The following is a 57,671-nucleotide window of genomic DNA, read 5'->3' on the forward strand; positions in this document are numbered from 1 at the left end:
GACTTCGGATTATTGGTGAGCGAGGCACGCAGGCCTTCGTTGATGGCCTTGGCAATGGTCATGGTGGTCATCAGTTGCCTGTCCCCTCTTCCTCGTCGCCTTCGAATCCGGCGGAGTATTCCTCGAACCAAGCAAGTTCCTCGGCCACCAGCGGGTGCGGTTCGGCATAGACCCCCGCGAATGACTCGCGGAAGTTCGGGCCCTGCAGACTTTGCGTGGTGCTGCGGACATGGGCAGCGAGTTTGTCGCCGTCAACCCTGACTTGCTCAAAGAAAGCTTCGTCGGCCAGGCCTTCGCTACGAAGGTACTTCTCGAGGCGGTCCAGAGGATCCTTGCCGCGCCATGCGGTTTCTTCGGCGGACTCGCGGTACTTGGTGGGGTCATCCGCCGTGGTGTGGGCACCAACACGATACGTATATGCCTCAATGAGCACCGGACCGCGGCCTTCGCGTGCGTGTTCAAGCGCCCACTCGGTAACCGCATGGACTGCGATGACGTCGTTGCCGTCCACCCGGATGCCCGGGAAGCCGTATCCCTTGGCCCGGTTGAACAGGGGAACCTTGGTTTGGACCTCGGTGGGGACCGAGATGGCCCAGTGGTTGTTCTGGCAGAAGAACACCACGGGAGCGTTGTAGGAGGCCGCGAAGACCATGGATTCGTGGACGTCGCCTTCGGAGCTGGCACCGTCGCCGAAGTAGGCCACAACAGCAGCCTTCGGGTCATTGGAACCGTTGGCTTCCGCGAGCTTCTGGTCCCGTTGGATTCCCATGGCGTAACCCACGGAATGCAGCGTCTGGGCCGCAAGCACGAGGGTATAGAGATGGAAGTTGTTCTCGGTGGGATCCCAGCCACCATTCGAAATTCCGCGGAAGAGCTTCAGGAGTTCCGCCAGATCCACATCACGGGTCAATGCAACGCCGTGTTCCCGGTATGTGGGGAAGATGTAATCCTGCCGTTGAGTGGCGCGTCCGGAACCGATCTGGGCGGCCTCCTGGCCGGTGAGGGGAACCCAAAGAGCCAGCTCGCCTTGGCGCTGAAGGGCCGTGGCCTCTTGATCGAAGCGGCGGACCTTGGCCATGTCGGCGTAAAAGCCCCGGAGCTGCTCAGGATCAAGGCGCTTGGCGTAGTCCGAGAAGACGGGATCTGTCCCTAGCTTGCCGTCCGGCCCCAGCAGCTGGATCATCTCGGCAGCGGGATCGCCTGAAGCGCCTCCCGCCGGAGACTGCTGACCCAGTCCTGTTCCGTTGATCCCGGGGGTGGGCAATTGAGTTGCGCCCATTCCGTCTCCTTGCCTGCCACAGCCCGATGCTGAGCAATATTCGCTGATATATGCCGATTCCGGAATGCATTCCGGAATCGGCATATCTTGGCTTTCGTCCCTTACTTTATCCGCAGTAAGGGACACAGGGGCATTTGTTAACCGCTAGGAAGGCTGCGGCGCTTTTGTATAGGACGCACAGAGTTCCAGGAATCGGGTATTGGCCTCGACTTCTCCGATGCTGACCCGGACGCCTTCATTGCCGAAGGCCCGCACAGACAACGCCCGCTCGCCTGCTAGTCCTGCAAATTCGGCGCTATTCTCCCCAAGATTCAGCCACACGAAGTTGCCTTGAGCCTCGGGCACGAACCATCCCAGCTCCCGGAGCCCTGCGGTAACCCGATCCCGCTCGTCAACAAGGCTTTGTACCCTTTCCACAACTTGGTCGAAATTCTCCAACGAAGTAATGGCGGCGCGTTCGGCAACCTGCGAAACGGCAAACGGCGTGGCAGCGACCCTCAGGTGCTGGGTGAGATCCGGACCGGAAACGCTGTATCCAACGCGCAGCCCCGCAAGGCCGTGAGCCTTGGAAAAGGTGCGGAGGACCACGACATTCGGGTACTTGCGGTACAACTTGATACCGTCAACGGCGTTCTCGTTCCTGACGAACTCCTGGTAGGCCTCATCGATAACAACGACGACGCCCGCCGGCACTGACTGGATGAACCGTTCGGTTTCCTCGGCGGTGAGGATGGGACCCGTGGGGTTGTTTGGCGTGCAAAGCAGAATCACCTTGGTGCGGACGGTCACAGCTGCCGCCATGGCTTCGAGATCGTGTCGGCCGTCGGAAAGCAACGGGATCTGGACGCTGTCAGCACCGGCCAGCCCTACGCTGATCGGGTAGGCCTCGAAGGAGCGCCAGGCATAGATAACCTCATCAGCCTTACCGTCGTGGTTCTGTCCGGCGAAGGTGGCAAGGATCTGGTTCAGGGCCCCGAGGCTTCCGGCTCCGGTGACGACGTCGTCAGCGGGGATTCCCAGGAAGTCAGCGAGCGCCGTGCGCAGCTTGGTGGACAAAGGGTCCGGGTACCGGTTGATGTCCGACTGATCAGCGATTGCCTGGAGCACAGCGGGAATCGGGGGTAGCGGGTTTTCATTGGACGACAGTTTGTAACTGGTCAGGCCCTCTATCGCTGCGGGAGGCTTTCCCGCAGCATATTTGGGGAGCCTGTCCACAACCGGGCGGGGACGCACGCCCTCCGGTGCGTTGTCAGAAGAATTCATGGCACCAGCCTACTTGCAGGGCTTCGGGCCATGCCGGCAAGCCCTCTGGGCAGTGCATGGGAAAACCGGCGCATGTGAAAGCATGGGCGTATGGGTTCATTCATTGTGCGTGTCCTGATCAACGGGCTGGCCCTCTGGGTTGCCAGCTGGATTCTGCCGGGGATGGATATCTCCACTTCAGCAACCACCAACGCAGTGAGCAATGCGGGGGTCACCCAAGGCGGCGACACTTTGGGCGTGGTTCTTGCCTATCTCTTCATAGGGCTCATTTTTGGCATCGTCAATGCCTTTGTGCGGCCTCTGGTCAAGCTGCTCTCCCTTCCGATCACGATCCTTACCCTCGGCCTGTTCACGATTGTCATCAACGCAGCCATGTTGTCCTTGACAGCGTGGCTCAGTAGCTACACGCCGGTACACCTCACCATCGACCGTTTCTTCTGGACCGCTGTTCTCGCGGCGATCATCATCAGCCTGATCTCCATGGTCGCCAGCTGGATTCCGGGCGGTAGGCGGTAAGGAGCCTTAGGCCGGCATGTTGCCTGGCTTTCATCGTCCTCCCCGCGGGGCCGGCGGCGTTTCGCGGGTCAGCTTGAACCGGGTCGCTTTGACCACTCCACCAGCCCCCAGTATTCCGCCCAGAGTTGCTGTGGAAGCGGCCAGTGAAGGATCGGAACTGAGCTGCACCAGCTTTGCCCCTTCCTCGTACCGTGAGAGCTTGTGAGCCGGACCAATGCCTTGGTCTTCGCCGGGTTCCAGGACCACCGGATTGGTCATGGTCACCGTAACCCTGTCCTTGGTGTCCGGATTCGCTTTGCCTTCCGCGCCGGGAACCCAATCCTGTTCGTGCTCCAAGTGCAGGCTCCCGATGCCGGCTTCCGGGGTGATCCCGCCGACGGGTGATCCAGCTGTCACCACAAACTTGAGGTCATACTCGGCGAGGAACGCTTGGTCCTTGCTCAAGTTCATGGCATGGATTCCCCCTTGGCTGTGGCCGACGGCCACCACCGTTTCGCCGGCTGCGGCGCCTGCCTCAAGCAACGCCTGACGGACGGCCTTGCTGGTTTCCGTCGAGTTGTAACCCAGCGCTTCGGCAATCCCGGCTTCGTCCAGTGGATTGCTGCCTCCGGGCGGATTGCCCGGCTGCGTGCCCGGAATCAACACCACCCACGCGCGTTCTCCGTCCTTATCTACTTGGACCACTTCAATTTCGGCCTCTGAAGTGGTGCCGACGTGATCCAATTCCCGGAGCATTCCTGCGGCCGAAAGGTCCACGCTCTTGGTGGCGATCTCTCCCCTGCTGGCCGAAATAGGACGCGGCCTGAGGAAGGCGAATGCGGGAATCGCCACGATCGCTCTCAGGACGGCGCCCACATCAGTAGGTCCGACGATCGCCCCTGAAAGGTTCGCCGCTGCCGGGGGTAGCCCCATCATCAGCGCCAATATCCGGGTCAGATCCCGGACGGCTCCTTCTGTGGCGCCCCTCCCGCCGAGGTCCAGGGGGTTCGGACCAGTCGTGAGGACTGGCATTCCCATGCCCATCCGCAGCCTGATCGCCGCGTGCGATTCGGCAAACTCGTATTCACGGTGGCTTGCCCTGACATCGTTCCCAATCCGTTGAAGCTGTTCGCGGACCCGTCCAATGTCCCGGCCGCTCTCGCCGACGGCAATGATGGCGTTGCTTCCGCTCGTATAGGACGAGGCCTGGTACGGGAAGAGAGCCGCCCTCACCGCTTCGGCTTCCACTTCAATGGCCTGCAGTTGGAGCACGAGTCCGTCAAGCGCGGCAGCGCCAGCAAGCAACTCTTCGAATTGGAAGCGGATTCCGCCCACTCCGCCGCGTATCCGCAAAGTGCCATCCGGGCCGGGTGTTCGAGGGTTGGGAGTTCCGCCCGCACCGATAGGAGCGACCTCGGCCATCAGAAGCCGGACTGGGGTTTCGATGCCACATTCCGGGCATGGCGGAGGGTGGCGGCAGCGGCCTCGCCCAAGGCATCACGCCCCCTTCGAAGGGAGGCGGCCTGCAAAGCCAGCGTGGTCCGGTAGGCGCGGCCGGCCGGGGACTCCCATTGCTCGAGTTGCAACTGCGCCAGCTTGGCAAGAACGGCGTCGGCTTGGTCCGCGCAGACGCTCATCCTCCGCCCGAGCTTCTGGATTTCCGCGGCTCGTGAAATACATTGCTGCGAATCCAGATCCGCTCCTCCGGCCGCCATAAGAATGCCGCTCAAGACGTTGTCCTCCTCCATGTCCATTGATGTTGTGGCAGCGACGCTACGTTGTGCTCCGGTGGCGCGGAACCGCCGTGACCGGCTATGTGGATAACCTGCCGGAAACACTGCCAGGAAGAGGAGGCCGCGATGTTATGCACATAGTGAAGTCCGGCTTGATGGCGCGAGCCGAGTTCATGAAAGAATTGCCCCATGCCTGAAACCGTCGCCGCCGCTGTTACCCGTACGCCCTCCGGACGCCTGGCTCTCGCCGCGTCGCCGGAGCCGATCGCCCTGGGCCCGCTGGACGGCCGGTACCAGTCCGCCGTCGCTCCCTTGGTCGACTATTTGTCCGAGGCCGCTCTCAACCGCGACCGCGTGGCCGTCGAGGTCGAGTGGCTCATCCACCTGACCAGCAACAACGTACTTCCCGGCGCCGGGCCCCTGAGCACCGAACAGCAAGAGAAGCTGCGCGCCATCGTCACCGAGTTCGACTCCGCTTCCGTCGCGGAACTCGCTGAAATCGAAGCCGTCACGGTCCACGACGTCAAGGCTGTCGAGTACTACATTGGCCGCCGCCTCCCCGCGATCGGTATCGAGAACCTGACCGCGATGGTGCACTTCGGCTGCACATCGGAAGACATCAATAACCTTTCCTACGCCTTGGGCGTCAAGGGTGCCGTGGAAGATGTCTGGCTCCCTGCGGCCAGCGCCTTGGTGAAGCAGATCGAAGCGATGGCCGAGGAGAACCGCGCCGTCCCGATGCTTTCCCGCACGCACGGCCAACCGGCCACTCCCACCACTCTTGGCAAGGAACTGGCAGTCATCACGCACCGCCTGAGCCGCCAGCTGGACCGGGTTTCCAAGACCCAGTACCTGGGCAAGATCAATGGCGCTACCGGCACGTATGCCGCACATGTCGCTTCCGTTCCCGGTGCCGATTGGGAGGCCGTGGCCCAGTCCTTCGTTGAAGGCCTGGGACTGACGTGGAACCCGTTGACCACCCAGATCGAGAGCCACGACTGGCAGGCAGAGCTCTATGCCGACGTCGCCCGCTTCAACCGCATTCTGCACAACGTCTGCACGGACATCTGGAGCTACATCTCGATTGGCTACTTCCGGCAGATCCCGGTTGCCGGCGCCACCGGCTCCTCCACCATGCCGCACAAGGTCAACCCGATCCGGTTCGAAAACGCCGAAGCCAACCTGGAGATTTCCAACGGATTGTTGGACACTCTGGGCGCGACGCTGGTTACCTCCCGTTGGCAGCGAGACCTCACTGATTCTTCCTCGCAACGCAACATCGGCGTCGCATTCGGGCACTCGCTCCTTGCAATCTCGAATGTTGCCAAGGGACTGAAGGCCCTTGACGTTGCCGAGGAAGTACTGGCAGCCGACCTCGACACCAACTGGGAAGTCCTGGGCGAGGCGATCCAGATGGTCATGCGCGCCGAGGCCATCGCCGGCGTCGAGGGAATGGAGAACCCGTACGAGCGACTCAAGGATCTCACCCGCGGTCAGCGCGTCGATGCCGTCCGCATGCAGGAGTTCGTCTCGAGCCTGGGATTGTCTTCCGAAGCCGAGGCACGCCTCCTGGCACTTACTCCGGGCAAGTACACCGGTATCGCGGACCAGTTGGTGGACCACCTGAAGTAGAACGCGGCGCTGCGGACCCGGCGTTTCCGGATCGATGTAAGGAACTGTGTCAGCATGAGGCTCTTGCTTATCCGCCACGGGCAGACCCCCGGAAACGTCCTGGGGCAGTTGGACACGGCGTTTCCCGGTCCGGGACTGACTGAACTCGGCGAACGTCAGGCCGCTGCGCTCCCGGAGTCCCTCGCCAACGAGGACATCACGGCCATCTATGCGTCCACGCTGGTCCGTACCCAGCTGACGGCCGCCCCGCTTGCAAAAGCCCTAGGGCTCGAGGCCACTGTGTTGCACGGCCTGCAGGAGATTGAGGCCGGGGCCTTGGAGAAGCTCACCGACCACGAATCGCACCACCGGTACATGAGCACCGTTTTCGCCTGGACCGACGGTGAACTCGACCTCCGTATGCCGGGCGCGGGTGATGGCCACGAGTTCTTCGCCCGCTACGACGCTGCCATTGCCAAGGTGGCAGCGGCAGGCGACGAAACCGCCGTCGTGGTCAGCCACGGTGCCGCGATCCGCTGCTGGGCAGGTCGCCGTGCCGTGGATGTCGGCCGCGAGTTCGCCGCCACCCACCAGCTGCAGAACACCGGAATCGTGGTGCTCGAAGGCGACCCGGAGGGCGGCTGGCACCTGCTGCACTGGGACCAAAGCCCGGTAGGCGGACTTGCCTTGGCCGACCGGACGGTCGAAGATCCCACCGGCGACGCCATCGAATGACGGCTGCTTGAGGCCAACCCCAACGCACCGGTATTTCTCCGGACGCTTACGCGCAGGAAACACCGCGGTAACCCCCGCTTCTTAGGCTTGATAGGCATAACCCCCTCCGGCGAAAGAGGTTCCGATGCAGACCAATCCGCGGCTCAACATCAGACAGGTCACCTGGGCTAACCCGGTGGGTGCAGACCTCCGCGCGGCGCAGCAAGCGGAATTGGACGCCCGGTTCGGCAACTCAGACCACGAGCCCGGACCCGCGCCGTCGGAAGCGGACACGGCCGTTTTCGTCGTTGCCTACGAAAAGTGCTCCGGCCAGCCCCTGGGTTGCGGAGGGCTAAGGATTCTGGATGCCGAAACCGCGGAAATCAAGCGTCTATACGTCGTCCCCTACGCGAGGGGCTCAGGAGTGGCCAGCTCTATCCTTGCCGCGTTGGAGGCGCAGGCGCATGCCCACGGTTTCAGCATGATCACAGCGGAAGCGGGTTCGGCCCAATCGGATGGCCGCAGCTTCTACGAAAGCGCCGGCTTCGCCGCAGTGCCCAACTTCGGCCCCTACATTGGTGTCAGCCACTCGCACTGCTACGCCAAGCCGATCGATTCGCACAGCGCCTCGCACACGGCGATGGCCTAAGGACAGGCTGGCCCACCGCTCCAGGCCTGCCGCCCCACCGATCAATCCAGGCTGCGTCCGCCCTGCCCCAGATGGGCCCGATTCAGTGCTTCGATTTCTTCATCGCTCAGGTCGTCGAAGCTCTTGGCCTCGTGCTTGTCGCTCCGGGAGAACCGGACGAACATCAGGATGATGAGGGGAAGATCCACGATCTCCGCGAGGAACCACATCAGGTCTCCTGCGAGTTGCTGGTCCCGTAGCGGAGAGGGAAACCAGCCTGGCTGATTGCCCAAGACTGACGTGGCGCCGTCAAGAATTCCCGGACTGAGCCGCATCAGGACCCCAGGCACCGCATCGGCGAGCAGCTCAATAAATACAAAGATGAACTCGACGACGATGAGCGATGAGGTGCGTCCTGCGCCGTCTTCCATGATCGGTACGGTCATGAGGAGGCCCATGGCGGGCACCAGCAGCGTCAGGATGACGTCGGCGGCTGGGTTGGTCCGGAGCACGTAGAAAAACGGGGTCAGGAACACTGTGAACATGGCGAGTCCGAGAAGCGCCGCCACGAGCGTGTTGCTGAGCATGCGAACGAGCCGGTGCCCGAGTACCGCTTCCAGCCTCGCAGCGCCAACGGGGCAAAGGGTCTGCCTTGCAAGGGTTAACGGCTTGCCCAAGCCAATCAACAGCGGGACCACAAACAGGTAGGACGTCACTTTGAGGGTGAACGCCCACCGTAGGTCGTGGCTGTACGTTCCCGGGAATCCAAAGCTGAGGGCCGCGAAACTACCCAGGCCCAGCACGAAGAAGGCAAACGAGTTCCACAGAGGCCAGCGGATATCCCGACGCTTGGCAGCAATCAGGCCCTTTGAATACAGGACGACTGCGGCAATAAGGATGACCAGGGCGGGCCAATTCATTGACCAGGCGCCCAACACGGCGTTTAACGGTGGCATGGTCAGTGGTCCACGTCGGAAGGCCGGGTGCTCAGCCCGGCACTGCGATGGGTTTTGTCGATCTTCATGGTGTTCCTCCAGCGCTTTCCCGGTGTGCCGCATGGTGCGCGAATCGGCGTGTCGTGTTGTGCCCTGAACCGGGTGCACCGTATCCATGTTACGGAGTCGCGCCAAGCATGGCACACCGCAGGAGACGCGGGCGCCCGGCCTCGGCTAATCTCGCATTATGGAAAAGGCTGACATCACGTTCCGGACCCGCAAGTGGATACGTCCGGAGGACCTCAACGCCAACGGCACGCTGTTCGGTGGAAGCCTGCTGAAATGGATCGACGAGGAAGCGGCAATCTACGCAATCCTCCAACTTGGAAATGGCCGCGCCGTCACCAAGTACATCTCCGAAATCAACTTTGTCAGCTCGGCCGTTCAGGGCGACCTAGTGGAGATGGGCCTGACCGCAGTCCGCTTCGGCCGGACGTCACTGACCATGCGAGCGGAAGTGCGCAACATGATCACCCGCGACAGCATCCTGACCATCGAGGAAATCGTGTTCGTCAACCTCGGGCACGACGGCCGGCCGGAACCGCACGGCTACACGGAAATCACCTATGACCGTGACCGCATCCCCACGCACCACTTGACGCAAGCGCTCCACGAGGACTGAGCGCCCGACGTCGGGCCCTCCTAAAGCGGCAGGCCCCCTAAAGCGGCGGGCCAGTCCAAAAGCAGTTCCCCGGAAACGGGTGCTGGCGGCCGCGAAATTCGCGGCCGCCAGCTTGTATTTCCGGTGACTGGAGTGATGTCACCGGAACTTTGGGGCGCCCGGAACGGGCGCGGCGCCTCAGTGAGGCTGCGGTCAGCGCCTGTCGAAGGTCAGGCCGCCGGGGACCTGGAACGTAGGCATGAGTTCCAGCATCCCCACATTGACGTGGCGCGGGGTTTCGATGGCGTAGTCGAGGGCGTTGACGATGTCGTCAGTGGTCAGCGACTCGTAGCCCTCGTAGTAGGTCTTCCACGCTTCTTCCATGGCTTCAGGCGTACCGCCCATGTTCCGGCCGAAGATCTCGGTTTCCACCCTGCCGGGGCAGATCTCGGTCACGCGGATGCGCTTGCCGACCGTGTCATTCCTGAGCTGGCGCGAGATCTGGTGAACAGCTGCCTTCGTGGCGTGGTACACCGTGTGGCCGTAGAAGTTGTAGACGCCGGCGATGGAGCTGATGTTGATGATGTGGCCAAGGTCGCGCTCCACCATGCCCGGCAGGACCAGCCTCGTGAGCTGAAGCAGGCCGCGAAGGTTGACGTCGATGAGCTCGTCGATGTCCTGCTCGGACGAGTCCAGGAGGTTCCCGGGCCGGGATACTCCGGCGCAGTTGACCAGGACGTCGACCTTCAGTTCGCTCACGACGGCGGTCAGGGCCGTTGTGTCAGTCAGGTCAACTACGTGCGGGATGGCACCCGTACGATCGGCCAGTTCGCTGAGGCGTTCCTCGTTGCGGGCCACGGCGTGAACGGTCAGGCCCCTCTTGGCCAGGCGCTCCGTGATCGCGGCACCCATACCGGTTGACGCTCCGGTGACGAGGGCGGTGTTGTAGTCGGAAAAAGACATCGGTTCTCCAAAGAGTGGAAATGGAAGGCACGAGCTGTGCCGGAGGTCAGCGGCGCCTAAGCGTCGCGCAGGGGTTCGTGGGCCCGGTCCTTGACCGTGCTCACGGCTGCGAGCGTGCCGAGGGCTGTGATGACTGCGTAGAAGGCGGGCATGTAGATGTTGCCGGTGCTGCTGATGAGCCAGGTCATCAGCAGCGGGGCCGTTCCGCCGAAGAGCGCAGAGGAGATGTTGTAGCCGAGGCCGTAGGCCGAGTACCGAACCCGGGTGGGGAACAGCTCGACGATCAGGATGTGGATGACGGCCGTGTGACCGGCGAAGACGATGGCCATGATCGAGGCGCCGAGGATAGCCAGGCCCATGTTTCCCGTTGCGATGAGGGCGTAGGACGGGATGCCCAGGATGGTCATGGCGATGGCGGAGCCGGCGATGACCTTCTTGCGGCCGATACGGTCGGACAGGGCACCCATGAAAGGAATGGCGATGCAGATGACAACCAGGCTGCAGGCGGTGATGAACAGTGCCTCGCCGATGGTGAAGTTGAGCTGCTTGCCCTTGAGGAACGTGGGCATGTAGGAGAACAGGACGTAGTAGCCGGAGCCGTTCATGAGCGGGATGAAGAGGGCCAGAACCATGGCCCGGCGGTGCTCAGCGGACTGGAAGGCTTCCTTGAGCGGGTTCTTGGAAAGGCCGCCCTCTTCCTTGAGCTTGGTGAAGTTGGGGGTGTCCGCGATGGCCTTGCGGATGTACCAACCGATGATGCCCATGGGAATGGCGACCAGGAAAGGTATCCGCCACGCGAAGGAGCCGAAGCCACCGCCGTCGATCGCGGCCTGGGTGAGCCAAGGAGACATGGAGAACGCCACGAGGGTGCCGGTGAGCAGTGCTGCGAACGAAGCGATCTGTGCGTAAGAGGTGATGATGCCGCGCTTGCCTTCGGGGGCGTGTTCAGCGAGGAAGGTCATAGCGCCGGCGGCCTCGCCGCCAACCGAGAAGCCCTGCAGGAGCCGCAGGAGGACAAGCAGTATTGGCGCCGCGATGCCGATGGCGGCGTACGTGGGCAGGATCCCGATACCGGCAGTGGCGACGCTGATCAGCAGAATGACGAAGACCAGTAGCTTTTGCCTGCCGATCCGGTCGCCCAGGTATCCGCAAACAACTGCGCCAAGGGGCCGGACGAAGAACGAGACTGCGTAGCCGGCGAAGACGAACAACAAGGCGTTGTCCGGGTTACCGGGGGCGAGGAACACCAAGGCAAGTGTTCCGGCCATGAACGCGAAGATGCCGTTGTCATAAAGTTCCACGAAGATGCCAACGCAGCCTGCGGTGACAACCTTGCGCGTTTGACGGCCTGTGAGCCGTTCATGCTGCACTTGTGCAGCGTTGGTGTTAGCGGTCATGACATTTCCTTCTTGATGTTGAGCGTAGCAACGCCTATTGGTTTTGACGACAGGTTTTTAGCTGCATGCCGCAACCGGGAGGTCCTGCCACTGGGGTCGGCATCCAATGCCAAGTAGTCCGAAGACTGTGTTGACGGATTCGCGGAGGGTTTCAAGCTGCGCCCGCGAGCGCCGGTGGGCGGAAGTTGCCTCCGCCACTGTTGTTTTCCTGAAGCGGACCTTGTCGCCCGGGCGGGCTTGGGCAAGGACGTCCAGGCCATTACTGGTGACCACGGCGAGGACTGGATATCCGGCGGTGACGCCGCGACCCCGATGCAGTACCAGCAACTCTTCCCGGGAAGGAACCTCGACGGCGCCCACGGGGACCCCGCGTGAAAGCACTTCGCCACTTGAGGTTCTTTCCGGAAGTTCACCGCCGAGCCTCAAGCCGATGTGGTTGCTCCGGCCACTCACGGCGTATTCCGAGGTGAAGAGCACCTCGGCGGAATCGCCGAATTCGGCGACATCCGGACCGTCGGTCACATCGACCATCAGTTCCTGCCCCATGTCCGGCCGTTCAAGGCCAAGCCGGAAGAGCGGGAGGTCGAAGTACGGTTGGCGAACCGGTCCAACGCTGCGGCGGGTCAGGAGCGTGGCCCCTTCCTTGAGCTGCAGGCCGAAGCCCACAACGGTGTCTGGAGCACAACTGCCCAGCAGCGTCGGCGCCTCCACGGAGCCGTGGATTGCCAGGTAGGCGCGGAGGCCCCGGTTGATTCCCCGGATGGCCACCGTCTCGCCTGCACGGACCGAAACCGGTTCCCACTGGCTGCACTGACGCCCTCCGACGGTGAGTGTCAGCGGAGCCCCCGTTATTGCGATCAGGATGTCGGACTGCGCTTTCATCCTGAAATCGAGGGCCGTGATCTCCACGAGCGGATCGTTGTCCAGGTTGCCGGCCAGGATGTTGGCGGCCCGGGCTGAGTACTGGTCCAAGGCGCCGTTGACGGGAAGTCCAAAGCGCGGTCCGCGGAAACGGCCAAGGTCTGTGACCACGGCGTTTCCGGGTTGCTGGATGAGGATGTGCCCGCTCATGGCGTTGGTTCCAGTTCCTTGCCGGCATATGAGTCGAAATCTCCGGCCTCGATGCGCCGGAACCGAAGAATATCTCCGGGCTTGTAGGGGACCAGCGGTTCGCGGCGAATGTTCAGGACGGTCAACGGGGTCTGGCCGATGACGCACCAGCCACCGGGTGCCACTGCGGGTGCGATGACGGCTTGGCGTCCTGCCACTGCCACCGCCCCGGCCGGGACGCTGAGCCGGGGATCCTTGAGGCGGGGCACAGGCTTGAGGAAGGCTGGGCCGTCCATCATGGGCGAGCCGGCTGGAGCACCCAGGCAGCGGACCGTGTAGGTCTTTTCGGTATGGAGGCGGATGACTTCCGCTGTGGAGATGCCCTGGTATTCGGCTACTTTCTCCAGGTCGGGACCATATTCGCCGCCGTAGACCACCGGGACGTCAAATTCACGGGGTGCTGCTGCGGTACCTGCGGACCGGGCCATTTCGAGAAGTCCCAGCTTCACGAACGCGCGCACCTGGCGGGCCGACACGAGGACTGGGTCGAATTCCACCAGCACGGAATCATAGGTGGGAACCGCGCCATGAAGGCCCTCGGCGCCACAGCTCTCCAGCCAGTCAGCAAGACGGTGGACCGTGAGCCAGTTGTCCTCGCTTGCTTCAGCAAGGGCGACGACGCGCAATGCGGAGTCTCCGGATTCGTAGATCTCGGTGGGAGCCGCTGTGAGAACGGACATGTCAGGCCGCCTTCCTCTTGGCATCCATGACTTCGGTCAGGGGGGCGATACGGACGCCGGCCGAAATGAGCTCCGAGCGGATGAACCGGGCGAGTTCGACGGCTCCTGGATTGTCCCCATGAAGCAGGACAGTGTCAGTGGCGATGTCGATGTCAGTGCCGTTGGCGCACCGGATCTTGCCCTCGCACACCATGCGGACGGTTCGCTCGACAATGGCCGAGGGATCGTGCAGTACGGCACCGGGCTGGCTGCGCGGGACCAGTGTCCCGTCTTCCTGGTAAGCACGATCGACGATGCCCACAATGGCCACGTCCAGGCCGACTGAACGTGCCGCCTTGGCCAACTCGCCCTCCTGCGCGACCACGATGAGTTCGTTGTCCACGCGGGCGGCGGCCTCGGCTACGGCCTCAGCGTAGTCCGCCCGGACGGCTACGAGATTTCCGAGCCGGCCGTGCGGCGCAATGTGGCTCACCTTGGTTCCGTGGAAGGCGGCGAAGCCGTTCAGGGCCCCTAGCTGGTACAGGACATCCGCGCGCACCTCGTTGGCAGTCAGGCCCATGTCCCGGCGGCCGAAACCACGCAGGTCCGGGAAGCTCGGGTGGGCTCCAATACCCACCCCGCGGCGAACGCATTCAGCAACGGTGGCGTCCATGATGTCGGGATCGCCCGCGTGGAACCCGCAAGCGATATTGGCGCTTGAAACGATCTCCAGAAGATCGGTGTCGCTGCCTATCGTGTAGGCACCGAATCCCTCTCCAAGATCCGCTACAAGATCAATTATCGGGTTCACGTGGTTCTCTTTCCGTGGTTCTGTATTGGGGTCCGGCTATTCCATACGAACGCTGAAATATCGGAAGAATTCAGTTGCCTGTGCGATTGAAAGTGTTTGTCTAAAATTCTTCAATCAGAGGAACTCTCGGTAATTCTTTGGTGATAGAAGTCTCGCACCGACGAACTTCGGGCACAAAGACCTATTCGCTATCACGGGATAGCTCCCGGTTATGACCTACGGCACACATGCTGCCGGAAGTGGCCGCATGCCGCCGCGGCCGGAGGGCAATGTGCCCGAAAGTCTCATAGGGTGCTCTTTACGTGACGATCGATTTGTGGGGCAGCGCGCCAAGTGCGTCTATATTTGGGTATCGGGACAATTGGTTGATGGGGAGTCAACGAACTGCCGGTAAGGATTGGGAAACGCCACCATGGGGATGTGGATCTCAAATTACTCGTTGAGAGACAGGTCACACAAAGACGGATTGTGTGTCCCTACATAGAATTTCCTTATGGCATCCAGGCCCCGATGAGGGCCTGGAGGAAGGCAGACCCATGGACACGCGGAAGCTCTCATACTTTGTAAAGATCGTCGATTCGGGGAGCATCACCAAGGCCGCCGCCGCGCTCCACGTCGCCCAACCTGCCCTCAGCCAGCAGGTGTCGGCGCTGGAAAGCGACTTGAAGCAACGCCTGCTGATCCGCAGTAAGCAAGGAGTCGAGCCAACCGCCGCGGGACACACCCTCTATCGCCACGCCCAGACCATCCTGCGGCTCGTCGAACAAGCGCGGCAGGACGTAGCGACATCCGGGGCCGCGCCGTCCGGCAGGGTATCCATCGCGATCGCACCATACAGCATGGCCTCCAGCCTGACGCCGCAGATTATCCGCGAGGTTGGCCGGCGTTACCCGGACATTGTGGTGCACCTGACGGAGATCTTCGGCGGCGTATTGAGCGAGGCGATCAAGAACGGCCGCCTCGACATGGCGTTGATCTATGAACCAGGAAAGATCCGCGGAGTCCAGTTCACCACGATGATTGTGGAAGACCTGCACTTGGTGACCCATGAAGACGTTGATGTGGCCCATGGTCGAACAACGGTCACGCTTGAAGAAGCCAGCAGCCTCGGACTATTCCTCCCCGAAAAGAACCACACCCTGCGCCAGATCATCGAGAAGGGACTGGCCGACCAAGGATTGCCCCTGCGGCTCGTAGGCGAAGTGGAATCGGTTCCGTCGCTTGTTCGGCTCATCCGAGCAAACCTCGGGGCCACCGTCCTACCTAAGTCCGCCGCTGATGCGCTCTTCCCTGATGAGAACTTCAAGGTATTGCGGATCGTCGAACCGGCCCTGCAGAGCAAGATTGCCCTGTGCACCCCCGACCATGAGCCGCTGTCCGAGGCCGCCTCTGCCGTACTCATCCTGGTCAAGGAGATGCTCCAGCAACAGTTGATCAGCAAGTACGCGGCCGATGCATCCGACGCTTGATCCATAACATTGCCTTATCCGGACAGACATCTTTGGTCTTATTCACCGGCGTTTTTATTTCCTATTATCGAATTAGCAAGTAATTCGAAGCGGCTCACGGATTCCGTGAACCCAATCAAAGGAACAGCGGTGAAAAAGATCAGCCAGACCCGGTGGGTTTCGAATCCAACCCTCGGAGCGATCAGTGCACGGACCGGATTCCACTGCCCAAGGAACGGTTTCTGGCGTCCTGTGGGCGGCGCGGGCGAACCCCTCTTCGTCTTCGAAGGAAGCCTCATGCCGGCCCACGCCGGACACAGCATCGAATGGTATCTGGTCGATGCCCGGCCAGGACACCCCGGGCTGGACTGACTCGGCTAACCACGCCGAACGGCCGCCCCGGCAACCCGCCGTCGTCGGCTTCCCTCTCCACCGCACCGCTCAAGGCGCCTTGCCCCAGGCAAGGCGCCTTCTTCGTGCCCGGAAAGGCGCGCAAAAGGCCGGCCACCGTATTCGGTGACCGGCCCCAGCTGGAAAATCAGTCTTCGACGAGAAGCCCCTTGGCCTTCAGCTTCTCCGTCAGCCCGCACAACTCAATCGTGGTGCCTCCGGCGTGGTAGGCCTTGATGAGCTCGCGTTCGGCATCGTCGCGGGCCTGCGAGAGCGCAATGACCTCCTCGGCTTCCTCGCGACGCACCACCACGACGCCGTCAGCGTCACCGCGGAGGATATCGCCGGGGTAGATGATCTCATCGCCGAAGACGAGCGGGTGGTTGATCGGCCCAAGGGTCTCCTTGACCGTTCCCTTGATACACACGCTGCCCGAGAACACCGGGAGGCCGAGTTCGATGAGGTCCTGGGTGTCCCGCACGCCGGAATCCGTCACCATCGCCGCAATGCCCTTGGCTTTCATGGCATTGCCCAAGACATCGCCGAAGGTTCCGGCGTCGGAAAATTCCTGCGCACCGACCAGGACCACGTCGCCGGCCTGGGCGTAGTGGATGGCGACCTGCAGCATGAGGTTGTCCTGCGGGGCACAGGCCACGGTCACGGCCGGGCCGCAGAACGACATGGAGCGGTCGATCGGCTTGATCTTGGAACTCAGGGCGCCCCTGCGGCCCTGGGCTTCGTGGATGGTCGCGGAGGAGAACGCCGCGAGGCGGCTGACGACGTCGGCGTCAGGCCTCTGGAATTTGGTCTTTACGTGGATCATTTCCTGAATCTTTCTCTTGGCTGGCTTCTATGTGCCCGGAGGGCTTAGTTGAGGGCGCTGACTGCCTTGCGGATCGAGTCCACGCCGGCGTTGATGGTCTCAAGCGATGTGGCGAAGGAGATCCGGAAGTACGGGCCAAGGCCATACGCCGAGCCCTGGATGACGGCAACCGCTGCCGCGTTGAGGAGGTACAGCGTGAAGTCCTGGTCGTTTTCGATGACGGTCCCGTCCGGAGCAGTCTTGCCGATGACGCCGCTACAGTTCACGTACGCATAGAAGGCACCGTCGGCCGGCGCGACGGACAATCCGTCAATGGCGTTGAGGCCTTCGACGGCGACGTCCCGCCGCTTGCGGTACACCTCCACGCTGTCCCGGACGAACGACTGGTCACCGTTCAGCGCGGCTGCCGCGGCTGCCTGGCTGACCGACGACGGGCAGGAGGACGTCTGCGACTGCAGCTTGTTCATGGCCGCGATCAAAGGCGCCGGGCCCACGCCGTAGCCAAGGCGCCAACCGGTCATGGCGTAGGCCTTGGAGACACCGTTGACCAGCAGGATCCGGTCACGCAGGGAAGGAACCGCCGTAACGAGGCTCGTTACCCGGCCGTCGCCGAAGTGGATTTCGTCGTAGATTTCGTCGGTGAGGATGTAGACGTGCGGGAATTCCTCAAGCACGGCACCAAGTGCCCGCAATTCTTCCCGTGAGTACACGGCTCCTGTCGGGTTGGATGGAGCGTTGAGGATGAGCCACTTGGTCTTGGGCGTGATGGCTTCCTTCAGGGCGGCCGGCGTGAGCTTGAAGCCAGAGTCTTCTCCGCAAGCGACGATCACCGGGGTGCCGTCGTTGGCGAGGACCATGTCCGGGTAGGACACCCAGTACGGTGCCGGGACGATGACCTCGTCGCCCTCGTTGAGCGATGCCATGAGGGCAACGTAGAGGACTTGCTTGGCCCCGCCGCCGATGGTCAGCTGGTTCGCTGCGTAGTGCACGCCGGTGTGGCTTTCAATCCGGCGGAGGATGGCGGTCTGCAGCTCGGGCGTTCCAGTCACCGAGGTGTATTTGGTCTCGCCGGCGTTGATCGCTTCGATAGCGGCCGCCTTGATGTGGTCGGGGGTGTCGAAGTCCGGCTCGCCGACGGTCAGGTCGATGATCGGGATGCCTTCGGCTCGTAGTTCGCGGACGCGGGCGGCGGCCGCAACGCTCGCTGAGGACTTGATGCGGGTGACCCTCGATGCCGGCAGGTACTCGGACATTGTCTTCTCCAGAATCGTGAAACTCAGGATTCGGGTGTCGAATCCCCAATTTCGAGACTAGGCACTGCCGGGCGCCGTGGATAAGACCTAATGTGCGTGGATCAATAAGAGACCCTTATGACCGCCTGATCCATATGGGAAATTTTGCGCGGTTTAGGCCCAATTCATTCCCATAGGGGAATCTTCTATGCACTTTCCTTATGGGTTCACGCGGTATTGGTATTTCCGCGGCTCTGCGAACGCCGCCTAGATTTCATAGACCAGAAGAGTTAGCGAAGCGTCCGAAAGGGATCCAATGCCAGCCCCATCCGGCTCCTTTCGGGGCCCGCCAGCCACCGGCAGGTACACGTACCGGGCCAAGGCGCCAGTGGCGCGTGAAGACCGCGCACCGGCCACCGGTGAACACGACAAGCTCATCCATTCGCTCACGGCCCATAAGCAACTCTTATCTCAAGCAACAAGCGCCATCAGGGCCCTGACCGCTGCCCGCAACGAGATGATCGCCCAGGCCCTTGAAGATGGGCTCAGCGTCGCGACCATCTCCGCCGTGACCCGGGAGAATATGCGTACCGTCCGGACCATCGGGCTAGCCTATGGTGACCTTCATCCGAGCGGCCTTTCGCGCAACGCCCATCTCGACGCTTTGAAGGCCAAGAGTGCTGATCTCCACACGGCCGAAGAACACAGGGGACGCATCGAGGAGCGCAGGGAGGCACTGATCGTCATGGCCCTCCGCAGCCGGGCGTGCGACGACATCGAACTTGCATCGCTGACCGGCCTCACGCCGGACCACATCCGCAAGGCCACCCGCCGGATCCGACGGCCCGCCTAGGCCTCGCGTCCTCATTCTTTCTTTGCCGGAGGCGTCCTGCAGCTAAACAGTTCCTGTGTTCCTGTTTTCCTGGCGATGAGCACTGTCAATGCGCGGGCTGACGTTGAAATGGGTTCAAAATGTTGGATCGATCGCGCACCAACGCTCCAGATGCGCTTGACACCCAGCACCCGGTCATGCTCATCCGTGGCAACCAAGGGCGGACTTCCCTGCCCTGCCACGGGCCTGCGTTTCCAGCACAGACTCACTACCGTCGCGTGCTCCCAGAATTCCACGGCAGTGACGAAGAATTCGCGCCCCTCATCATCCAGGAACAGCCCGGACTGCGGGACGTAAACAGCCCGAAGATCGTACTCCACGGGGGCTGAACGCCTCGCAACCGGCGGTTGGGCAACGGCTGCAGTTTGTTGAGGATTGAGATCTGGTTGCGGGACCACGGCATGCTCCATTGAAATTGCGGTCGACCCCCTCCTCGACCGCCCCCAAGCGGCCTCGGGATATCCAATGTAGCTCCGTCCAGGGACCTCCGGAAGAGTACCGACTACCTACCTAATTCAGTAGCTCGACGGCGTGTCACCTGTCCCGCCAAAGGGCGCTCCGCCGTCGGGGGCTGTCGGGATGAACTTGTCCGCGAGGGCTTCCGTGCCGCGCGCCAGCAGCGCGACATCGGCGCCGACCAGGACGAATGAAGCCCCGGCGTCCATGTACGCACGCGCCGTGGCTTCGTTGAAGGCGTTGACGCCGGCGGGCTTGCCTGCGGTCTTCGCCGCCGTGAGGCAGTGCTCGACGGCGGTGCGCACCTTCGGGTGTTCCTGCTGCCCGAGCAGGCCCATGGACGCGGCGAGGTCGGAGGGCCCGAGGAAGATGGCGTCGACGCCGTCGACCGCGAGGATCTCTTCCACGGCGGCGACGGCGGCCTCGGTTTCGATCTGGACCGTGACGCTGATGGTCTCGGCGGCCCGGGCGAGGTAGCCCGGGATGCGGTTCCAGCGCGAGGCCCGTGCCAGGGCCGAGCCGACGCCCCGGACCCCGTGCGGCGGGTAGCGGACAGCGGCGACGGCGGCCTTGGCTTCCGCGGCGGAGTTGACCATGGGGATGAGCAGGTCCTGCACGCCCAGATCCAGGTATTGCTTCAAGAGCACGGTGTCGTTGACCGGCGGACGGACGACGGCCTGGACGGGGTAGCCGCGGACGGCCTGGAGCTGGGCGAGGATGGATTCGAGGCCGTTGGGGCTGTGTTCGGCGTCGATCAGGAGCCAGTCCAGCCCGGCCCCGGCGCACAGTTCGGCGATGAGCGGGCTGCCGGAACACACCCACATCCCGACGAGGGGCCGGCCGGCAGGGCCGCTTTGGTTCCGCAGGGCTTCGCGGAACGTGCGGTCTGGTTCTACTCGAACCGGCATGTGACAACTCCCAACGGTCCGTAGTCGGCGTGGACGGTATCGCCTTTGTACACCCACATGGGGCGGGTGAAGGAGCCGGCGAGGATGATCTCCCCGGCTTTCAGCCCGTCCCCGTGCGGGGCGATCTTGTTAACGAGCCAATGCACACCGTTGGCCGGGTGGTCCAGGACACCGGCGGCGACGCCGGTTTCCTCCACGGCCTGGTTCTTGTACAGGATCGCCGATACCCAGCGGAGGTCGACGGCGTCCGGGCGGACCGGGCGTCCGCCCACCACCATGGCGCCCATGGCCGCGTTGTCCGAGATGGTGTCCACGATGGTCCGGCCCTCCATCTCGATCCGCGAATCCAGGATCTCAAGGGCCGGAACCACGTAATCGGTGGCGTTCAGGACGTCGAAGATGGTGCAGCCAGGCCCGGACAGGTCCTTCTTCAGCACGAAGGCGAGCTCGACCTCCACCCGGGGGTGGGTGTACTGGTCCCACGGCACGGAACACCCGGTGTCCAGCACCATGTCGTCGAAGATCGCGCCATAGTCCGGTTCCGTGATGCCCGTGGCGTCCTGCATGGCTTTGGACGTCAGCCCGATCTTGCGGCCCACCAGCTTCCGGCCCGCTTCCTCGTTGCGGCGCCGCCACAACTGCTGCACGGCGTAGGAATCCTCCACCGTCATCTCCGGGTAGCGGGCAGTCAGGCGCGGAACCGGGGTCCGGCTCCGGCCTGCCTCCAGCAGTTCGTCCGCAATGGTTTCAATCGTCTTCGGATCAAGCATCTCCACACTCCGTTCGGCCATCCTGCGGTCAGCATACGTTGAAGGCTGCGGCCTAGAGCTGCGAGCCGACCTTGAAGCCCTTCTTTTCACCGGCGGAGCCGTCCTCGTCCTGGCGGGTGTAGGAGAAGCCGTCGGCACCCACGGTGACCGCCATTTCGCTCTTTTCCTCGCGGATGATGACCGGCTGCGGGTTGCCGTCCAGGTCCAGGACGAGGGAGGCCTCGGTGTACCAGGACGGGACCACGGGGTTGCCCCACCAGTCGCGGCGCTGGTTGTCGTGCACGTCCCAGGTGACGGTGGGGTTGTCCGGGTCCCCGGTGTAGTAGTCCTGGGTGTAGATCTCGATGCGGTGCCCGTCCGGGTCCAGGATGTAGAGGTAGAAGGCGTTGGAGACGCCGTGCCGGCCGGGGCCGCGTTCGATCCGGTCGCTGATGCGCAGGGCGCCCATCTTGTCGCAGATCTGGATGATGTTGTGCTTCTCGTGCGTGGAGAACGCGATGTGGTGCAGGCGGGGCCCGTTGCCGCCGGTCAGGGCGGTGTCGTGCACGGTCTGCTTGCGGTGCATCCACGCGGCGTAGGTGACGCCGTCGGAATCCTTGATGTCTTCCGAGACACGGAAGCCGAGGTCCTCGAGGTACTTCCGGCCGCGGGGGACGTCGGGGGTGACCTGGTTGAAGTGGTCCAGGCGGACCAGCTCCCCGGCGGAGTAGAGGTCGTAGCGCTGGGTGAGGCGTTCGACGTGCTCCACGTCGTAGAAGAACTCGTACGGGAAGCCCAGCGGATCCTCGACCCGGACGGAGTCGCCGACGCCCTTCGTGAAGCCATCCTTGCGGCGCTCCACCCGGCAGCCGAGCTCCTTGTAGTAGGCCTCGGCGGCGTCCACCTCGGCCGGGGACTTTACCCGGTACGCGAACGCTGCCGCGGCGGCGACCGGTCCCTTGCGCAGGACGAGGTTGTGGTGGATGAACTCCTCGAAGGAGCGCAGGTAGATGGTGTCCTCGTCTTCCTCGGTGACGTGCAGGCCGAGGAGGTCCACGTAGAACTCACGGGATTTGGCAAGGTCCGTGACCACGAGTTCAAGGTAGGCACAGCGGACGATATCCGGCGCCGGGACGGTGGGAGTGGGAACGAAGCTGGTCATGGGGTTCTCTCTTCTTTGAAAGGGGACTGTGGTGTTCGGTACCCAACTGACTCGCATTTGTTGTCGTTTTGGAGCCCCATAACGACATCTACTGCGAGTTAGTTGGGTTAGGCGCCGAATTTGGGGGTGTGAACAGCGCCGAGCGTGATGTGGACGGCCTGCTGGTCGGTGTAGAAATCGATGGAGCGGTAGCCGCCCTCGTGGCCCAGACCGGAAGCCTTGACGCCGCCGAAGGGAGTGCGGAGATCGCGGACGTTGTGGCTGTTGAGCCACACCATGCCGGCCTCGACATTCTGCGCGAAGTTATGGGCGCGGGTCAGGTTCTGGGTCCAGATGTAGGCCGCCAGGCCGTATTTGGTGTTGTTCGCGAGGGCGAGCGCTTCGTCGTCGTTCTCGAACGGGGTGATCGCGACGACGGGACCGAAGATTTCCTCCTGGAAGATCCGTGCATCCGGCGCGACGTCGGCGAACACGGTGGGGGCGATGTAGTTGCCTTCTGGAAGGCCTTCCGGCCGGCCGCCTCCAGCAAGGAGGCGACCTTCGGACTTGCCGATTTCCACATAGGACGCGACCTTTTCGTAGTGCTCGGGGTGGACGAGGGCACCGACCTGGGTCTTGGGGTCGTGCGGGTCGCCGACGACGATGTTCTTCGCGCGGGTGGCGTACTTTTCGCAGAACTCGTCATAGATGGCGCGTTCGACGAGGATCCGGGAGCCGGCGGTGCAGCGTTCCCCGTTGAGGGAGAAGACCCCGAACAGGGCCGAATCGATCGCCGCGTCCAGGTCGGCGTCGGCGAACACGACGCACGGCGACTTGCCGCCCAGTTCCATGGACAGGCCCTTGAGGTTGGCTGAGGCGTTGCGGAAGATCGTCTGCCCCGTGGTGGTCTCCCCGGTGAAGGAGATCAGCGGCACGTCCGGGTGCTTCACGAGGGCGTCGCCGGCTTCCTCGCCGAGGCCGTTGACCAGGTTGAACACGCCGTCGGGCAGGCCTGCGTCCTTGAAGATCTGCGCCCAGAGCGAGGCCGAGAGCGGGGTGAACTCGGCAGGCTTGAGGACCACGGTGTTGCCGGTGGCCAGGGCCGGGGCGAGCTTCCACGACTCGAGCATGAACGGGGTGTTCCACGGCGTGATGAGGCCCGCGACGCCGATCGGCTTGCGGTTCACGTAGTTGATCTGCGAACCCGGGACCTTCATGGCGTCGTCGAACTGGGCCACGATCAGGTCCGCGAAGAAGCGGAAGTTCTCCGCCGCACGCAGGGCCTGGCCCTTGGCCTGGGTGATCGGCAGGCCTGTATCGAAGGTTTCGAGCTCGGCGAGGCGCTCTTCCTGGGCTTCGACGGCGTCGGCGATCTTGTTCAGCACGCGGGCGCGTTCGCGCGGCTTCATCTTCGGCCATGGACCGTTAACGAAGGCTTCGCGGGCTGCGGCGACGGCAAGGTCGATGTCTTCCTTCTGCCCGGCCGCGGCGGTGGCGTAGTTACCGTTGGAGACCGGGTCCAGGACGTCGAAGGTCTTCCCGCTGACCGAGTCAACGAACTTGCCGTTGATGAAGTGCTGGATGTGGGTGGGAAGGTCCTTCGGGACGTAATGGGAGGTGGTTTCTGGTGCAGTGAACGTCATTGTTTTTCCTTTACTTTGGCAACGCGGGGTCACTTACGGCCCATGTTGTGCCGTTTAATGGGCGCTAACTGACCCCGCGTTGCTTTGTGCGAGGTACGCGTCCAGGGTGGCGCTACGGTGGCGGCGGGCGGCTTGTTCGATGGTGTCGGCGTCGGCGTTGCTTTCAATGAGCTGAAGCAGCGCCTCGTGCTCCTTGACGGATTCCTGCGCACGGCCGGGGACGAAGCGGAACGTCGAGGCCCTGATCGAGGCGAGCCGGTTCCAGCCACGGTGCACGAGGTCAAGGATGTGCGGATTGGGACAGTGTTCAAAGAGCACGCTGTGGAAATCCTGGTTCAACGCCGTGAAGCGGACCGGATCGAAATGCTCCAGGCAGTCCCGCATCTCGGCATTGACCGCACGGGCCCGGGCAATGTCCACTGCGCCGATCAGCGGCGCGGACAACGCCGTCGCGGCCCCCTCGATGATGCTCAGGGTCTGCATCGTGTACAGGTACTCGGTCGGGTCGATCCCGGAGACCGTGGCGCCGACGTTGCGCTCGAACTTCACGAGCCCCTCGGCCTCCAGGCGGCGGATCGCCTCCCGGACCGGGACCACGCTCACGCCCAGGTCCTCGGCGATCTTCGCCAACACCAGCCGGTAACCCGGCGTGTAGGTGCCCTCCACGATGCGGGCCTTCACGGCCGCATACGCCTGCTCGGACTTGCTCCCGACGGCGGTTTCAGTCACCCTGGGCTCCTTCCCACTCCTGGTAACGGGCACGCCACTGCGCGTTCATCGGATACAAACCGTCCACGCTGTTGCCCTGCTTGACCATCTCGAAGATGAAGGCCTCTTCCTTCTCCTGCTCGATGCACTCCTCCACGAGTTCCCCGGCGATGGCCGGCGGAATCACCAGGATGCCGTCCGAGTCGGCCACGATGATGTCCCCGGGCTGGACCGTGGCCCCGCCGCAAGCGATGGTGATGTCCGTGTCCCAGGGGATGTGGCGCCGGCCCAACACGGCCGGGTGCGGGTTGGCGAAATAGGTGGGCATGTCCAGTCCTGCCACCGCGGAATAGTCGCGGACACCGCCGTCGGTGATGATGGCCGCCGCACCGCGCATCTGGGCGCGCAGCGCGAGGATGTCCCCGACCGTCCCGGTGCCCTTTTCGCCCCGGGCCTCCATGACCAGGATTTCGCCTTCGTTGACGGAGTCAATGGCGCGTTTCTGCGCGTTGAACCCGCCGCCATGGGTTGCGAACAGGTCCTCGCGGTTGGGGACATAACGCAGCGTCCGGGCTAGCCCGACCACGCGGCGGTCCGGACGAGTGGCCTGCAGACCGTCGATGCTCACGTTGTTCAACCCGCGCTTGCGCAACTGGCTCGACAACGTGGCGGTCGCGACGCTTTCGAGTTTCTTCTTCAGCTCCAGGCTCAGTGCCGGCGCCGGATTTTCCAGCGGCGGCAAGCCGGCCGCTTCGCGGGAACCGTACGCTTCCTCCCGCTGCGTGTCATCGGCCTTGGGCCGGGCACCGAAGTCCGCGAACGCCGTCGTACCCTCCGTGACTGTGGTGGTGAGACGACCCGAGCCGAGCCCGCCGGCGGTCACTTCAACCTCGACGACGTCGCCGGGCTGGGCGACCGACGCCCCGGCCGGGGTGCCGGTCAGGATGATGTCGCCGGTTTCGAGGGTGAGGAGCTGGGACAAATCGGCGACGAGCCGGGCGAAGGGGAACAACAGGTCTTCGGTGGTGTCGTCCTGGACGAGTTCGCCGTTGTGCCAGCACCGGATGCGCAGTCCGGAGGGGTCGACGTCGGCGGCCGGGATGAGCGCGGGACCCACCGGGGTGAAGCCGTCCCCGCCCTTGGACCGGAGGTTCGAGCCCTTGTCCGCGTAGCGGAGGTCATAGACGCCGAGGTCGTTGCTCGCGGTGACCCACTGGACGTGGCTCCACGCGTCCTCGATGCCTACGCGGCGGGCAGGCTTGCCGATGACCAGCGCGATCTCGCCCTCGTACCCGAGGAGTTCGCAGCCGGCCGGACGCTCTACCGCAGAGCCACTCAGCGCAAGGGACGACGATGGCTTCAGGAAGTATGACGGCTGCTCAGGCGTGCGGCCGCGCTGGGCCGCCCGGCTGGGGTAGTTGATGTGCACCGCGATGACCTTGCGGGCCGCGGCCAGGATGTGGTCGGTGACCTGTTCCAAGATTTACTCCTCATCGAGTACGAAATCGTATACGATAACTATGACCCGGGAGTTTCGGGACGTCAACCCCCGAACAGATCCCGTGGCTTGTTTCCCAATCCGGAGCCTCAAGCGGCGGCCTTGGAAACAGTCTCCAGCGTCAGGGTGGACCGAGAAGGCCTTGTAGCCCACGTCACCCCTGCCGTACAGTTGGAATCCAATTCAGGGTTCAAATAGAGAATTAACAGTTCTATAGTTGAACAACCACACAATGAAGTGAGGAAAGCCCATGCAGTTCCACCACCACGGCTATGTGTCCGGTGACCCGCGAATCCAAGCGGCCGCGGGCGTCGGCATCGATAGGCCCACTGACCTTCCCGACGAAGTCGACGTGCTCATCGTGGGCAGCGGGCCAGCCGGCATGCTCGCCGCCGCGCAGTTGTCCCAGTTCCCGGGCGTCACAACCCGGATCGTGGAGCGCCGCCCCGGCAGGCTCGCGATCGGCCAGGCCGACGGCATCCAGGCCCGAAGCGTGGAGACCTTCCAGGCCTTCGGCTTCGCCGAGCGGATCATCGCCGAGGCGTACCGGATCACCGAGATGGCGTTCTGGAAGCCGGACCCCGCGGATCCGTCGCGCATCATCCGCACAGCCCGCGCCCTCGACGATCCGACAGGAGACATCAGCGAATTCCCGCACCTCATCGTCAACCAGGCGCGCGTGCTGGACTACTTCGCCGAGTTCATGGCGAACTCCCCCACCCGCATGTCTCCCGACTACGGATACGAGTTCCGCGGCCTCGAGGTCACTGGTGACGGCGACTACCCGGTCACGGTTACCCTTCTCCACACTGCGGGACCCAACGAAGGCCAGGAGCGCATCGTCCGGGCCAAGTACGTCGTGGGGGCGGATGGTGCGCGGAGCAAGGTGCGGGAGTCGATCGGCTGCACGCTGGCCGGCGACCAGGCAAACCACGCCTGGGGCGTCATGGATGTCCTTGCCGTCACGGACTTCCCCGACATCCGCACGAAGTGCGCCATCCAGTCCGGTACGGGCGGCAGCATCCTCCTGATTCCGCGCGAAGGCGGCCACCTCTTCCGGATGTACGTTGACCTGGGCGAGGTGGACCGGAATGACAACCGTTCCGTGCGCAGCACCACGATCGAGCAGATCATCGCCAAAGCCAACGACATCCTCCACCCCTACACGCTCGATGTGCGCAACGTCGCCTGGCACAGCGTGTACGAAGTGGGCCACCGCCTCACCGACCGGTTCGACGACGTCCTGCCGGATGAACGCGGCACCCGCACGCCACGCGTTTTCATCACGGGCGATGCCTGCCACACCCACAGCGCCAAAGCCGGGCAGGGTATGAACGTCTCCATGCAGGACGGCTTCAACCTGGCCTGGAAGCTCGGGCACGTCCTCGAAGGCCGCAGCCCGGAGAGCCTGCTGTCCACGTACTCGGCCGAGCGCCAAGTCGTTGCCAAGAACCTCATCGACTTCGACAAAGAGTGGTCCACGCTCATGGCGAAGAAGCCCGAGGAATTTGAGGACCCCGCCGAGCTGGAGAACTTCTACGTGAGCACGGCAGAGTTCCCTGCCGGTTTCATGACCCATTACGCCCCCTCAGCCCTCATCGCCGAGCCAACACACCAGGACCGGGCCACGGGATTCACCATCGGCAAGCGTTTCAAGTCCGCGCCCGTGGTGCGCGTCTGCGACACCAACCCGCTACAACTCGGCCACCAGGCCAAGGCGGACGGACGGTGGCGCATCTACGTCTTCGCGGACGCGGCGGGGGCCGGAACGGCACAAGGGGGAACGTCGCCCGTCGTCGACTTTGCCGAGTGGATCGCGAACTCGCCGGACTCGCCGCTGGCCGCAACGCCGTCGGGCGCTGACCGTGACGCGTGGTTCGACGTGAAGGTGATCTATCAGCAGGAGCACACGAGCGTCGACATCGGGGCCGTGCCGGAGGCATTCAAGCCTCAGGTCGGGCCGTTCAAGCTCACGTACCTCGAGAACGTCTACGGCACCGACCCTTCGGCTGACATTTTCGAACTGCGCGGCCTTGACCGCAACGGCGTCGTGGTTGTCGTGCGGCCGGACCAGTACGTGGCGAACGTCTTGCCCTTGACCGCGACGGCGGAACTCGCCGCGTTCTTCGCGCCCCTCCTTCGATCGGGACGGACCTCGGCAGTGTGAGCTCTTGGGACGCGGGGCGCACCGAGCTGCGGAAGGGTTCATTCTGTCGGTGGCCCGTCGTAGGGTACCGGCATGGACATCATCTTGGTTCCCGGATTCTGGTTGGACGCTTCTTCGTGGTCGGAGGTCACGCCGCCGCTCGTTGCTGCGGGTCACACGGTCCACCCGCTCACACTGCCTGGGCTGGAGGCCGTTGACGCCCCACGGTCCGGGATCGGCCTCAGGGATCACATCGACGCCGTAGTGGCGGCTGTCGATGCCGTTGGCAATCCCGTTGTAGTGGTCGGCCACTCCGGCGGAGGCGCCATCATCCACGGCGCCGTCGACGCCCGCCCGGACCGCGTGGTCCGGGCGGTTTACGTGGACAGCGGCCCGCTCGGAGAGGGCGGCGTCATCAACGACGAACTGCCTGTTGAGGGAGATTCCGTGCCCTTGCCCCCATGGGAGCTTTTCGAAAACGAGGACCTCGTGGACCTCAATGACGAGCTGCGGGCCGCCTTCCGCGCACGAGCCATCCCAGAGCCAAAGAATGTGACCACCGACAAACAGCGTTTGCACGATGTTCGGCGCTACGACGTCCCGGCCACCATCATCGCGTGCGAATTCCCCTCCAGCCTGCTCGGCGAATGGATCGAATCCGGCCACCCCTTCGTGGCCGAGCTCGCACGCATCAACGACGTCGAATTCATGGATCTGCCCACCGGTCACTGGCCCCAGTTCACCAAACCGATTGAACTCGGAAAAGCCATTCTTGCGGCGGTTGAGCGGACGGGCTAGGGCTGATTCGATCCGGTCGATCGGCTCGTGGGAGGAGTAGAACCCCGAAGGCCCGATGTGGCCGACGCAGCCTGGATGGCTGCGCCGACGATGCCGGCGTCGTTCCTGAGCTTCGCGGGAACGACGGGGGTCCTCAGGTTGAGGTGAGGCAGGTATTCGTCGGCTCGTTGGGAAATGCCTCCGCCCACAATGATGAGTTCGGGCGAGAACATGAACTCAAGTTCAGAAAGGTAACGTTGCAAGCGGACGCTGTATTCTTGCCAGCCCAATCCGTCACGTTCACGCGCGACGGCGGATGCCTTGGTTTCGGCGTCGTGACCGTCGATGGAAATGTGACCGAGCTCGACATTGGGCACTACGTTTCCGTCGAAAATCAGGGCCGATCCGATCCCGGTGCCTAGGGTAATGACCAAAACCGTGCCGCACGTTCCCTTTCCGGCGCCGTAGCGGGCTTCCGCGAGACCTGCGGCGTCGGCATCGTTCAGGACGGCGACCGGCCGCCGAATGCGATCGGAGAAATGGGTGCCGATGTCGAAATCGATGAAGGTCCTGTCCATGTTTGCCGCTGATCGGGAAGTGCCGTGCTGGACGATGCCCGGAAAGGTTACGCCAACGGTTGAATCACGTCCCGCTTCGCTTCCTGCGTTGAGCTCGTCCACGAGCTGCCGAACGACATCGCCGACGGATTCCGGATCAGCCGGTTGGGGCGTGGCTAGACGAACGCAGCCCCACAGGATCTCGCCCTTTTCAAGGTTGACGATCCCGCCCTTGACGCCGGTTCCACCGATGTCAACGCCGATGAAATGGCCGGCACTTGTCACGTTTTCAGACATGTTTGTCCGTTTCTTTGATCTGTTTAAAGGCCGCAGCTTTGCTGTGGCTGCTGCCCCTAATGGTCATCAAGGCCTGCTGTGGCAGCTATCGACCTTGCGCGGGTCGCTTTCGATGACGGGTTCGAGGACTTCATCGATCTCTTTCAGGAGTGCGTCCTCCAGCGTGAGCCCGGCGGCCTTGGCGTTTTCCTTGATCTGCTCCGGTTTGGAGGCTCCGGCGATGGCAGCAGATACGTTCGGGTTCTGAAGCACCCACGCCAGACAGAGGGTACTTAGCGGAATCCCTGCGCTTGCTGCCAGGGGCTGAAGGCGCTGGACCCTGGTTAGAACGTCATCGCCCAGCCACTTACCCATCGTGTCTTTGCCTCCGTTTTGGTCGGTGGCGCGGGAACCGGAGGGGGCGCCCTTTCCTGGTGAATACTTGCCCGTCAGTACTCCTTGGGCAAGGGGTGACCACGCAAGCTGGCTCATCCCGAGCTCCTCACAGGCCGGGATGATTTCAGGTTCAACAACCCTCCATAGCAGGTTGTACTGAGGTTGGTTGGAGACCAGCCCGACGTTGAGTTCCTTAGCCAAGGCAGCTGCTGACCGGATCTCATCCGCTGTCCATTCGGAAACGCCGATGTAGTGGGCTTTGCCGGCACGCACGACGTCGGCGAAAGCCTGCATCGTTTCCTCGAGGGGCGTTTCGTAGTCGAATCGGTGGGCCTGGTAAAGGTCGACATAGTCTGTTTTGAGCCGGTGGAGGCTTCCATCGATGGCTTCCATGATGTGTTTCCGGGAGAGTCCGCGGTCGTTCTTTCCCGACCCTGTAGGGAAATATACCTTGGTGAAGATCTCCACGCTTTCGCGCCGGACTCCGGCAAGCGCCGAGCCGAGTGCGGCTTCTGCGCGTGTCTCCGCGTATGCGTCTGCGGTGTCGAAAGTGCTGATGCCGGCGTCGAGGGCAGCATGTACGCATTGTCTTGCCAAGTCGTCATCAATCTGCGATCCGTGCGTCAACCAGTTGCCGTAGGCGATCTCGCTTACATACATGCCGCTTCGGCCAAGTTTCCTGTATTCCAAGGACTTCCTTCGAGTTGGGTGTCCGGGGCAGATCCCGGCGAGCGTCCGCCCCTTCCGCGTTGAGGAACCATCATGATTCCCCAACGCGGAAGGGCTGACCGTCGGGTCTTGTTAGGCGGTCGGAGTGAAAATGTCCTTCATTTCGTCCCAGGCTTCCGCCCTGACGAAGACGGGAACGCGGTTCAACGGCGCAGGCACCTCGACCGTTCGCTGGCCGGCGTATGTTTCTCCCGTCCAGGCATCGACCCAGTCGCCGCCCGGGAGGTAAGCCGTCCAGCTGCGGACTCCCTCGTCGACGACGGGGGATACAAGAAGGTCGTCGCCGAGCATCCATTGCAGTGGATGCTTCCATACCTCCTGGTCTTCGATGTGGTCGAAGTACAGCGGGCGCATGAGGGGGGCTCCGGTGTCGATGGCCCTGCGGGCCTGCTCTGCCAGGTAGGGCACGAGGCGTTCGCGCAGTTCGACAAGTTCGCGGAACACAGGGATGACAGTCTCGTCCCCCGTCCGATCCTGAATGTTCCACGGAGTGCGATCCCTCGATGGCTTCCGGTGATGGTTGAACTCGGAGTGGTACTGCATTATGGGCACGAAAACCGCTGCTGCAGCCGACCGCAGGTATAGTTCCGAGGTCGGGACATCGCCTGAGAAGCCGGCGAAGTCCCAGCCCCAATACAAGACTCCGCTTGCTGACGCGGAGAGTCCGGCAAACAGGGACCAACGGAATGCGTCCCAAGTGGAATTCTCGTCCCCGGCCCAGAAGGCTCCGTGGGCTTGGGAACCGGTGAACCCGGCGCGGCTGAAGGTGACGGGTGCCTTTCCTGCGGATTCAAGAAGGTCACCGTAGGCCTTGGCGTATGCGACCGGGAAGAGGTTGTTTCCTTCGTCTCCGCGCATTCCGTTCAGATACTGGAGTTCTTCGCCCCAGGCGTGTTCTCCGCCGTCGGTCTTGAATCCGTCGATGCCGATTTCTTCGACGAGATAGCGTCGCTTGTCCGTCCACCATCGGGCAGCTTCCGGATCGGTCAGGTCCGGCATCAGGCTGAGCGGGAACCACCATCCCCGGTTACGATATGGCCGCAGGCTGCCGTCCGGGGCCTCCTCACGGATGAGCCGGCCGTCACGAATCGCCGCTTCAGCGTCGAATCGGGATTGTCCTTGCGGGTGGGGCCGCATCTTGATAAGCGGAATCTGCCACAGAACCACCCGGATGTCCCGGGCATGAAGGTCATCGACCATGGCCTTCGGATCCGGCCAGGCACCATGCTCCGGGAAGGTGAAGTCGCTGAGATGGTGCGGTGAACCGTCGGGATTCGGCTCGTATTCAGCGTCGCGGAATGCCGTGAACGTAGACTCGTCGCTCCACGCTTCGACGACGACGGACCCGACCGGAATCCCGGTGTCCCTGTGCCGATCCATCTGTCGCATGACTTCTGCCTGGGTGTTCCACTCGTTTCCGCTCGCCCAAAGCTTGAACACCCAGTCCGGAAGCTCCTTGGCGCTGCCGGCGACGGACAGGAAGGACTTCAGGACCGCCGTCGGGGTTCCTTCGAAGAACCTCAAGTTCAGAAGAGTCTCCCCGTTCAGGGGTTCGGGGCCGACTTCGGCTTCAATGACGAGGCGGCTTTCGTCGGAGGCACCGATGTCGTACCACGTGCGCCGGGAGGTTTCGACGTGAAATCCCCAGCCGTCTCCGCCTATTACATGGGCGAAAGGCATGGGCAAGTAAGTTTTCCGCTTCGCTCCTTGGCTCTTGTATTGCTCGAAAACGACCGCGTCCAGCTTGGACCCCCGGTGGTCGAGGGCATCAAAACGTTCTCCAAAGCCGGCGACACGCTCGTTCAAGGCCAACGGGAGTGCGAAACGAACACGCAAAGGCCGGACACCGTCATGCAGTACCTCAACGGAGTCGGCGATCATCCGGTCAGCTCCAATGACGTTAACAGCCTGGCTGGTGGGCGCCCAGGTGGCGGCACTATAGCTGAACCACTGCGTCTTTTGAGTTCGTCCACTTCGGGTCTGCGCAGTGAAGCGGTACTTGTATGTTGTCTGGGGCTCCGACGGCGCGAGGGTTACCTGCCAGCCGCTCGCCGAACGGGCGAGCTTGGCCTGGGCGGATGCCAGGTGGCCGCCGTCGATGACCTGTCCGCGGGATGCTGCCGGTACTCGTTCGAGGGTCTCGGTCAGTTTCGTGACAGCGCCGTCGCGACCGGTGACTTCGAGTTCGCAGATCACGTCGGTCAGTTCCGGGGAGGTTCGAACGCCCAAGGTGACGGGCTCCCCCGCGACAGGATGGGACGGGCTGCGTTGATCGGTGTCGGCGACGTAGGGGTGGCCGGAGCCGAATGGTTTGTGGCGGATCATTTAACGTTCTCTTTCGCTGCTGGAGCAGGAGTCGGATCGGCGGTGTCGAAGGGCACGCCGAGGGCGATGGCGAGGCGGATGAACATGGCGTGGCTCCACAGCAGCGGGTTTGCAGAGGAGCCCCAGCGCTCGTTCCAAGGTTGAAGATGATCGGGGTCGAGAAGGTGATGGTCAACCTGTTCGGGAAGTTCGTCGTTCGCGCCGGCGGTCGAGGCGGCCCATTCGAGGAGCTCGTGGGCTCTGGTTCGGTTTCCGGCAGCGGCCTGGGCCAGGCCGAGGAAGCAACTAAGTAAAGGCCATTGGCCGCCGCCGTAGTAGGTGTCGGCCAGATACCGGTGAACGCCGTTGTCGACGGTGAGCTGCTCTTCGATGACCGCGATGGTCCCTGCGCTCAAGGGACTGTGCGGGGGCAGGAAGTTCATCGGAGCAATCAGCGAGAGGAGGCTGGCGTCTACCGTGTCTGTTCCCAGCCATTTCGTCAGATGGATGTCCTGGACACCTTCGTCCTGGACTCGTCGGCGGATCTGGTCCGCGATCGAGGTGGCCTGTTCTGAGAGTGACTCCTCGATGAGCCCGGTTCGGGCGATGCTGGCCAACCCGGAGGCGATGCAACCCAGAGTGCTCACGTGCACGTGTTGGGCCGACTCTTCCCACCAGTCATAGCACGGCCGTTCCCAGGAGGCCGATAGGTAATCGATGGTGAGGGCTATGGCCTCGGTCCAGCGTTCCAGTGGCCGGTCATGGCGGGCGCTGTGTTCAGCCAGGGCCCAAAGCCAGGTGCCGTATCCGTCGAGCTGGAAATCCCACCAGTCGTCGTTTCCTTCGGCTCCGTCGAGGGTAAAACGCGTGGGCAGCATTTGGTCACCGGCCACCGGCCTGCCGGCTAGGCTTTCAGCCACGATATGGCGGATCCTTCCGGCGCGGGAAGTCAAGGCATTCGAGCACCAGTCGAAGAACAGTTCGACGGATTCGATGTGTCCGGCGGCGGACATGGCGTCAGCGATGTACGAGCCGTCGCGGAACCAGCAGTACCCGGCGTAGGCGGAAAACGAGGGGCTTGCCGGGTAGGCGCCCCCGGGTGCCTGCTGTTCCAGGATGAGCCGGATGCCGGCCTCGACTATCGAACGGACCGCGGGATCTCCGTTGCGCGTTACCGTTGAACCTTGCATTGTCATTGGCTTCTCTTTCAGATGGTGAGCGGGTCGCGGTGCCGGCAGCTCACGGTGTTACCGCGGCCCGCTCACCGGCTTTATTCGGACTGTGCCCGGTTTATTTCAGCAGAGCGTTGATTTGGTCCGCGGCGCCCTTCAGGGCATCGGCCGCGCTGGAGCGTTTCGCTTCGACTTCGCCGAGAGCGTTGGTGATGATGTCGACCATTTTTTGCTGGTTGTCGCCGATGACCGGCGGGAGGGCGACTTTGTCAAGGGCGTCGAAGATGGCCTGGCGGTTTGCCGGCTTGTCCTTCGCGAGATAGGGCTTCAGGACTGAGTCATCGGAGGTGGCGGGGAGTTCCCACGCTGCGCTGATGCGGGTCTGTGCCATGACGTCTGAGCTGGTCATGTATTCGGCCCATTTCTGGGCTGCGGCCTTGTTCTTGGAGTTGGCGGATACCCCAATGGCGTTGGAGAACTCCGCGCTTGCCTTCTGCGTGTCTCCGGGTTCGACGACGATGTCCCAGCTCTTGGGTGAATCGGCGAAACTGCTGGCCACCCAGATGCCGCTGTGGAGCATGCCTAGTTTTCCGTCTTTGAACAGTTTCGTGTCGAAGTCCGGGGTCCCGGCGCCTTGGGCGGGTGTAGGCATGGTCGTCCCGCTCTTACCTGCCAGCCATTCGGCAGCTTTGATGCCCTGGGGCGAGTTGAAGGCGACCGATTTGCCGTCGTCGTTGAGGAATTTGCCGCCGGTTTGGGCCAGTGCTTTGTAGAACTCGTAGAAGCTCACGCTCTGGTAGTCCCCGTAGACACCCGCGGCGCTGTCCGTGATTTTCTTTGCTGCAGCCGTTTCATCAGCCCATGTCCAGCTGGACGTGGGGTAGGCGACCTTGGCAGCGTCGAAGAGCGCCTTGTTGTAGTAGAGGACAACGTCGGAGAAGGAACTGGGCAGCGCGTACTGCTTGCCGTCTGACTGGTAGGACTGCAGCAGGGACTGCTTGTACTTGGAACCGTCGACTCCGTCGAGGGGAGCGACAGCCCCACTGGCCACGTAGGAGCGCAGGTTCGCGTATTCGATATCGAAAGTATCGGCTTGGGTCCCGGCGGCCAGGTCTGTCTGGAGTGCCGTCGCGTAGTCCTTGTAGGGCAAGGTGGTGACCTGGACGGTGATGTTCGGGTTGGCCTTCTCGAAGGCCTGGACAATGGTGTCCAGATTCTTCTCGTTGCCCCCGTTCGAGATGAAGTTTGAGTATTTGATGGTTACTTTTTCGGTGCTTGAAACATTTGAGCTTGCCGCCGATCCACAGCCTGACATGGCCAGGATTGCGGTGAGAGCGAGACCCAGCGATGCCAGGGGCTTCTTGTTCATGTGTATCTCCATTGATAGGTGAGGAAACTGGCCGATCCGGTCTATTTGAGTCCGGTGCCCGCAACCCCTTGGATGATGTACTTCTGGGTGAAGATATAGAGGGCAAGCATTGGAAGGACGCTGACCACGGATCCGGCCATGACGATGTCCCACTGGGTTGTGTACTGGCCTTGCAGTCCCGCCAACGCCACGGGAAGGGTTTTCATTGCGGGGGTCCGCAGGATAATCAGCGGCCACAGGAAGCTGTTCCAGCTATTCAGGAACGCGAACACCGTCAGTGTCGCCAGCGCCGGACGGACCAGGGGAAGCACAATGAGGCCGAAGATCCGGAAGTGGCCAGCACCATCCAATGTCGCGGCCTGATCCAGGTCCTGCGGCACGGAATTCATTGCCTGCCGCAGGAGGAACACTCCGAAGGCGCTGGCGATCCCCGGCATCAATACGCCGAGATAGGTATCGATAAGGCCCAGGCTTTTCATCTCCACGAACAACGGGACGACCAGCACCTGCATCGGGATCATCATGGTGGCCAGATAGACGGCGAACACTGCATTTCGCCCCTTGAACGGCATCCGGGAAAAGACATAGGCGGCCAGTGAGCTGGTGACAAGCTGGAACACCGTGGTGAGGATGGCGAGGATCAGGCTGTTAAGGACGATCTGGGCAAACGGGAGCCGTTGGAGCAACTGAGCGTAGGCGGACAGTGAAGGATTCTCCGGGATAAGTTGCGGTGTTGCGGAGAGGCCTGCGCCGGGGCTGATGGACGTTACGAACGCCCAAAGAAAAGGGAAGACCATCATGAGGGCGCCAACGAGGACGAGGATGTTCAGGGTGATCGAGGGACGCTGCTTACGCATAGTGCACCCATTTCTTTTGACCTCGCACCTGAATCAGAGTGATGACCAGGATGAAAAGGAACAGTAGCCATGACAGAGCCGATGCTTCGCCGGCCCTGCCGTAGCGGAAGGTGAGGTCGTAAATCTGCTCGACCACGACTTGGGAAGAGTTGTTGGGGCCGCCTCCGGTCATGGCATAGACCTGGTCAAAGACCTGGAATCCGTTGATCAGCGACAACACAATGACAAAGAAGGTCGAGGGGGAAAGCATGGGAAGCGTAATGCTGAACAGCCGCCTCCACCGGCCGGCGCCGTCGACGGTCGCGGCTTCATACAGGTCCTCCGGAATGGCTTGGAGGCCGGCGAGCAGAATCACCATGACAAAGCCAAGGTCCTTCCACGCCGAAGCCACGATGATCGAAGGCATGGACCATGCCGGATCTGTCCACCATCCCGGCCCTGTCACGCCGATGAGACCAAGCAGCCAGTTGACGATTCCCGTGCTGGGATTCAGTAGCCAACGCCAGACGAGTGCAACGACGATCCAGCTGGTCACCACGGGGAGGAAGTAAAGGCCGCGCATCATGCTGCGTCCCCTGATCCGGGAATTGAGGGCAAGCGCTATGGCCAGCCCGCCGACGTACACAAGCGGCAGGTATCCGACGATGTAGTAGATGGTGTGCAGGAACGCGCCCTGCGTGCCGGGGTCGCCGATGAGCTTGCCGTAGTTCCCAAGGCCAACCCATTTCATCGGACCGACCAGATTCCATTGGTTCAGGCTGATCCAGAACGCGGAAAACATGGGAACGATCGTGAAGAACAACAGTGGCAACGCGCTCGGAATGAGGAAAACGGCGACAGTCAGCCCGTATCTGAGACGATTGCCGGTTGCTTTACGCCGAATCCCGGGTCCTCGGTAGCGCTTCGTTGTTGCCGTGGGTCCGGGGCTGCCGGACCTCGAGTCTTGCAGAGCGGTCACAATCCTCCTACCTCCGCCGGTACGTGGGTGAGCCGGGCACGAACCCGTCTCCCCTGCTCACCTGAACTTTCTTCGCTGTAGAAGGGCGCAGACGCCACGAGCGCGGCGGCTCCGCGCGCCCAGGCCTCGTCGTCCCAGGACTCGACGATCACGGGGATGCTCCGGCGGTCTGCCGTCAGGGAACCCCGGAATGATCGTTCGAATCCTGCTGCCCAGTGGCGCCATCCACGGGTTCCTTCCCCGCTGACGATCACAATCTCCGGATCCAGGATCTGCACGAGACCAGCGACGATTCGCCCCAATGGCTGACCGGCTCCCCTGAAAATATCTTGGGCGAGGGGGTCACCGTCGTTTGCGCGCTCTTGCAGATCTGCCATGGTCTCTAATGACGAAATGATTCCGGATTGCCGCGCATTCGCGACGAGTGTCTTTTCCCCAATCAGGGCCTCGATGCATCCGTGGTTACCGCAGGTGCAAAGAGGTCCATCCGCAACTGCGGGTATGTGACCGATTTCGCCGGCACCGCCCCTGCTGCCGCGCACGACCGCGCCGCCGGTGACAAACCCCGCGCCGACGCCCTCCCCGATCGTCACAACCAGAAACTCGGCATGCTCGCGGCCTGACCCATAGAGCCGTTCGGCTACAGCGAGGGCGTTGACATTGTTCTCCACCAGGACCGGAACATGGAGTTCCCGGCTCAGAACCGCTCCAAGCGGTACCTGCCGCCACCCGAGGAGGCTTGAATCAACAACACCACTACCTTGCGCATCCACCGATCCGGGAACACCGACGCCTATTCCCAGAAGGGGGGTGACACGATCTTCGCCAACGAATGACTGGACCAGTGAGACGACGTCGGAAAGCGATGTGATCGAGGAAGCGTCGTATGCCCTATTGCCGGACCGGACTACATGCCCGCTAAGTTCCGTTTCAACGAAGGCAACATGATCCTTCGAGATCTTCATACCCACCACGCGCCCTGCAGCAGTGGCCAGGCCCAGCATCCGCGCAGGACGACCGCCGCTGGAGGGAGACATTGACAGCTCCCTCACGAGGCCGTCCGCGATGAGGTCTTTGATGAGCTGGGTCATAAGAGCCGGGGAGACGCCAAGTGCCCTTGCCAAGTCAGCCCGGGACGCACCACCGGAGGTACCAAGAAATGCCAGGATCGCAGACCGCGTAACGTCAGCGTTGCCGCTCGGCCGAACCATTGTATTCTCCTTTATTTACGACTAAATGAAGATTAGAACTATGACGCACCTCACGTCAAGGGGTCTCTTATGCTCAAAGGCTGCCTCCTGGTCCGAGCAGAAAATTCCTCTTGCGGAGCAGCCCGCTCTCCCTTAGCGTTTGTTCGGCGACTTAATTTAGTTACTTCAGAAAGGCCGGATACGCTGTGAGGATCGACCGTGCGGGCAACAAAGGGCTGATCAGGGAGATCAACGAGGCCCTCGTGCTCGCCGAGCTGCGCGGCGAGTCGCTCCATTCCCGCGCGGACATCGCCCGGAGTACCGGACTCAGCGGCCCGACGGTCACTGCCATCACGTCACGGCTCATAGACCGAGGCCTCGTCGAAGAGCGGGCCACCGGCGCATCGGCGGGAGGGCGGCCACCAGTGCTCCTTGGCCTGCGTCAACGCGCCGGCTACGTCGTCGGCATCAAACTGACCGAGAACCGGGCCATCGGCGTCCTGGCGGACCTGGACGCCAACGTCGTGGCCCGAGCCGACGCCGCCCTGGCGCTACCGACGCCCGGCGCGGTAGTGGCAGGCATCGTCAGCACAGTCGAGGCGCTTGCTCCTGCCGGCCAAGGCCGGATCCTCGGCGTTGGGCTGGGCATGGGCGGGGTGATCGACCGGGATGAGGGAAGTGTGCGCCACGCCACATACTTCGATTGGCACAACGAACCGCTCGCCAAACGGCTCTCAGATGCGATCGGGTTGCCGGTTCTCATCGACAACGACGTCAACGCCTTGGTGGCGAGCGAGCAGAGCTGGGGGGCCGGGCGGGGCGTGAAGAACTTCGCCGTCGTGACCATAGGACGCGGCGTCGGCATGGGCATGGTGCTCGACGGGCGCCTGTTCCGTGGCAGCCGCGGAGGTGCCGGCGAGCTCGGCCACATGAAGGTGGTGCCCGAAGGCCCGGAGTGCGAGTGCGGTGGCCGCGGCTGTCTGGAGGCCGTGATCGGCGAGCCGGCCCTCCTGGGATCCCTCGCGGGTGAGCTGGGACGGCGCGTCTCGGTCGACGAGGCCGGCACGATGGCCCGGGACGGGGACCAGCGTGCAGCACGGGTCTTCGCCGAGGCCGGCCAACATCTGGGGCGGGCTGTCGGTAACGTCGTGAACATCCTGAACCCTGACCGGCTCCTCCTGGCCGGCGAAGGTACGCATAATCTCGACCTCATCATGCCCGCGTTCCGCCTCGCTCTCAACGAGACCGTTTTTGACGGACTGCAGGACGGACTCTCGATCCACGCCGAGGCGTGGGACGACGAGGCCTGGGCACGCGGAGCCGCAAGCCTCCTGCTCAACGAGCTGTTCGAACCCAACCTCCGCTTGAACAGCGACGAGCCGACCCTCATCGGCCGCTCCGCTGGGTGAGCTTCACTCTCAAAAGAAAGCAGGGCAACGATGTCCGTTTCAGTCACGCCGACAATATCCCGCCGCACAGCCGTCCTCGGCATCCTGGGCGCGGTGCCCCTGGCCCTGCTACCGGCGGTCTTCGGCGCAGAATCGGCCAAAGCTGACACCCTCACCGGCGTCTTCCACGGGCCCACCGGCTACGACCAGCTGTACAGCACCACGCCGACCGAACGCGGTCCGCGCGACCCGATGTCCACCCAGACGGTCCAGCTGCACTCGACCACATGGCCGATCTCTCCCGGACAGACATGCTGGGTCTCCTGGACGAAGAACGGGGTCGCCCAGACTGACGTTGGCTGCTCCTTCGACTACAACAATGGCAACAACAGCTATTGGAAGGTCAACCTCGGCTCCTTCGCGAGGGGCGACCAGATCACCTACACCGTCCACGCCAACGTCGACGGCGCAGGCGCGATCACCAGCGGCCCGTTCAGCTTCGCCGTCACCGACTGGTCCGGCACCGGAAACGTCAGCGGCTACACCGACAACGGCACCTCAGTCGACGTCGCTGTCAGCGACACCTCCGGCAGCTTCTCCCCCAAGATCCGCTACACCTTCCCTGCACCAGACCGCTTCCACGTCCAGATCGCACCCCACGGCACCGGCCTGAATATCACTGGCGCCACGGGCTACACCGTCACCGACACAGGCACCACGCTGCAACTGGCCACCAGCGCGCTGAAGGTGAAGATCCAGAAGAGCCCCTACCGCGTTTCCGTCTACAAGGCCGACGGCACCACGCTCATTGCCCAACAGTACGACCCAGCCATATTCCGGAACACCGGATGGGCAAGCGACGGCGCCACTACAGTTACCAAAATCGAGGACCACTGGCTGACCCCCGCCGGAGAACGGTTCGAGGGCTTCGGCGAACGGTACGACTACCTGGACCAGCGCGGCCACGACGTCGACAACTACGTCTATAACCAGTACCAGGATCAAGGACCCACCCACCGCACCTACATGTCGGTCCCGTTCTTCACCAACTCCGCAGGCTACGGGGTGTACGTCCCCAGCACGCGCTACTCGCTGTTCAACGTGTGCACCTACCTCTCTGACATGGTCGGCTTCACCGTCGACACCGGTGGCGCGCTCGACTCCACCGTCGACTATCACTTCCTCACCGGTACCCAGGGAAACATCCTGGATGCCTACACCTCTCTGACCGGACGCCCATGGCTGCCTCCGAAATGGGCGTTCGGCCTGTGGATGTCCGCCAACGAGTGGAACACCCAGACCGAGGTCACGAACGAGCTCGCCAACGTCACTAACAACAACATCCCGCATAGTGTCCTGGTCCTGGAGCAGTGGAGCGACGAGGCCACCTTCTACGTCTGGCACGGTGCGACTTACACCGCCAAGCCTGGCAGCGGCGCCCTGGCCTACACCGACCTCACCTTCCCGTCCGGCGGCGAGTGGAGCGACCCCAAGGCCATGGTCGCCGCCGCCCACGACCAGAACATCAAAGTCGTCCTGTGGCAGATCCCCGTGCTCAAGCAGGACTTCAGCACCAACCCCGCCACCGCGCCCCAGCAGCACCTCAACGACCAGAGCTACGCCGCCGCCCAGGGCTACCTGATCGGGGACGGGGTCGGCGGCCAATACCGGATCCCCACCGGGGAATGGTTCGGGGACAGCACCATGCCGGACTTCACCAATGCCGCGGCGACGTCATGGTGGATGAGCAAGCGCGCCTACCTCTTCGACGATGTCGGCATCGACGGGATGAAGACCGACGGCGGCGAGATGGTCTTCGGCCGCAACGCCTCCTTCTCCGACGGCCGCAAGGGCGACGAGATGCACAACGGGTATACCAACGCCTACACCGGCGCCTACGGCACCTACGTTCAGACCAAGAAGAACGGAGACGGGGTCCTGTTCAGCCGCGGCGGAACCGCGGGTGCGCAGGCACACTCCATCTACTGGGCCGGGGATCAGGCCTCGACGTTCTCGGCCTTCCAGCAGGCCCTGCGTGCAGGCCTGAGCGGCGGGGAGTCCGGCATTCCTTTCTGGGCCTGGGACATGGCAGGCTTCACCGGGACCTTCCCGAGCAGCGAGCTCTACCTGCGGGCCGCCGCCCAGCAGACCTACTCACCGATGATGCAGTACCACTCCGAGAAGTCCGATCCCAGTCCCTCAGAGGCCCGGACACCCTGGAACGTCCAGGCCCGCACGGGCGACACAACGGTGGTCCCCACGTTCCGCAAGTTCGCCAACACGCGGATGAACCTGATCCCCTACATCTACACCGAGGCCAAGAACGCTTCCCTGACCGGGTTGCCACTGCTGCAGACCATGCGGCTGGCCTTCCCCGGGGACGCCTCGGCGGCCCCCCTGGACATGCAATACATGTTCGGTCGCCAGCTGCTCGTCGCCCCGATCACCACCCAAGGGGCGACCTCGGTCACGCTCTACCTCCCCGGCGGGGAATGGCACGACGTCACCAACGGCGGCAAGGCCTCCGGTCCCGGCAACAAGACCTACATCGCCGACACCTCCACCATCCCGGTGTACGCCCGCGACGGCGCCATCATCCCACTGAACCTCAACGCCAACTACGAATACGGCGGAAGCATCGGCAACGACGTTTACAACTACACGAACCTGGTCTTCCGGATCTACCCCGCAGGAACCACCTCGGCCGACTACTTCGACGACGCCGCCGGTACCGTCAAGCAGATCACCAGCACTGAGAACTGGAGCAGCCACCAGGTCATCGCCACCGTGCCGCCGCTCGCCACCACCGCAACCCTCCAGGTCAATACCACCGTCCCCAGCACCATCACAGTCGACGGAAACGCCCTGACCGCCTACAGCACGCTCAGCGGCCTCACTGCCGCGGCAACCGGCTGGTACTGGGATCCCGTCCAGCAGTTCACACTCATCAAGATCGCCTCCGGAACCACCACCCGCACCGTCATCCTCTCCGGGGTCAACAAGAGCGCATACGAAGCGGAATTCGCCACCGCAACAGGAACCACCACCAACACCAACCACCCCGGATTCACCGGCACCGGCTTCGTCGACGGCTTCACCGCCTCCGGTTCCTCCCTCACATTCGACGTCAGCGCCAACGCCACCGGAACCCACCAACTCACCTTCCGCTACGCCAACGCCACAGGCGGGCCAGCCACCCGAACCATCTACGTCGACGGAACCTCCGTCGGAACCCTCACACTGCCCACCCTGGCCAACTGGGACACATGGGGCACCGCAACCATCAGCACCACCCTCACCTCAGGACGGCACTCGGTGAAGATCTCCTACGACACGGCCAACACAGCCGCCATCAACCTCGACAACCTCACAGTCGGCAGGCCATGACCGCCCCGCGCCGAGACCGGCGCCGAAACCGCCTCAGCGGGATCCTCGCCGGAGTAATGCTGCTGCTCGCCTCAACCGCCGGGGCCACCTTCGTGACCGCCGTCCCGGCCCACGCGGCAGGGATCCAACGCGTCCAGTTCACCGGAGCCGGCGACTACCTGGTCGCGGAATTCCTCAGCGACGACCTGGTCCACTTCGAAATGGGCACCGGATCCGGGCCCGGCGCCGGGGTGGCCATCCCCACCACCGACCAAGTCGCCCCGACCAGCTACGCAGGCCCCACCGCCTTCACCCAGACCGCCTCGACCGCCAGCAGCGCGCACATCCAGGTCAGCGTCAACACCACGACCATGTGCGCCGACGTCACGGATACGACCCGGACGCCGGCCCTGCTGCTGCACACAGTCTGCCCACGGAACCTGACGGCAGCGTGGAAGGGGCTGTCCTTCACCAAGTCCGCCATGCAGGACGCCTACGGCCTCGGCGAAGAATTCTTCACCGGCGGCAATGCCGACGGCGACAGGGTTGGAGTCGACCGCTCCTCCCCCGGCGCCTACGGCAACACCATGAACTACGACGTCGACAACGGCCCCGTCGGGAACACCCAGATCCCCGTCCTCTTCGCCGTCGGCGCCAACAATGCCAACTACGGGCTCTTCGTCGACCAGGTCTACAAGCAGGACTGGAACCTCACCGCAGACCCCTGGACCATGGACACCTACGGCGACCAGCTGCGCTGGTACGTCATGGCCGGTCCCAGCCTGCCGGACCTGCGCAAGAGCTACATGAACCTCACCGGCCGCCCCCCAGTGCCCCCACAGAAGGCATTCGGGCTCTGGAACTCCGAATACGGGTACAAGAACTGGACCGAGATCGACAACACCTTGGCCGGCCTGCGCTCCGACAAGTTCCCCGTCGACGGATTCATGCTCGACTTGCAATGGTTCGGCGGCGTCACCGCAGGCTCCGACAACACCAAGATGGGTACCCTCGAGTTCGACCCGACCAACTTCCCCAACGCCGCGTCCAAGATCGCCGACTACCGCGACAACCAAGGCGTCGGCCTCATGACCATCGAAGAGTCCTACATCGGCAAAGGACTCCCCGAATACACCAACCTTGCCAACCAAGGCTTCCTGGCCCGCGCCGGCTGCCCCACCTGCGACCCCGTCTACCTCACCGCCAACGACTGGTGGGGCCGCGGAAGCATGATCGACAGAACCCAGCCGGCCGCCGGCGCCTACTGGGCCGCCACCAAGGAACAGCCACTCGTCAACATGGGCGTCCTCGGCCACTGGCTCGATCTCGGCGAACCCGAAATGTATGACTCCAACGACTGGACCGCCGGCCTGCTGCCCGGCAAACACGCCCACGCCGACTACCACAACCTGTATGCCCTGGAATGGGCCAACAGTGTCGCCAAGGGGTACACCGCCGCTTCGTCAACCCAGCGGCCCTTCCTGCTCTCCCGCTCCGGAGCCGCCGGTATCCAGCGCGACGGCGCAGCCATGTGGTCCGGTGACATCGCCACCCGTATGACCGCCCTTGCAGACCAAACCAACGTCCAGATGGAGATGTCGATGTCCGGCATCGACTACTTCGGCTCCGATATCGGCGGCTTCCACCGTGACGAGGCCATCGCCGGGTCCGACATCAACGAGATCTACACCCAATGGTTCGCGAATTCTGCATGGTTCGATGTCCCGATCCGCCCCCACACAGACAACACCTGCAACTGCCAGCAGACAGCCCCCGACAAGATCGGCGACGTCCCCAGCAACCTGGCCAACCTCCGCCAGCGCTACGAGCTCACCCCGTACTACTACTCCGTGGCACACAACGCCTACAGCACTGGAGACCCCCTGGCCCCGCCGCTGGTGTACTACTACCAGAACGACCCCAACGTCCGCACCATGGGCAGCGAGAAGATGATCGGACCGGACATGCTTGTCGGCGTCGTCGCTGCATCAGGCGAACGGCAGAGGAACATGTACCTGCCCGCCGGCACCTGGTACGACTACCACACGAACAAGAAGTACGTCAGCACCGGCCAGTGGGTGAACAACCTGCCCGAATGGACCAACGGAGTCTTCCAGCTCCCCGCATTCGCCAAGGCCGGAGCGATCCTGCCCAAGATGTACGTCGATGACAAAACGATGAACGTAACCGGCGCTCGCACCGACGCCACCACCCGCAACGAGCTCGTCGCCCAGGTCTACCCCGACACCAACGCCTCCAACTTCACCCTTACCGAAGACGATGGCAAGTCGGTCAACTACCAGAGCGGGGCGCAGCGCCTCACCGGTATCACCCAGCAGCTGTCAGGGTCGACCGAAACCGTGAACATCGCCGCATCATCCGGCACCTACACCGGAGCGCCGGACAGCCGCCAGAACGTGGTCCAACTCGTCACCGACGAAACCCAGGCCTCCGCCGTAACGCTAAACGGAATGCCGCTGACCCAGTACGCGAACAAGGCAGCCTTCGATGCCGCCGCCAGCGGCTGGTACAACGCCGGAGGGAACCTCGTCGTCGCTAAATCCGACAGCACCGCGGTCGGGACCGCGAAGTCTTTCCAGTTCACCCTCGGCCAGACCCCGGTATCAGCCAGCTTCACCTGCTCAAACGGCACCACCACGAGCGGGCAGTCGGTCTACGTCGTAGGCAACGTCCCCGGGTTGGGGAACTGGTCACCGGCCAGCGCCGTCAAGCTCGACCCCACCTCGTACCCCACCTGGACCGGAACGATCAGCGACCTCCCGCCAAACACTGCCATCGAATGGAAATGCATCAAGCGCCAGGAAACCAACTACCCCGCATCCGCAGACGCCTGGCAGCCAGGCTCCAACTCGACCTTAACGACCCCCTCCTCAGGGTCTGCCGGCGCGACGTCGGGAGGGTTCTAATGCCCGGGGACCGGAATGGTCTGGAGAGCCACGGCGACCCCGAATGCATGACCATGAGGCCGTGAGCGCGTATCAACAATAGAAGATCGACTGGGCCAGAGAGGCCGCTCCTGTGATCGGAGTGGCCCTCTGGCAGGACGCGAAAATGCCCTGGCACTATGTGATGGTGCCAGGAACGATAGTGCCGCTGCGGGTCCCCAGCGTGACTAGGTCGCCACGGGCGGCAACACGACGGAACCCGCCACCCTTGACAAGGTCCGGGCGTGGAATGAATGATACGAGCCTCATCAGCTTTGCCCTTCCGGTGGTCAATAGCTGAATTCGTGTCCGGCATTGTCGAAAGAGTGTATTGACAGTAATCGTGTGGGCGTGTTTTTCAGTCGGGTTGATTGGGTTGCTCCTGAACTGGATGAGTGTCATCGGCACGCTGATCGTGCCACGTCCGCTGCACAGCAACCTTTCACGGGTGACCCACCTGGTCACTGCGAAAATCTTCTTTGCCATCACAAAACCCGTCACCTCTTATGAAGTACGCGATCGGATCCTTGCCTGGCAGTCTCCGATGTCGCTGTTCGTCCGCCTGCTTGTTTGGGTGATCCTGTTCGATCTGTCGTTCAGCCTCCTGCTCCTTCCCTTCGTCGATGGTGACTATTGGCAAGCCGCAAACGAGGCCGGCTCCGCAATGTTCACGCTTGGCTACGCTGCGCCATCGAATGTCGGCAATACGGTGTTGGTTTACGTGGCCGCGTATACCGGGTTGATTGTCATCGCTTTGCAGATCGGTTACTTGCCAACCCTCTATGCAGCCTTCAATAGGCGGGAGGCGGAGGTAACGCTCCTGGTATCGCGGGCAGGTTCACCCTCATGGGGACCGGAGCTTCTGGTGCGCACACGGTTTGGGATGGCCGCTCAAACCAGCACGAGCGAGCTCAGCGAGCTTTACCAAAGGTGGGAGCGATGGGCTGCGGACGTAGCCGAATCACACAGCACCTACCTCACCTTGGTGTGGTTCCGTTCACCTTCACCGCAATCCAACTGGCTCAACTCCCTCCTCAGCGTCATGGACGCAGCCGCGTTGCAGCTTTCCTTGAGTCCGGGGTCTGCCCCGAGCACCCGGGCGCGACTGGTCCTTCGGATGGGGTTCACCTGCCTGAATCAAGTGGCGCGGGCCATCCGTATCCCTGTCGAGGAAGACCCCGATCCCGATTCCGAACTCGACGTGACTTTCGAGGACTTCCAAGCGGCAGTGGAACTCATGCGGACCGTCGATTACCCGGTTGAGGTGACAGCCGAACAAGCCTGGCCCCACTTCAGGGGCTGGCGCGTCAACTACGAAAAGGTCGCATACGCCCTCGCCTACGCGATCGACGCACCGCCATCAATGTGGAGTGGCTCACGACGCTTCGCGTCCGAGCCGATCATGCCGCACCGGCCGAAGAACCGCACTTCCAAGGACGTGAAGCCAGACGACCCGCAAATGATTGCCCAGAGGAAGACACGGTGACAGCGAGGTGCAAGGATGGCACAACAAATGACCATTGACGTGTATCGAAGAGGAGAAGCATCATGCCCATGATCGACGTGTACGCCACGACCGGGACCTTCGCCGACAAACACCGGCTCGCCGTTGACCTGGCGTCGACGGTGATGCGGGTGGAGCAGGTGCCGGATATCCCGATGTTCCGCAAGAACACGGCGGCATTCATCCATGAACTCCCGGAGGGGGATCTGTCGAATGTCGACGGCGACAGCAACTACGTGCGCGTCCAGGTGCTCACGAACGCGGGTGCATTGAACCGCGAAAAGCAGCTCGCTTTGGTCGAACAGCTCACCGCGCTCATCGCGACGGCGGCCGCGGATCCGACCCTGCCCGATCGGACCTGGGTCCTGCTCACGGAAGCCCCCGACGGCGGTTGGGGCCTCAACGGGCACGCCAACACTAATGAGGAGCTCATCGCAGCCGCGCGTGCACAGATTGCCTCCCTCCAAGGACAGACCCCGGAGGCCTGAGCTCCGGCAGCGGCCGGGAGCGGGGGCGCCAAGCGCCTCTCCGACGTGAACTTGGCTACTCGGCAAACACCTGCTTGGCGACCGCCATGGCGGACATCGCCTTCGGCCAGCCCGCGTAGAACGCCAAGTGGGTAATCGCCTCGCTCAATTCGGCTTCGCTCAGTCCGTTGGCTTTCGCAAGACGCAGGTGTCCGAAAAGCTGTTCGGTGCTGCCGCTCGTCACGAGACAGGCAACGGTGATGAGGCTCCGGTCTCGCTTGGGCAACTCGGGCCGTTCCCAGACGTCAGCGAAGAGGACGTCGTCGGTGAGTGAGGCAAGTTTGGGCGAGATGTCTCCGACGAGTTGCTGGGCACGGGACTGTTCAGCCATGGGGTTCTCCTTGTTAGTGGTTCATTCAGGGGTGCGGAGGGTCCGCCGTCGGCGCCCTCGGTCCTTTTCGACGAAAGCTTGTCGACCTGCTTTCCATCCTAGGAACGCACCTCGGAATGAGGCAGGGTCCGCTAGTACCTGTTTCCCGATGAACCTCGGGGGTCCGGGATTAGAGCGGCGGATATCTTCTGAGACCCACCACTCCGCCCGCGGCAATCAGGGTCCCACCGAAGGCCACCAGGATTCCGGCCACTGAGACGGTTGGAGCGAGGGGACGGTCGCTCTGAGCGGAGCCGGGGTCAATCCGGGCGGCGGCCGCAGCCGAGGCTGAATTTTGCGCCGAGGGGATCGGACTGGAAATGAGCGACGAAGGCACCGCAGCGGTGGCTGTAGCGGGTGGCGCCACCTGGGTGGGTGCGGGTTCCGCGGTCACCGCCGGCGCGGTCGTTGAAGCGCCACTGGGTGGATCCGCGACGCCGGGGTCCGGCTGGGGTTGCGGTTGTACCGGTGCGATAGCCGTGGCGGTCGGGGTGGGTTTGCCCGACGGCCGGGGAGATGGGGAGCTGGCGGGAGAGCACATGCCAACCACCCCTAGAAGGCCTTGAGAATCGCAGGATGCGGCCCCTGCACTCTGCGCTGGCGCAAGTGCGATCAGGCACAACGCGAAAGGGAGCGCGACGAGGGCAACTGGAACCTTCCGGCGAGTCATGGCTTCGACTCTACCTACTCCGCGCCAACTTGGGAGGAAATCCCCGTTGGCTTCAATCCCTGAGCTGACCCAGAATCCGGGCTAGCTGGGCGCGATCCTCCGCACTGAGCCGGGCAAAGTACTCGGAGGACTTGCCGCGCCGTTCGGCGCTGATCTTCGCGAAAAGCTGCTGCCCGGCCGGTGTGGCGGCAACAAGGGTGGCCCGCCGGTCCGTGGGGTCCGGATCGCGACGGACGAGGGCTTTGACCTCAAGCTGGTCCACCACTTCCGTGGCCGAACGCGGCGCAATGCGCAGCCGTTCCGCAAGGTCTTTCAGCCGCATCGGCTCCCCCGGCGCCGGGCGCATCAGCGTCATGAGCGCCCGCCATTGGTGCGGCGTCAACTCCCACGGAGACAGCTGTTCGGCCCAGGTCCGGCGCAGCCCCCGGAAAGCGGCATGGAAGAGATCGCCCAGGTCGGCAGAATCAGAGGACTGTGAGTGCATGCCGCCAGTCTAGCAATTTGACCTGCAACCACATAGTGAGGTAACCTCTGTATTAGTAGGCGCGATTCCCGCGCCCCGCTCGCCACTGGAGGTGGTGCTTATGACGGAGAACATCCTCACCCAAAATCCCCATCGACCGGGCGCTGGAGCCCGAAATCCCGGCCGCGGCCCCGCCCGCCTCAATCCCGCCGACCGCACCCAGCTGAAACAGCATCCCGTGAGCTTCAAACGGATCGCCGGGCTGTTCACACCGCACAAGGTGACCATTGCCGCCGTCGTGCTTCTCATCAGCGCGTCGAGCATCATCGGCCTGGCACAGCCGTTCCTGGTCCGCCACATCATCGACGTCGCGCTGCCCGGCAAGGATTTGCCGCTTCTCGCGTGGCTGGCCGCCGGATTGATTGCCGTAGCAGCTGCAACCGCACTCATCGGCGTGCTGCAGACCTGGATGACCACGGGCATGGGCCAGAAGATCATGCACACGCTGCGCACGCGCTTGTTCACCCACTTGCAGCAGCAATCACTGGGATTCTTTACCCGGACCCGCAGCGGCGAGGTGCAGTCGCGTTTGAACAACGACATTTCCGGCCTGCAGCAGGTCATCACCTCGACCGCGACCGGTGTGGCGTCCAACCTGACCACGGCCATTGCCACCGCCATCGCCATGGTGGCCATTTCACCCGGGCTCTCGCTCCTGTCCCTGATAGTGATCCCGCCGGCTGTCTGGTTCACCCGCCGGGTAGCCCTGCTCCGGCGCAACATCACGTCCACGCTGCAGAGCGAACTGGCCACCATGAACACGCAGGTTGAGGAAGGGCTGTCGGTCTCCGGCGTCCGGCTCTCCAAAACCCTCGGAACCACCAAGCGCGACGCCCACCGCTACACGGAAAGCTCCAGGCGGCTGATCGGCCTGGAGATGCGCTCCCAGCTGGCCGGCCGCTGGCGGATGTCCACGATGGGCATCATCTTCTCGGCCATTCCGGCGCTCATCTACCTCGCCGCTGGACTGCCCGTCACGAGCGGAGGCATGACCATCGGCACGCTCGTGGCGTTCACCGCCCTGCAGTCCGCCATCTTCCGTCCCGTCATGAGCCTGCTGGACCTCGGCGTCCAATGGGTCACCGCGATGGCCCTGTTCAGCCGCATCTTTGAGTACCTGGACCTGACGCCCGAGATCACGGCCCCGGCGCGGCCCGTCCCGCTGGACCCGGCCGCAGTGCACGGCGAGGTCCGCTTCGAGGGCGTCCGTTTCGCGTACGACGGCGGCACTGAAGTGCTGCTCGGCATCGACCTCACGCTTCCGGCCGGCACCAGCACCGCAATCGTAGGCCCCACGGGCTCCGGGAAATCGACGCTCGGCTCGCTGGTACCCCGCTTGCATGACGCCACGGCGGGACGGATCACCATTGATGGCGTGGACGTCCGCGAGATCGCCCCGGAGGACCTGACGAAAATCGTGGGTGTGGTGTCACAGGAGACGTACTTGATTCACGACACCATCCGGCAAAACCTGCTGCTGGCCGCACCGGGCGCGGACGACGCAGTGCTATGGAGCGCTCTGGCCTCCGCGCAGATCGCGGACCTGATCGCGAGCCTGCCCCGCGGCCTGGACACCATGGTCGGCGCCCGGGGCCACAGGTTCTCCGGAGGAGAGCAGCAACGCCTGGCGATTGCCCGAACCATCCTGCGCAATCCCAAAGTGCTCGTCCTCGACGAGGCCACCTCCGCACTGGATAACGCCACCGAGGCCCACGTCCAGTCGGCGCTCGACCAGCTGGCCGTTGGCCGGACTACTCTCACCATCGCCCACCGGCTCTCCACAGTGGAGAAGGCTGACCAGCTGGCAGTGCTGGCCCGGGGTGCCATCGTCGAGTTCGGAACGCCCGGCGAACTCCGCAATGCCGGCGGCGCATATGCGCGGCTCGTCGGGGCCGGAGAGGCCATGGAGTTTGAAGATCACGACATTCCAGCCCTGAGAGCCAGGCTCACGGCATGAACCGGTACCCGATCCCGACCTCGGTGATCAGGTGGCGCGGGTTCCCAGGCTGCGGTTCGAGTTTCCGCCGGAGCTGCGCCATGTACACGCGCAAGTAATTGGCTTCCGTGGCGTAGGCCGGGCCCCAAACCTCGCTGAGGAGCTGCTGCTGGGTGATCAGCTTCTCAGGATTCCGCACGAAGAGATCCAGGATCCTCCACTCCGTAGGCGTCAGCCGGACGTCCTCGCCGTCGCGCGTCACACGTCTCATCGCAAGGTCCGCAGTGAACGATTCAGTGACAAGCACGGGCGCTTCTTCGCCCGGACCTGCGGCGCGCCGCAGGATCGCCCGGAGACGCGCCAGCAGCTCGTCGAGCCCGAAGGGCTTGGTGATGTAGTCGTCTGCGCCCGCGTCCAGGGCTTCAACCTTGTCGTCGGAGCCGTGCCGTGCCGACAGGACCAGGATGGGAACGCTGCTCCACTCGCGCAAGCGGGTGATGACCGTGGTTCCGTCGATATCCGGCAAGCCCAGATCGAGGATCAAGACGCCCACCGGGTGCTGGGCCGCAGAGCGCAAAGCTGATTCGCCGTCGGCCGCTGTGGCTACGGTGTAACCGTGGGCCTGGAGCGTGATCCGCAGCGCCTTGACGATATGGGGATCGTCATCCACTACCAGGACCTTGCTCATCTTGCCTCCCCGGAGGCGTTGTCTGAGCTGCCCGACGGCGGCACATGGCGATGCTCCAAAAGAACCGACTGCGCTTCCATGGGAGCTTGCGCCTCCTCGTTCGGGAACGCGACCCCTGTGGACAGCGGAAGCCGAATGACCATGGTCAGGCCTCCGCCCGGAGTCTCCTCCGCGGTGAGGGTGCCTCCCATCGCTTCCGTGAATCCCTTGGCAACGGCGAGCCCCAGGCCAACCCCAGTGGTGGAAGGGACGTCGTTGAGCCGCTGGAATGGCTGGAACATCCTGACAACGCTTTCGGCGGGGACTCCTTGGCCGTGGTCGATGATGCGCAGTTCTCCGGACGGCCTCCCGTCCAAGGTGGACGAACTGAAGCCACCCGCGGCTCCCACGAGCACAACGTCGGAATCCGGGGCGTACTTAATGGCGTTCTCCACAATGTTTGCGATGACGCGTTCCAGCATCCCGGCGTCTGCGTCGATCTCCGGCATGTTTCCCGGCAGGTCGACGCGCACCCGCCCCGGCAGTACGCCGTGGAGGGCGGTCGGGATCACTTCATACCAGCGCACCGGGCGAATGAGTGCGTTCACCGAGTCCGAGGTAATGCGGGACATGTCCAGGAGGTTCCCCACGAGAACGTCGAGCCTGTCCGAGCATTCTTCGATGGTTGCCAGCAGTTCCTGCTCTTCCTCGGGCGTGTAATGGACGTTGCTTTGCCGCAGGCCGCCCACGGCCAATTTGATCCCGGCCAGCGGAGTCCGCAAGTCATGGGAGACGGCGCGCAGGATGGAGGTGCGCATGGTGTTGCTCTCTGCCAAGCGCCTGACCTCACGTCGGCTCGCTGCCAGTTGTCGCCGCTCAAGCTGGGCGGAAAGGTGCGCGCCGAAGGCGCTGAGCAAACGGCGGTCGCTGGCTGGCAGAACCCGGCCGGACAGGACCAACCGGGTTCCGGCGTCGATCTGTTCGGTGTTTTCGCCGCCTTCGGGAGGGAGGGGTGCGGCCTCTCCGGCCTTCGCGACGAGCCGCCAGCCGGTGGCCGACGCGCCAGTGGAACCCGCGGCTCTGTAAAGTGCCGCGCCGCGCATCTGGAACACGTCGAGGGCCTGGTTCAAGAGTCCTTCCACGGTGTCCTCGGCGCTTGACGCCCCGCGCGTCAGATCGCCCAGGGTGGTGGCTTCGGCACGGGCACGGGCTGCCTCCTTGGAGCGCCTGGCCGATACGTCCACCACGGCAGCCACTGCGGCCGAAACGCCCACGAAGACCAGCAAGGCAAGGATGTTCTCGGGGTCGCTGATGGTCAAGGTTCCCACGGGCGGTATGGAGAAGAAGTTCACCAACAGGCTGCTCCACAAGGCACCGAGCAGGGCGGGCCACAACCCGCCGACCAATGCCACGGCAACCGAGCCCGTGAGCTGGAGGAGCACCGCCGTCGCAATGCTGTGCGAAGGACTCGCGGCCAGCAGGAGCTGCAAAAGAACCGGAACGACCACCGCCATGGCAAATCCGACGATCACCCTGGTGCGGCCAAGGTCCCGCTGCCGCGGACGGTCGACGCCCCGGCCACCTAAGGGATGCGAAACCATGTGCACGTCAATATCGCCGGAGTCGCGCACCACCCGGTTGCCGATCCCCCGGCCGGTCAGCCTGGCGACGAGGCTCCGGCGTCGGGAAATCCCGACGACGATCTGCGTCGCGTTCACGCTGCGGGCGAAGTCAAGCAAGGCCTTCGCCGGGTCCTCCCCTGCCACGGTGTGGTAGCTGCCGCCCAAATCCCGGACCAACAGGCGCTGCGCTTCCAACGCCTGCGGAGATTCCGAGGCCACCCCATCGGCGGCGCGGACGTGCACGGCGAGCAAGTCGCCGCCGTTGACCCGCTTGAGGATCCGGGCGGCCCGGCGGACGAGGACTTCCCCTTCGGGGCCTCCGGTGAGGCCGATGACTATGCGTTCGCGGGCGGGCCAACTCGCCTCGATCCCCTGTTCCGAACGGTACTTCGCAAGCCCTTCGTCCACCCGGTCAGCCAGCCACAGAAGTGCCAGCTCCCGCAATGCCGTGAGGTTACCCATTCGGAAGTAGTTGGACAGTGCGGCGTCGATCTTGTCGGCCGAATAGATCTTGCCGTCGCCGAGCCGTTGCCGCAATAGCTCCGGTGAGATGTCCACAAGGTGGATCTGATCGGCCCGCCGCACCACGTCGTCGGGCACTGTCTCCGCCTGCCGGACATCCGTGATGGCGCTGACGACGTCGCCAAGGGAAGCGAGATGCTGCACGTTGACGGTGGAGAGGACGTTGATGCCGGCGTCGAGCAGTTCCTCGACATCTTGCCAGCGCTTGGCGTTGCGGCTTCCGGGGATGTTCGAGTGGGCGTATTCATCGACGACGGCGGTGCGCGGCTTGCGTGCCAGGACTGCGTCGAGGTCCATCTCCTCGAACGCCGTGTCCCGGTACGCGATGCTGTGCGGTGGGATGACTTCCAGTCCGTCCATCAAGGCACGGGTGTCGCTGCGCCCATGGTCCATGGCGAAGGCCACCACCACGTCTTCACCACGCCCGCGCAGCCGGTGGGCCTCTGCAAGCATGGCGTAGGTCTTCCCTACTCCCGGGGCTGCCCCGAGGAAAATGCGCAGCGTTGCCCGTGCCATGTGGTCATTCTTTCACTTGTTGAACGCGGCGGTTGCCCGCGCGGATCCTGGCCCGGGCTTCCCTCATTTGGCCGGCGCCGCTGCGGCTACGTCCAGGTTCAGCTCCGTGACGTTGACGGACGGCTGCGCCAGGAAGGCTTCAAGGCCGGAGACGGTGCGCCGGTCCACCATGGCCTGCACCGTCTCAGGACTCAGCCCGTGTGCCTTGGCCACCCTGGGCACCTGGAGGCGGGCATACGCTACCGAGATCTGCGGGTCCAGCCCGGAACCGCTCGCCGTCACGGCGTCGGCGGGGACGTCGGATTCCTTGACCCCTTCCGCGGCGGCGACGGCGGAGCGGTTGGCTTTGACGGCGTCGAGCAGTTTGGGATCGTTGGGCCCCAGATTGCTGGCGGTGGACGCGCCCGGGTCCCACTTGGCCGCCGAGGGGCGGGCGTGGAACCACAGCGGGTTCTGGGTGCCGGCGTCGTTGGCGGAGACTTGGGCAATCAGGGCGGAAGCGACGGGCTTTCCGGCCGCGTCCCGCACGATGGAGCCATTGGCTTGGAAGGGCGCAACCGCCTGGCCGATACCGAATATCGCCAATGGGTAGATCAATCCAAGGACCACAGTGGCCAGGAGCAGAAACCGCAGGGCCGTTCCTGCTTGCCGAAGATATCCGGGAAGGGTGTTCATGATGGACTCCTAGCTGATGCCGGGGATGAGGGAAATGAGCAGGTCGATGAGCTTGATCCCGACGAAAGGCGCTATGAGACCGCCGAGGCCGTAGATCGCCAGGTTCCTGGCCAGGGCTTGGTTGGCCGAGACGGCACGGTACTTGACGCCGCGCAGGGCCAGCGGAACCAGGGCAATGATGATCAGGGCGTTGAAGATCACCGCGGACAGGATGGCCGAGGAAGGCGAGGCCAGGCCCATGATGTTCAAGAGCCCGAGCCCAGGAAAAGCACCAGTAAACAGGGCTGGAACGATCGCGAAGTACTTCGCGACGTCGTTCGCCACCGAGAACGTCGTCAGGGCGCCGCGGGTGATGAGCAGCTGTTTGCCGATGCCCACGATGTTGATGAGCTTGGTGGGATCCGAGTCCAGGTCCACCATATTGGCAGCTTCCTTGGCGGCCGGGGTGCCCGAGTTCATGGCGACGCCGACATCCGCCGCGGCCAGCGCGGGGGCATCGTTGGTGCCATCGCCGGTCATGGCCACCAGCCGGCCTTCGGCCTGCTCTTCCTTGATGACGGCCATCTTGTCTTCCGGGGTGGCTTCAGCAACGAAGTGATCCACCCCGGCTTCGGCGGCGATCGCCTTGGCCGTGATGGGATTGTCCCCCGTGATCATCACCGTCCGGATGCCCATCTTCCGCAGTTCGGCGAAGCGGGCGTGCATGCCCGGCTTGACCACATCGGCGAGGTGGATAGTCCCCAGGACCCGGGCTCCGCCGTCGTTCCCGACGCCGGCCACCAACAGCGGGGTGCCGCCCTGGGCCGAGATCTCCTGCACCTTATGGTCGACCTCGGCGGGCGTCTGGCCGCCGGCGTCGGCGACGAACTTCGCGACGGCGGCTGCGGCACCCTTGCGGATCTTCCGCCCATCGACATCCAGGCCGCTCATGCGGGTGCTGGCGCTGAACTCCACAACGGCGAAGTCCTCCGAGCCCTTCAGGAGCGCAGCCAAGTCCGGGCCGCTGACGCCCTTTTCCGCCGCGAGATCCACGATCGAACGGCCCTCGGGTGTTTCGTCGGCCAGGCTGGAAAGCCGGGCCGCTTCGATGAGTTCCGTCCGTTCGACGTCGTGGGCTGGAAAGAAGTTGACTGCGCGTCGGTTGCCGTAGGTGATGGTCCCGGTCTTGTCGAGCAGGAGCGTCGTAATATCTCCGGCGGTTTCCACGGCGCGGCCGGACGTGGCCAGGACGTTGTGCTGCACCAGGCGGTCCATTCCGGCGATGCCGATGGCGGGCACGAGAGCCCCGATCGTCGTGGGGATGAGGCAGACAAGCAGAGCGACCAGCACGATTGGCGAAGGCGTTGCCCCCGGCAGGGAAGCGAACGGCGCCAAACTCATGGTGACTGCCAGGAACACGATGGTGAGCGAGACAAGGAGGACGTGGAGGGCGATTTCGTTGGGCGTCTTTTGCCGAACGGCGCCTTCCACGAGTTTGATCATCCTGTCGATGAACGTTTCGCCCGCCTCAGCCGTAATGCGGACGGCGATGCGGTCCGAAAGGACCTTGGTGCCGCCGGTTA

General features: G+C 63.5%; 51 protein-coding genes (2 of these 51 cut by a window edge). 16 read left to right on the plus strand and 35 right to left on the minus strand.

From position 1 onward, the window contains the following. From QRN59_RS11145 to QRN59_RS11155, 3 genes are all read right to left on the minus strand, one after another. Nucleotides 1-71 carry the start of an alpha-ketoacid dehydrogenase subunit beta gene (locus tag QRN59_RS11145; RefSeq protein WP_284982589.1) on the minus strand. It extends 910 nt beyond the left edge of the window, so 71 of the gene's 981 nt are visible here — the first part of the coding sequence; the start codon lies at nt 69-71; its stop codon lies beyond the left edge, outside the window. Continuing rightward, nucleotides 71-1,279, minus strand: a complete 1,209-nt coding sequence (pdhA, locus tag QRN59_RS11150; protein ID WP_284982590.1) for a pyruvate dehydrogenase (acetyl-transferring) E1 component subunit alpha — start codon at nt 1,277-1,279, stop codon at nt 71-73. The genes QRN59_RS11145 and pdhA overlap by 1 nt, the downstream gene beginning before the upstream one ends. A 144-nt stretch (nt 1,280-1,423) precedes the next feature. Beyond that, entirely contained in the window at nt 1,424-2,542 is a 1,119-nt protein-coding gene (locus QRN59_RS11155) for a histidinol-phosphate transaminase (RefSeq protein ID WP_284982591.1), read from the minus strand. A gap of 90 nt (nt 2,543-2,632) precedes the next feature. Between QRN59_RS11155 and QRN59_RS11160 the strand changes: the two genes are divergently transcribed. After that, entirely contained in the window at nt 2,633-3,058 is a 426-nt protein-coding gene (locus QRN59_RS11160) for a phage holin family protein (protein ID WP_059388735.1), read from the plus strand. A 30-nt stretch (nt 3,059-3,088) separates the two neighbouring features. Here QRN59_RS11160 and QRN59_RS11165 read toward each other — a convergent pair whose 3' ends face one another. Both QRN59_RS11165 and QRN59_RS11170 read right to left on the minus strand, forming a co-directional pair. Further along, nucleotides 3,089-4,459: a hypothetical protein gene (locus QRN59_RS11165; protein ID WP_284982592.1), complete on the minus strand. Its 1,371-nt coding sequence runs from the start codon at nt 4,457-4,459 to the stop codon at nt 3,089-3,091. After that, on the minus strand, nt 4,459-4,767 hold the full coding sequence (locus QRN59_RS11170; RefSeq protein WP_284982593.1) for a hypothetical protein: 309 nt from the start codon (nt 4,765-4,767) through the stop codon (nt 4,459-4,461). Before QRN59_RS11170 ends, QRN59_RS11165 begins: the two co-directional genes overlap by 1 nt. Before the next feature lie 192 nt (nt 4,768-4,959). Between QRN59_RS11170 and purB the strand changes: the two genes are divergently transcribed. The 3 genes from purB (at nt 4,960) to QRN59_RS11185 (ending at nt 7,744) form a co-directional block, all read left to right on the plus strand. Next, entirely contained in the window at nt 4,960-6,402 is a 1,443-nt protein-coding gene (gene purB / locus QRN59_RS11175; protein WP_284982594.1) for an adenylosuccinate lyase, read from the plus strand. A gap of 54 nt (nt 6,403-6,456) precedes the next feature. Continuing rightward, nucleotides 6,457-7,116, plus strand: coding sequence for a histidine phosphatase family protein (locus tag QRN59_RS11180; protein WP_284982595.1), 660 nt, complete (start codon nt 6,457-6,459; stop codon nt 7,114-7,116). Nucleotides 7,117-7,240: 124 nt separating this feature from the next. After that, the gene (locus QRN59_RS11185; protein WP_284982596.1) at nt 7,241-7,744 is read left to right on the plus strand and encodes a GNAT family N-acetyltransferase; all 504 of its coding nucleotides are present in this window, start codon (nt 7,241-7,243) and stop codon (nt 7,742-7,744) included. Nucleotides 7,745-7,785: 41 nt separating this feature from the next. Here the strand turns inward: QRN59_RS11185 and QRN59_RS11190 are convergent, their stop codons facing one another. Continuing rightward, nucleotides 7,786-8,679: a cytochrome c oxidase assembly protein gene (locus QRN59_RS11190; RefSeq protein ID WP_284982597.1), complete on the minus strand. Its 894-nt coding sequence runs from the start codon at nt 8,677-8,679 to the stop codon at nt 7,786-7,788. A gap of 226 nt (nt 8,680-8,905) precedes the next feature. On the opposite strand from QRN59_RS11190, the gene QRN59_RS11195 reads away from it, so the two are divergent. Then, nucleotides 8,906-9,340, plus strand: coding sequence for an acyl-CoA thioesterase (locus tag QRN59_RS11195; protein ID WP_084784486.1), 435 nt, complete (start codon nt 8,906-8,908; stop codon nt 9,338-9,340). A 192-nt stretch (nt 9,341-9,532) separates the two neighbouring features. Here QRN59_RS11195 and QRN59_RS11200 read toward each other — a convergent pair whose 3' ends face one another. The 5 genes from QRN59_RS11200 to QRN59_RS11220 are packed head-to-tail and all read right to left on the minus strand — an operon-like array spanning nt 9,533 to nt 14,259. After that, entirely contained in the window at nt 9,533-10,282 is a 750-nt protein-coding gene (locus QRN59_RS11200; protein WP_284982598.1) for an SDR family oxidoreductase, read from the minus strand. 56 nt (nt 10,283-10,338) lie between these two features. Next, nucleotides 10,339-11,679: an MFS transporter gene (locus QRN59_RS11205; protein WP_284982599.1), complete on the minus strand. Its 1,341-nt coding sequence runs from the start codon at nt 11,677-11,679 to the stop codon at nt 10,339-10,341. A gap of 57 nt (nt 11,680-11,736) precedes the next feature. Further along, nucleotides 11,737-12,750, minus strand: a complete 1,014-nt coding sequence (locus QRN59_RS11210; protein WP_284982600.1) for a 5-oxoprolinase subunit C family protein — start codon at nt 12,748-12,750, stop codon at nt 11,737-11,739. Further along, nucleotides 12,747-13,469 (minus strand): 5-oxoprolinase subunit B family protein, encoded by a 723-nt coding sequence (locus QRN59_RS11215; RefSeq protein ID WP_284982601.1) that lies wholly within the window; start codon nt 13,467-13,469, stop codon nt 12,747-12,749. The genes QRN59_RS11210 and QRN59_RS11215 overlap by 4 nt, the downstream gene beginning before the upstream one ends. Before the next feature lies 1 nt (nt 13,470). Next, on the minus strand, nt 13,471-14,259 hold the full coding sequence (locus QRN59_RS11220; protein WP_284982602.1) for a LamB/YcsF family protein: 789 nt from the start codon (nt 14,257-14,259) through the stop codon (nt 13,471-13,473). A gap of 536 nt (nt 14,260-14,795) precedes the next feature. Between QRN59_RS11220 and QRN59_RS11225 the strand changes: the two genes are divergently transcribed. Then, entirely contained in the window at nt 14,796-15,728 is a 933-nt protein-coding gene (locus QRN59_RS11225) for a LysR substrate-binding domain-containing protein (RefSeq protein ID WP_284982603.1), read from the plus strand. Between the two features lie 129 nt (nt 15,729-15,857). Continuing rightward, nucleotides 15,858-16,079 carry a hypothetical protein gene (locus QRN59_RS11230; protein ID WP_284982604.1) on the plus strand — a complete coding sequence of 74 codons (222 nt, stop codon included), beginning with the start codon at nt 15,858-15,860 and terminating at the stop codon, nt 16,077-16,079. A gap of 166 nt (nt 16,080-16,245) precedes the next feature. Here the strand turns inward: QRN59_RS11230 and QRN59_RS11235 are convergent, their stop codons facing one another. Beyond that, nucleotides 16,246-16,920, minus strand: a complete 675-nt coding sequence (locus QRN59_RS11235; RefSeq protein WP_059388748.1) for a 4-carboxy-4-hydroxy-2-oxoadipate aldolase/oxaloacetate decarboxylase — start codon at nt 16,918-16,920, stop codon at nt 16,246-16,248. A gap of 44 nt (nt 16,921-16,964) precedes the next feature. Continuing rightward, entirely contained in the window at nt 16,965-18,173 is a 1,209-nt protein-coding gene (locus QRN59_RS11240) for an aspartate transaminase (protein ID WP_284982605.1), read from the minus strand. 295 nt (nt 18,174-18,468) lie between these two features. Here QRN59_RS11240 and QRN59_RS11245 point away from each other — a divergent pair, with 295 nt between their 5' ends. Further along, nucleotides 18,469-19,005: a hypothetical protein gene (locus tag QRN59_RS11245; RefSeq protein ID WP_284982606.1), complete on the plus strand. Its 537-nt coding sequence runs from the start codon at nt 18,469-18,471 to the stop codon at nt 19,003-19,005. Nucleotides 19,006-19,016: 11 nt separating this feature from the next. Here the strand turns inward: QRN59_RS11245 and QRN59_RS11250 are convergent, their stop codons facing one another. From QRN59_RS11250 to QRN59_RS11280, 7 genes are all read right to left on the minus strand, one after another. Next, nucleotides 19,017-19,364, minus strand: coding sequence for a hypothetical protein (locus QRN59_RS11250; RefSeq protein ID WP_284982607.1), 348 nt, complete (start codon nt 19,362-19,364; stop codon nt 19,017-19,019). Nucleotides 19,365-19,559: 195 nt separating this feature from the next. After that, entirely contained in the window at nt 19,560-20,408 is an 849-nt protein-coding gene (locus QRN59_RS11255) for an HpcH/HpaI aldolase family protein (protein ID WP_284982608.1), read from the minus strand. Next, the gene (gene hpaH / locus QRN59_RS11260; protein WP_284982609.1) at nt 20,393-21,178 is read right to left on the minus strand and encodes a 2-oxo-hept-4-ene-1,7-dioate hydratase; all 786 of its coding nucleotides are present in this window, start codon (nt 21,176-21,178) and stop codon (nt 20,393-20,395) included. The genes QRN59_RS11255 and hpaH overlap by 16 nt, the downstream gene beginning before the upstream one ends. 52 nt (nt 21,179-21,230) lie before the next feature. Next, complete coding sequence (gene hpaD / locus QRN59_RS11265; RefSeq protein ID WP_284982610.1) at nt 21,231-22,319, minus strand: 3,4-dihydroxyphenylacetate 2,3-dioxygenase; 1,089 nt, start codon at nt 22,317-22,319, stop codon at nt 21,231-21,233. A 107-nt stretch (nt 22,320-22,426) separates the two neighbouring features. Next, nucleotides 22,427-23,941: a 5-carboxymethyl-2-hydroxymuconate semialdehyde dehydrogenase gene (gene hpaE, locus QRN59_RS11270; RefSeq protein ID WP_284982611.1), complete on the minus strand. Its 1,515-nt coding sequence runs from the start codon at nt 23,939-23,941 to the stop codon at nt 22,427-22,429. Nucleotides 23,942-23,995: 54 nt separating this feature from the next. Continuing rightward, nucleotides 23,996-24,670, minus strand: a complete 675-nt coding sequence (locus tag QRN59_RS11275; RefSeq protein WP_284982612.1) for a GntR family transcriptional regulator — start codon at nt 24,668-24,670, stop codon at nt 23,996-23,998. Then, nucleotides 24,663-26,129, minus strand: coding sequence for a fumarylacetoacetate hydrolase family protein (locus tag QRN59_RS11280; protein WP_284982613.1), 1,467 nt, complete (start codon nt 26,127-26,129; stop codon nt 24,663-24,665). The genes QRN59_RS11275 and QRN59_RS11280 overlap by 8 nt, the downstream gene beginning before the upstream one ends. Nucleotides 26,130-26,397: 268 nt before the next feature. Between QRN59_RS11280 and QRN59_RS11285 the strand changes: the two genes are divergently transcribed. Both QRN59_RS11285 and QRN59_RS11290 read left to right on the plus strand, forming a co-directional pair. After that, complete coding sequence (locus tag QRN59_RS11285; RefSeq protein ID WP_284982614.1) at nt 26,398-28,314, plus strand: FAD-binding monooxygenase; 1,917 nt, start codon at nt 26,398-26,400, stop codon at nt 28,312-28,314. A 72-nt stretch (nt 28,315-28,386) separates the two neighbouring features. Next, complete coding sequence (locus tag QRN59_RS11290) at nt 28,387-29,091, plus strand: alpha/beta fold hydrolase (RefSeq protein ID WP_284982615.1); 705 nt, start codon at nt 28,387-28,389, stop codon at nt 29,089-29,091. On the opposite strand, the gene ppgK is transcribed toward QRN59_RS11290, so the two are convergent. The 8 genes from ppgK to QRN59_RS11330 form a co-directional block, all read right to left on the minus strand. Further along, nucleotides 29,088-29,924, minus strand: coding sequence for a polyphosphate--glucose phosphotransferase (ppgK, locus tag QRN59_RS11295; RefSeq protein WP_284982616.1), 837 nt, complete (start codon nt 29,922-29,924; stop codon nt 29,088-29,090). The two genes, QRN59_RS11290 and ppgK, sit on opposite strands and share 4 nt — an antisense overlap. A 66-nt stretch (nt 29,925-29,990) precedes the next feature. After that, entirely contained in the window at nt 29,991-30,989 is a 999-nt protein-coding gene (locus QRN59_RS11300; RefSeq protein WP_284982617.1) for an aldo/keto reductase family protein, read from the minus strand. 111 nt (nt 30,990-31,100) lie between these two features. Then, a complete protein-coding gene (locus QRN59_RS11305) occupies nt 31,101-33,353 on the minus strand; it encodes a glycoside hydrolase family 31 protein (protein WP_284982618.1) in 2,253 nt (750 codons plus the stop codon). After that, entirely contained in the window at nt 33,350-34,528 is a 1,179-nt protein-coding gene (locus QRN59_RS11310) for a glycoside hydrolase family 15 protein (protein WP_284982619.1), read from the minus strand. The genes QRN59_RS11305 and QRN59_RS11310 overlap by 4 nt, the downstream gene beginning before the upstream one ends. 94 nt (nt 34,529-34,622) lie before the next feature. After that, nucleotides 34,623-35,873 carry an ABC transporter substrate-binding protein gene (locus QRN59_RS11315; protein WP_284982620.1) on the minus strand — a complete coding sequence of 417 codons (1,251 nt, stop codon included), beginning with the start codon at nt 35,871-35,873 and terminating at the stop codon, nt 34,623-34,625. Nucleotides 35,874-35,914: 41 nt separating this feature from the next. Beyond that, on the minus strand, nt 35,915-36,730 hold the full coding sequence (locus tag QRN59_RS11320; RefSeq protein ID WP_284982621.1) for a carbohydrate ABC transporter permease: 816 nt from the start codon (nt 36,728-36,730) through the stop codon (nt 35,915-35,917). Next, complete coding sequence (locus QRN59_RS11325) at nt 36,723-37,688, minus strand: carbohydrate ABC transporter permease (protein WP_284982622.1); 966 nt, start codon at nt 37,686-37,688, stop codon at nt 36,723-36,725. The genes QRN59_RS11320 and QRN59_RS11325 overlap by 8 nt, the downstream gene beginning before the upstream one ends. After that, nucleotides 37,685-38,899 (minus strand): ROK family transcriptional regulator, encoded by a 1,215-nt coding sequence (locus QRN59_RS11330; protein WP_284982623.1) that lies wholly within the window; start codon nt 38,897-38,899, stop codon nt 37,685-37,687. Before QRN59_RS11330 ends, QRN59_RS11325 begins: the two co-directional genes overlap by 4 nt. 185 nt (nt 38,900-39,084) lie before the next feature. Here QRN59_RS11330 and QRN59_RS11335 point away from each other — a divergent pair, with 185 nt between their 5' ends. The 5 genes from QRN59_RS11335 to QRN59_RS11355 all read left to right on the plus strand — a co-directional run bounded on the left by QRN59_RS11335 (nt 39,085) and on the right by QRN59_RS11355 (nt 48,569). Further along, nucleotides 39,085-40,287, plus strand: a complete 1,203-nt coding sequence (locus QRN59_RS11335; RefSeq protein ID WP_284982624.1) for an ROK family transcriptional regulator — start codon at nt 39,085-39,087, stop codon at nt 40,285-40,287. 30 nt (nt 40,288-40,317) lie between these two features. After that, nucleotides 40,318-43,653 carry a TIM-barrel domain-containing protein gene (locus tag QRN59_RS11340; RefSeq protein ID WP_284982625.1) on the plus strand — a complete coding sequence of 1,112 codons (3,336 nt, stop codon included), beginning with the start codon at nt 40,318-40,320 and terminating at the stop codon, nt 43,651-43,653. Beyond that, nucleotides 43,650-46,559: a TIM-barrel domain-containing protein gene (locus QRN59_RS11345; protein ID WP_284982626.1), complete on the plus strand. Its 2,910-nt coding sequence runs from the start codon at nt 43,650-43,652 to the stop codon at nt 46,557-46,559. Before QRN59_RS11340 ends, QRN59_RS11345 begins: the two co-directional genes overlap by 4 nt. A gap of 409 nt (nt 46,560-46,968) precedes the next feature. Further along, nucleotides 46,969-48,063, plus strand: coding sequence for a hypothetical protein (locus tag QRN59_RS11350; protein WP_284982627.1), 1,095 nt, complete (start codon nt 46,969-46,971; stop codon nt 48,061-48,063). Nucleotides 48,064-48,125: 62 nt separating this feature from the next. Further along, nucleotides 48,126-48,569, plus strand: a complete 444-nt coding sequence (locus QRN59_RS11355; protein WP_284982628.1) for a hypothetical protein — start codon at nt 48,126-48,128, stop codon at nt 48,567-48,569. A 55-nt stretch (nt 48,570-48,624) separates the two neighbouring features. On the opposite strand, the gene QRN59_RS11360 is transcribed toward QRN59_RS11355, so the two are convergent. The 3 genes from QRN59_RS11360 to QRN59_RS11370 form a co-directional block, all read right to left on the minus strand. Then, nucleotides 48,625-48,939, minus strand: a complete 315-nt coding sequence (locus tag QRN59_RS11360) for a carboxymuconolactone decarboxylase family protein (RefSeq protein WP_284982629.1) — start codon at nt 48,937-48,939, stop codon at nt 48,625-48,627. Nucleotides 48,940-49,108: 169 nt separating this feature from the next. Continuing rightward, the gene (locus tag QRN59_RS11365) at nt 49,109-49,648 is read right to left on the minus strand and encodes a hypothetical protein (RefSeq protein ID WP_284982630.1); all 540 of its coding nucleotides are present in this window, start codon (nt 49,646-49,648) and stop codon (nt 49,109-49,111) included. 52 nt (nt 49,649-49,700) lie between these two features. Beyond that, nucleotides 49,701-50,132, minus strand: coding sequence for a MarR family winged helix-turn-helix transcriptional regulator (locus QRN59_RS11370; RefSeq protein WP_284982631.1), 432 nt, complete (start codon nt 50,130-50,132; stop codon nt 49,701-49,703). A 100-nt stretch (nt 50,133-50,232) separates the two neighbouring features. On the opposite strand from QRN59_RS11370, the gene QRN59_RS11375 reads away from it, so the two are divergent. Further along, a complete protein-coding gene (locus QRN59_RS11375) occupies nt 50,233-52,128 on the plus strand; it encodes an ABC transporter ATP-binding protein (RefSeq protein ID WP_284982632.1) in 1,896 nt (631 codons plus the stop codon). Here the strand turns inward: QRN59_RS11375 and QRN59_RS11380 are convergent. The 4 genes from QRN59_RS11380 to kdpB form a co-directional block, all read right to left on the minus strand. Beyond that, nucleotides 52,118-52,795, minus strand: coding sequence for a response regulator (locus QRN59_RS11380; RefSeq protein WP_284982633.1), 678 nt, complete (start codon nt 52,793-52,795; stop codon nt 52,118-52,120). The two genes, QRN59_RS11375 and QRN59_RS11380, sit on opposite strands and share 11 nt — an antisense overlap. Beyond that, nucleotides 52,792-55,434: a DUF4118 domain-containing protein gene (locus tag QRN59_RS11385; protein WP_284982634.1), complete on the minus strand. Its 2,643-nt coding sequence runs from the start codon at nt 55,432-55,434 to the stop codon at nt 52,792-52,794. The genes QRN59_RS11380 and QRN59_RS11385 overlap by 4 nt, the downstream gene beginning before the upstream one ends. 63 nt (nt 55,435-55,497) lie before the next feature. Next, on the minus strand, nt 55,498-56,109 hold the full coding sequence (gene kdpC, locus QRN59_RS11390; protein ID WP_284982635.1) for a K(+)-transporting ATPase subunit C: 612 nt from the start codon (nt 56,107-56,109) through the stop codon (nt 55,498-55,500). A gap of 9 nt (nt 56,110-56,118) precedes the next feature. Continuing rightward, nucleotides 56,119-57,671, minus strand: partial view of a potassium-transporting ATPase subunit KdpB gene (kdpB, locus tag QRN59_RS11395; protein WP_284982636.1) — the 3' portion only. 607 nt of this gene lie beyond the right edge of the window; the window shows 1,553 of its 2,160 coding nt (coding positions 608-2,160); its start codon lies beyond the right edge, outside the window — the gene reads right to left on this strand; it ends in the stop codon at nt 56,119-56,121.

The sequence above is a fragment of the Arthrobacter sp. efr-133-TYG-118 genome, assembly GCF_030209755.1.
Classification (GTDB): Bacteria; Actinomycetota; Actinomycetes; order Actinomycetales; family Micrococcaceae; genus Arthrobacter.

Coding starts and splice junctions, on each gene's coding strand:
- pdhA (WP_284982590.1), bottom strand. CDS start 1,279: ATGGGCGCAACTCAATTGCCCACCCCCGGGATCAACGGAACAGGACTG.
- QRN59_RS11155 (WP_284982591.1), bottom strand. CDS start 2,542: ATGAATTCTTCTGACAACGCACCGGAGGGCGTGCGTCCCCGCCCGGTT.
- QRN59_RS11160 (WP_059388735.1), top strand. CDS start 2,633: ATGGGTTCATTCATTGTGCGTGTCCTGATCAACGGGCTGGCCCTCTGG.
- QRN59_RS11165 (WP_284982592.1), bottom strand. CDS start 4,459: ATGGCCGAGGTCGCTCCTATCGGTGCGGGCGGAACTCCCAACCCTCGA.
- purB (WP_284982594.1), top strand. CDS start 4,960: ATGCCTGAAACCGTCGCCGCCGCTGTTACCCGTACGCCCTCCGGACGC.
- QRN59_RS11180 (WP_284982595.1), top strand. CDS start 6,457: ATGAGGCTCTTGCTTATCCGCCACGGGCAGACCCCCGGAAACGTCCTG.
- QRN59_RS11185 (WP_284982596.1), top strand. CDS start 7,241: ATGCAGACCAATCCGCGGCTCAACATCAGACAGGTCACCTGGGCTAAC.
- QRN59_RS11190 (WP_284982597.1), bottom strand. CDS start 8,679: ATGCCACCGTTAAACGCCGTGTTGGGCGCCTGGTCAATGAATTGGCCC.
- QRN59_RS11195 (WP_084784486.1), top strand. CDS start 8,906: ATGGAAAAGGCTGACATCACGTTCCGGACCCGCAAGTGGATACGTCCG.
- QRN59_RS11200 (WP_284982598.1), bottom strand. CDS start 10,282: ATGTCTTTTTCCGACTACAACACCGCCCTCGTCACCGGAGCGTCAACC.
- QRN59_RS11205 (WP_284982599.1), bottom strand. CDS start 11,679: ATGACCGCTAACACCAACGCTGCACAAGTGCAGCATGAACGGCTCACA.
- QRN59_RS11210 (WP_284982600.1), bottom strand. CDS start 12,750: ATGAGCGGGCACATCCTCATCCAGCAACCCGGAAACGCCGTGGTCACA.
- QRN59_RS11215 (WP_284982601.1), bottom strand. CDS start 13,469: ATGTCCGTTCTCACAGCGGCTCCCACCGAGATCTACGAATCCGGAGAC.
- QRN59_RS11225 (WP_284982603.1), top strand. CDS start 14,796: ATGGACACGCGGAAGCTCTCATACTTTGTAAAGATCGTCGATTCGGGG.
- QRN59_RS11235 (WP_059388748.1), bottom strand. CDS start 16,920: ATGATCCACGTAAAGACCAAATTCCAGAGGCCTGACGCCGACGTCGTC.
- QRN59_RS11240 (WP_284982605.1), bottom strand. CDS start 18,173: ATGTCCGAGTACCTGCCGGCATCGAGGGTCACCCGCATCAAGTCCTCA.
- QRN59_RS11245 (WP_284982606.1), top strand. CDS start 18,469: ATGCCAGCCCCATCCGGCTCCTTTCGGGGCCCGCCAGCCACCGGCAGG.
- QRN59_RS11255 (WP_284982608.1), bottom strand. CDS start 20,408: ATGCCGGTTCGAGTAGAACCAGACCGCACGTTCCGCGAAGCCCTGCGG.
- hpaH (WP_284982609.1), bottom strand. CDS start 21,178: ATGCTTGATCCGAAGACGATTGAAACCATTGCGGACGAACTGCTGGAG.
- hpaD (WP_284982610.1), bottom strand. CDS start 22,319: ATGACCAGCTTCGTTCCCACTCCCACCGTCCCGGCGCCGGATATCGTC.
- hpaE (WP_284982611.1), bottom strand. CDS start 23,941: ATGACGTTCACTGCACCAGAAACCACCTCCCATTACGTCCCGAAGGAC.
- QRN59_RS11285 (WP_284982614.1), top strand. CDS start 26,398: ATGCAGTTCCACCACCACGGCTATGTGTCCGGTGACCCGCGAATCCAA.
- QRN59_RS11290 (WP_284982615.1), top strand. CDS start 28,387: ATGGACATCATCTTGGTTCCCGGATTCTGGTTGGACGCTTCTTCGTGG.
- ppgK (WP_284982616.1), bottom strand. CDS start 29,924: ATGTCTGAAAACGTGACAAGTGCCGGCCATTTCATCGGCGTTGACATC.
- QRN59_RS11305 (WP_284982618.1), bottom strand. CDS start 33,353: ATGATCCGCCACAAACCATTCGGCTCCGGCCACCCCTACGTCGCCGAC.
- QRN59_RS11310 (WP_284982619.1), bottom strand. CDS start 34,528: ATGACAATGCAAGGTTCAACGGTAACGCGCAACGGAGATCCCGCGGTC.
- QRN59_RS11315 (WP_284982620.1), bottom strand. CDS start 35,873: ATGAACAAGAAGCCCCTGGCATCGCTGGGTCTCGCTCTCACCGCAATC.
- QRN59_RS11320 (WP_284982621.1), bottom strand. CDS start 36,730: ATGCGTAAGCAGCGTCCCTCGATCACCCTGAACATCCTCGTCCTCGTT.
- QRN59_RS11330 (WP_284982623.1), bottom strand. CDS start 38,899: ATGGTTCGGCCGAGCGGCAACGCTGACGTTACGCGGTCTGCGATCCTG.
- QRN59_RS11340 (WP_284982625.1), top strand. CDS start 40,318: ATGTCCGTTTCAGTCACGCCGACAATATCCCGCCGCACAGCCGTCCTC.
- QRN59_RS11345 (WP_284982626.1), top strand. CDS start 43,650: ATGACCGCCCCGCGCCGAGACCGGCGCCGAAACCGCCTCAGCGGGATC.
- QRN59_RS11350 (WP_284982627.1), top strand. CDS start 46,969: ATGAGTGTCATCGGCACGCTGATCGTGCCACGTCCGCTGCACAGCAAC.
- QRN59_RS11355 (WP_284982628.1), top strand. CDS start 48,126: ATGCCCATGATCGACGTGTACGCCACGACCGGGACCTTCGCCGACAAA.
- QRN59_RS11360 (WP_284982629.1), bottom strand. CDS start 48,939: ATGGCTGAACAGTCCCGTGCCCAGCAACTCGTCGGAGACATCTCGCCC.
- QRN59_RS11365 (WP_284982630.1), bottom strand. CDS start 49,648: ATGACTCGCCGGAAGGTTCCAGTTGCCCTCGTCGCGCTCCCTTTCGCG.
- QRN59_RS11370 (WP_284982631.1), bottom strand. CDS start 50,132: ATGCACTCACAGTCCTCTGATTCTGCCGACCTGGGCGATCTCTTCCAT.
- QRN59_RS11375 (WP_284982632.1), top strand. CDS start 50,233: ATGACGGAGAACATCCTCACCCAAAATCCCCATCGACCGGGCGCTGGA.
- QRN59_RS11380 (WP_284982633.1), bottom strand. CDS start 52,795: ATGAGCAAGGTCCTGGTAGTGGATGACGATCCCCATATCGTCAAGGCG.
- QRN59_RS11385 (WP_284982634.1), bottom strand. CDS start 55,434: ATGGCACGGGCAACGCTGCGCATTTTCCTCGGGGCAGCCCCGGGAGTA.
- kdpC (WP_284982635.1), bottom strand. CDS start 56,109: ATGAACACCCTTCCCGGATATCTTCGGCAAGCAGGAACGGCCCTGCGG.